The organism is Kurthia sp. 11kri321 (genome assembly GCF_001534765.1).
Lineage (GTDB): Bacteria > Bacillota > Bacilli > Bacillales_A > Planococcaceae > Kurthia > Kurthia gibsonii.
In genome coordinates this window covers 1171548-1229218 of record NZ_CP013217.1, presented here as the reverse complement: position 1 = coordinate 1229218, position 57671 = coordinate 1171548, and the positions used below count along the sequence as shown (strand labels likewise).

Genomic DNA, 57671 nt, shown 5'->3' with positions numbered 1-57671 from the left:
TTTTTCACGTTAAGTCCTTCAAAGTTTTGTTTGATGGCTAAATATTCATCCATTTCTTCTATAAAGACATAAAGCGCAGACATGGCTAAAAATTCTTCGTGATTTTTAGGCATTGGCATTTCTTCAAAACGTTCTCGTACACGTTGTAACTTCCTTCTACTCTCTGTTACAGTATTACCTGAATGTACGTTCTCAGATAGTTCTCCTACAAAATCAGCCACAATCTTTGAATGTGCAACAGATGCAGGTAGACTTGTGATTTTAGGTAGGACGCGCTCGATAATTTCAAGCTGTTTTTCACGAATATCAAAGTAACGATAATATACATCTTCTTTACGTGCTAAGTGATTTTCGACGTCCATGTAGGCAAGTGACTTCCCTTTCGCTACGCTTTTTTCAGCAATTAGTAGTTCTTTACCATCCCAAGATGTATCACCTGTTCGTAAATACTTTTCAATTTCATGAAAAATAGCACTGTATGCTTCTTCAATCGCAATACGATGCTTATTCAAACCTTTACTAATATCTGGCATATAAAAGTTGATTAAAAATCCTACACCAAATCCAACAAGCATCAATAATAATTCATTATATAAGAGAGGTAATGTAAATTCCCCTGAATTAAAGATTTGTAGGACGATGACGACACTTGATACGAAGGCCGCTGTAATATGGAACATGACGAGGAGTGGTAAAAATAAGAGAATTAAAACCCCCAACGTAATGACATTATATCCGCCAATTGAAAATAAAATATAGGAAAGTAATAAGGATAATAATCCTGCGGCTACACGCGTATAAATCGCATGAACAGACTTTCTTTTTGTCGTCTGAATGGACAGGATGGTTAAAATCCCTGCGGATGTATAGTATTCGAGATCGAGAAATGATGCAATACCAATTGCTACCGCAATCCCGACAGCTGTTTTTAATGTACGATAGCCAATTGAAAAGCGCTTGATTTTTTTAAGTTTCATACATGGCCTCCTCACATAATAGGTTACCACAGATTTGGTTTAGAAAACGTTTTTTACAAAATTCTTACATAATTGAAAAGAAGGAACTGCTTAGTGCAATCCCTCCCCTTTAAAACGTATTAAACTTCTTCACAGAAATCTTCAAATTGCGATTGAAGATGTGTAATAACAGCCATTGGTTCATGACCTTCGATTTCATGGCGTGGAACTTCTGCCACTACTTGACCATCTTTCATTAAAACAAATGATGGTGATGATGGAATGTGATCTTCCCCGAAGAAAGCACGTGCCATTGCTGTTGCTTCTTTATCTTGTCCTGCAAATACAGTTACAAGGTGATCTGGACGTTTTGGATAATTAATCGAATGTACTGCTGCTGGACGTGCAATACCGCCTGCACAACCACATACAGAGTTCACCATGAATAATGTTGTTCCTTGACGTTTTACAGCATCTTCTACTGCTTCCACTGTTTTTAATTCTTCATAACCATTGCCCGATAATTCACCACGCGCTTGGTTTAACATATCTTGATAAAATAAATCATAGTCATTCATATTCAAATAACTCCCTTCACAATTAGCTCCTTACTATCATACATTAGATTCTTTTGAATTCAAAGCGTCCGAATCGGTTTTAACTAAATTAATTTATTTACAAGAATAATTATGAGAATATTCCTAAATCTCAAATAAAATGTTTGGCTATTTTGAAATACGTGTATATAATAGAGTTAGTTACACCCTACTATTTGAATATGAGGAGGTTCCAGCCAATGCAAACACGTGTACAAGAAGTAAAGGATTTTGTGATTTCGGGTTTAAAGATTCATGAATGTAAAACGGACGATATTTCTGAACAATGGGAAGAACTTGCAGAAGTGCTGGAAGATTACGACGTACAACATGACGTATTATACGGTGTTTTTGTCGATTTAACGGACGATGGTATTCGTTATTTAGCAGGTATTAAAGAAGATTATATGCCTGAGGACGTACCAACTGAAAGTGTATCCATCGCATCCGGTAAATACCTCGTTGGGGAGCTCAGTTCAATCAATGACCTTGAAAAAGCATTCAGAGAATTAAGCAGCCACCAAGACTACATCCATCGTCCAGGTATTAGTTTCGAAAAGTATAAAGGGAAAGCGCTAGACCAAATTGAGGTTTGGGTTCCAATTGAATAATTTATAACAATATGCCATACAACTACATTTGTTGTGTGGCATTTTTTAAATCAAAAAAGCAGTGATGCACTGTGACATCACTGCTTTTTACTATGGTTTAAAAAGTGTTTCAATTCCTTGCGAAACGGTTAATTCACCTTTTAAAATCTCTTTTTCTAAGGCTTGTACGATTTCTTTTTTGCCTTGCGTACCGTAAAAATCATCTACAAGACGGTCTAAAATCATGGAGCGGAACCAATCGGTTGTTTGATGATTTCTGCGATTCAACCAAACACCATTTTCAAGTGCTTGCTCTTTGAATGCTTCAATCGTCTCCCATACTTTGTCGAGCCCTTTATTTTCATAAGAGGAAGCTGACATCGCTTTTGTCGTCCAATGCGGCGTTGCAGGTTGTAGTAAATGTAAGATTTGCTTATACTCTGCAACGGTCTTACGCGCATTTCGTACATTATCACCATCCGCTTTATGCACGACAATCGTATCTGCTAATTCCATGATTCCTTTTTTCATACCTTGTAGTTCGTCTCCTGCCCCTGTTAATACAAGAAGCAAGAAGAAATCCACCATACCACGTACAATAGTCTCGCTCTGACCAACACCAACGGTCTCAATTAAAATCACATCATACCCTGCTGCTTCACAAAGTAACATTGTTTCACGTGTTTTTTTATGCACACCGCCAAGCGTTCCAGCAGAAGGAGATGGTCGAATATAAGCACGTGAGTCACGCGACAATTCTTCCATCCGTGTTTTATCGCCTAAAATACTCCCGCCTGTAATCGAAGAACTCGGATCAATCGCAAGTACCGCTACGCGATGGCCTTGTTCAATTAACATCTTGCCGAAAGTTTCGATGAACGTACTTTTTCCTGCTCCCGGCACACCCGTGATGCCGATACGAATCGACTTCCCTGTATGTGGAAGCAGTTCTTTTAATAGCGCCTGTCCTTCTGCTTTATCATCGATATTTGCACTCTCAAGTAGTGTAATGGCCTTAGCAAGATGTAATTTCGAACCACTTCGTACGTCTGTAGCTAATTCGTCAATCGCAATCGGTTTACGTTTTTTAACAAATTTACGTCGTTTGGATTTTTGCATCCCGTCATGACTCGCTTTTACACCTGGTTGTACAAAAAGCGCTGATTCTTTTTCAGACATTATGCTTCTTCGTAACCTAAACGTTCATAGATGATTTCAATCATTTTTTGAGAAGCAATAGGCAATACCGTACCAGGTCCGAAAATTGCTGCTGCTCCTGCTTCATATAAGAAATCATAGTCTTGTGCTGGAATAACACCGCCAACGATGACAACGATATCTTCACGACCTAATTTTTTAAGCTCTGCAATTAATTCAGGTACAAGCGTTTTATGTCCCGCTGCTAATGACGATACGCCAACACAGTGAACATCATTTTCTACAGCCATAATTGCTGCTTCTTCTGGTGTCATAAACAGTGGTGAAATATCCACGTCGAAACCAAAGTCAGCATACGCTGTTGCAACAACTTTTGCACCGCGGTCATGTCCATCTTGTCCCATTTTTGCTACAAGAATACGTGGACGACGACCTTCATTTTCTAAGAATTCATCTGTCATTTCTTTAATTTCTTTGATGGCATCTGCATCTGAATAGTTTGAAGCATATACACCGCTAATTGAGCGAATAACTGCTTTGTGACGGTCTGATACTTCTTCGATCGCATCTGATATTTCACCTAATGTCGCACGCGCACGCGCTGCATCTACTGCTACAGCTAATAAGTTTTCGCTACCATCTGCTGCTGCTTTTGTTAAACGTGCTAAATGACGTTTCACTTCTGCTTCGTCACGCTCTGCTTTCATTTTATTAATACGGTCAATTTGTGATTGACGTACTAATGTGTTATCAATATCTAAAATTTCAATTGGTTCTTCTTCATCTAAACGGTAACGATTTACGCCGATAATCGTTTCTGCTTTTGAATCGATTTTTGCTTGGCGTTTCGCTGCAGCTTCTTCAACCTTCATCTTCGGTAAGCCTGTTTCAATCGCTTTCGCCATACCACCAAGTTCTTCAACTTCATTGATTAGTTTCCATGCTGATTGTGTTAGTTCATCTGTTAACTTCTCAACATAGTATGAACCACCCCATGGATCAATCACTTTTGTCATCGTTGTTTCTTCTTGTAAGAATAGCTGTGTATTACGTGCAATACGCGCTGAGAAGTCCGTTGGTAATGCAATCGCTTCATCTAATGCATTCGTATGAAGTGATTGTGTATGTCCCATTGTTGCCGCATTCGCTTCAATTAACGTACGTGTCACGTTATTGAATGGATCTTGTTCTGTTAATGACCATCCAGATGTTTGTGAGTGTGTACGAAGCGCCAATGTTTTTGGATTTTTCGGGTTAAATGTTGACATCATTTGTGCCCAAATACGACGTGCTGCACGCATTTTAGCGATTTCCATATAATAGTTCATACCGATTGCCCAGAAGAATGATAGACGCGGAGCAAACTTATCAATATCGATTCCTGCTTTTAAACCTGTACGCACGTATTCTAAACCGTCAGCTAATGTATAAGCTAACTCAATATCATTCGTCGCACCAGCTTCTTGAATATGGTAGCCCGAAATTGAAATCGAGTTGAACTTCGGCATGAATTTTGACGTATATTCAAAAATATCTGCAATGATTTTCATCGACATTTCAGGTGGGTAGATGTACGTATTACGCACCATGTACTCTTTTAAAATATCGTTTTGAATCGTACCTGCTAATTTGTCTGGTGTAACGCCCTGTTCTTCTGCTGTTACAATGTAAAACGCAAGAATTGGAAGTACAGCACCATTCATTGTCATCGATACAGACATTTGATCGAGTGGAATGCCATCAAATAAGATTTTTGTATCTTCAACCGAGTCAATTGCAACACCCGCTTTACCAACATCACCTGTTACACGCGGATGATCTGAGTCATAACCACGGTGTGTCGCTAAGTCAAAGGCAACTGAAAGACCTTTTTGTCCCATCGCAAGATTTCGGCGGTAGAAAGCATTTGATTCTTCCGCTGTTGAGAAACCTGCATATTGACGAATCGTCCATGGACGACCTACATACATCGTTGGATATGGTCCACGTGTATTGGGTGCAATCCCTGCTACATCATTTAGATGTTGTAAACCTTCATTATCTACAGCTGTATAAACAGGTTTTACAGGAATTTCTTCATTCGTCATAAATGTTTCTTGCGTCGTTTCAAATGGTTCTTTCGTTAATACTTCATCGATGTCAATTTTGTGGAATGTTGGATTGCTCATCGTTGAACCTCCTTCATGCTTGCGTGAACAGTTGTTAGTTTTTCATAAATATTCAACCCTGCAAAGATATAGCCATTTAAGCCTTTTTCCGTCCAGTTCGCATCAAACTTACCCGCCACATCAAAGATGACATGTTCAGGTTTTGCAGCAAGTAATGCTTCCATAACTGCTTTTGTATCTTCATCTGTTGCTGAAAGGACAACATAGTCTGCTGTTGTTGTCGTTAACATATGCACGATTTCTGTTAAATCGGCTGTTGGTTCTGTTACTTCTGGTACGATACCAGCCGTTGCTAACACACCTTTTACAAAGTCTGTACGTGGTTTTGTCGTTTTTAGCTCACCGTATGTTAAGATTTGTGCCTTCATCGGATGTTCTTTGAATGTCACACGTAACTCTTCAAATGGTTGTGCTAAACGATTTACTTCTACAAACGTTTCAGCAGGTACTTCTTCTGTTGCATCTGCATAATTATTTGTACCAACTAATACCGTTTTACGCTTTTTCACTTTTTCAATGCGTTCAGACCATGAAGCTTGAAGATCCGCTTCAATCATCTCGCTTGCTGCCTCGTAGCCACCTGCTTCTTCAATTTTCAAGAAGTAAGCCCATGCTTCTTTTACAAGGTCATGCGTTAATGTTTCGATAAAGTATGAACCACCTGAAGGATCGATTACTTTCGTTACTTGTGATTCTTCTTTAATTACAAGTGCAACATTTCGTGCAATACGAACCGATTGATTCGTTGGTGCAGTTAAAATGTTATGTGGATGAACTGTTAGTAAGTCTGCTCCACCGATTACTGCTGAAAACGCTTCATTTCCAGCGCGCAGTAAATTCACGTAAACGTCTAACTTCGAGAATGAACGAAGTGATGTTTCCGTAGCGATATGAACTGGTTGTGGTGTCTCAACACCGTACGCTTTTGCAAACGCTTTCCATAATACTCTGAAAGCACGGATTTTAGCAATTGCCATAAAGAAGTGTGTATCTAAAGCAAATGAAGCGAAGAACTTTTTCTCTACTTCTTCAAAAGATGCACCTTTCATAAATTCTGCTGCTTGTGCAAGTGCAATCGCTAATTCTTGTATAGATGTTGCACCTTCATAATGTGCTGATAATACATTTGCATTGAATGTACGAACATTCGGAAAATCAGGTAAGTCAATTGGTTGTGTTGATTGTACATAACCTACTTGTTCTTTATTTGTGATGAATTCGAACACACCAAGTACGGCTTCATCTTCTATATTTAAACGGAATGGGTGAGCTGATAGTAATGCACCTAATTGCTTTAATGCATCTTCTGTCCACTCAAATGCTACTTTTCCAACTGTTACATATTGATTTCCACGTTGAAGCGCATCTTTTGCTTGTGCGATGAATGCCTCAATATTCTCACCATAGGCTGCCTGTGCTACCCCAAAAGCACCTTCAGCTTTCATTGTGCGAATCGTCGAAATTTGTTCCTCCAGTTTACCATCAATCTTTTCAAACAAACTCTCTTTTGTGTAGAGTGGCTCGAGTGTAATCCCCTCGATTGTTTTAGTCAACAAAGATTCAAATGGTTTACCTTTTAATGCTCCTTCTGCTGCCGTTTTCCAGTCAGCATAAGTTGCTTGTTCAAATGTTACTTCTCTCATGTTTGTCATATGGACGCGTTGACGCTTCCCCCCTTCAATGATTCTATCTTCCATTTTACACAAGAAAAGGTGAACGGAAAAGTAAAAAAAAATCAGAAAACCGCAACAATTCGGTTTTCTGACTTTTCCTAATAAACAGAAGTGCTTGAAATTGTCATATTTTCTAGCAATTCTTTAACACGAGCTAGAAACTTCCCACAAATCATTCCATCTAAAATTCGATGATCTAAAGATAGACATAAATTCACCATATCGCGTGCAGCGAACATACCATCGCCCACAATGACAGGTCTCTTAACAATTGATTCTACTTGTAAAATAGCTGCTTGTGGTGCATTAATAATTCCTGCTGAATGGACAGAGCCAAATGAACCCGTATTATTTACCGTAAATGTTCCACCTGACATATCTTTTACATTCAACTGTTTTTTACGTCCTTTTTCAGCTAAAATTGCAATTTGACTTGCGATGCCTGCAATGGACAATTGATCACAGTTTTGGATAACTGGAACGAATAACTCATCATCTGAAGCAACTGCAATTGACATATTAATTGCTTTCTTCTGAACGATTGTATCGCCTTTCCAAACAGAATTAAGCATTGGATATTCTTTCAACGCTTGTGCAACTGCTTTTACGAAAAAAGCAAAATACGTTAAATTGTATCCTTCTTGCTCTTTGAATTGCTTCTTATGTGCATTACGTAATTTAACTAATTCTGTTACATCAACTTCAATGGTCATCCAAGCATGTGGAATTTGCGTCACGCTATCTACCATACGTTTTGCAATTGTCTTACGAATCGAAGATACCGGAATAATCACGTCACCATTTTCTTCTGGGATTGCCTCTTTCACTTGTGTATCACGTGTTGTTGGCTTTTCTTCATGCGTTAATTGTGACGAAATAATGCCCGATTCAATCTCACGCAACACGTCTTTACGTGTCACACGTCCACCTGCACCTGTTCCTTCAATTAAATCAATATTTAAATGGTATTCGTCAATCAAACGACCTACAACAGGTGACACACGCTTCTTCTGATCAGCTGAGCGTTTTGGAGCAGCTTGTGGCGCTGCTGCTACAGGTTTAGTTGTTTCTGATGAAGATGACGGTGACTCAGCAGGTGTTGCTGCTTCCCCATGTGCAACAACAATCGAACATACGACTTCACCAACTGCAACAGTCTCACCTTCAGGAACTAAAATCTCTTGAATCGTTCCTGATAATTGAGAAGGAAGATCAGCAGTTACTTTATCTGTCGTTAATTCTGCAATGGAATCATACTGTTCAACTGTATCGCCTGGTTTTACTAACCAACGGTCGATTGTTCCTTCTGTAACACTTTCACCGAGTTGTGGCATTTTAATATACTCTAACATGTATTCTTCCTCCTTAGAATGCAGCTAATTCGACAATTGCTGCTTCGATTTGGTCTGGTGTTACCATGAAATCTTTTTCTAAAGACTGTGCATACGGCATCGATGGGGCATCAGGTGCTGCCAGTCGCTTAATTGGAGCGTCTAAATCAAATAGACAATGTTCTGCAACAATCGCTGCGACTTCTCCAATAATACTTCCTTCTTTGTTATCTTCTGTAATTAATAAGACCTTACCTGTTTTACGTGCTGCTTCAATAATCGCTTCTTGATCAAGCGGATAAATTGTACGTAAATCGAGAACATGTACAGAAATGTCTTGTTCCTCTTGTAACTGTTCTGCCACCTTTAATGTTTGGTCGACCATTAAACCATATGTGATAACTGTTAAATCATCACCACTACGTTTTACGTCAGCTTTACCGATTGGCACAACATAATCTTCATTTGGCACTTCACCTTTAAGTAGGCGATATGCTTTTTTATGTTCGAAATAAAGAACTGGGTCTGGGTCGCGAATCGCGGCTTTTAAAAGTCCTTTTGCATCTGCTGGGTTTGAAGGAACAACAATTTTTAAACCTGGTTGATTAGCAAAAATCGCCTCTACTGATTGCGAGTGATATAAACCACCATGTACCCCGCCGCCAAATGGTGCACGAACAACTAATGGACAACTCCAATCATTATTTGAACGATAACGCATTTTTGCTGCTTCTGAAATAATTTGGTTAACTGCTGGTAAGATGAAATCCGCAAACTGCATTTCTGCAATTGGCTTCATACCATACATTGCCGCACCCACTGCTACACCTGCAATAGCTGACTCGGCTAATGGTGTATCTAAAACGCGGTCTTCACCGAATTCATCGTAAAGACCATCTGTTGCACGGAACACACCGCCCTTTTTCCCAACATCTTCACCTAGTACAAATACATTTTCATCTCGCTGCATTTCTTCGCGCATCGCTTCATTAATTGCTTCAATATAGGAAATCGTTCTCATTATAGCTTCTCCCCTTCCGCATAGACATAACGTAGATTATCTTCTACTGAACCGTATGGTGCTTGTTCTGCATACGTAGTCGCTTCATTAATCTCACGTTTTAATGTCGCTTCCATTTCTGCTTTTAATTCTTCTGTTAACAGGCCTTGTTCCACTAGATACTGCTCATAATGATGTAAACCATCTTTTTGTTTATCATCTTCTAATTCTTCTGTCGTACGATAAATACGGTGATCATCATCTGATGAATGAGGCGTCAATCGTTGGCAAAGCGCTTCAATCAATGCTGGCTTACCTGATTCACGTGCTTTTTTCACAGCAATATACGTAGCGATTGGATCTGTACCGTCTACTACCTCACCTGGCATATTATAACTTGTTGCTCGTTGTGCGACTGTTGCACTCGCTACTTGACGATCGTATGGTGTTGAAATCGCATACTGATTATTTTCTACAAATGTAATAACAGGCAATTGATGCACACCAATGAAGTTTAGACCTTCATGGAAATCACCTTGATTGGATGAACCTTCACCCAGTGAAACAAATGTGTAAAAGTCATCTTTCTTCATGCGTCCTGCTAGTGCGACACCTGCTGCATGTACAACTTGTGTTGTAACAGGCGAAGAACCTGATAAAATACGATTTTTGCGTTGTCCCCAGTGTGCCTGCATTTGACGACCACCTGAGTTTGGATCCTCTGCTTTCGCAAAAGCATTTAACATGACATCTTGAATTGTCATTCCCGCTTCTAATACCACACCTAAATCACGGTAATACGGCGCTAAATAATCCTTCGTTAAATCAAGTGCATATGCAGCACCGATTTGTGCAGCTTCTTGTCCTTGACACGAAATAACAAATGGGATTTTACCTGAACGGTTTAATAGCCATAAACGTTCATCGACACGTCTTGCACGTAACATACTGAAATAAATATCTAATGCTTGTTGATCTGTTAAATTTGCTTCTTTATGTGAAACTGTCATAATCAAAACCTCCTAATAATGAATTGCTTCGTTTTTAATTGCCAGTGCGACTTCTTGCATCACTTCACTCACGCTTGGATGCGGGTGTACAGTATGTCCGATTTCAAATGATGAAGCATCTAGATTAAAGGCTAAACTTGACTCAGCGATTAATTCTGTCACATGGTCACCAATTAGATGGACGCCTAGTACATCATCTGTTTCTTCATCTACAATCATCTTCGCAAAACCGAAATCATCACCATTAACCAGTGCTTTTGCATTTGCTTTTAATGGGAATTTTTTGACGACAACTTTATTAAATTGTTCTTTTGCTTGTTTTTCATTTAATCCAATATGTGCAATCTCTGGATAGCTATAGACACAACTTGGCATATGCACGACACGTGTATCTGGTTTTAAACCTACCATATGTTCAACTGCATGAATGGCTTCATGAGATGCTACATGTGCTAATTGAATACCACCAATTACGTCGCCTGCTGCATAGATGTGTGCTTCTTTTGTTTGCATATGTTTATTTACCTTAATAAACTGCTGTTCTAACTGGATATCTGTATTTTCTAATCCAATTTGTTCTGTAATCGCTTGTCTTCCAATTGCGACTAGCACTTTTTCGAATGTTTTTACTTCTTCATTCACATGGAATGTCACTTGTTCATCTGTTGCTTCCACATTTGAAATTTTCGCATTCGTCACAACTTGAATACCACGTTTTTCAAAATTTTTCACAAGTTCTTTCGCTACTTCTTCATCTTCTGAAGGTAGAATACGTTCAAATGCTTCATAGATTGTAATCTCTACACCTAAATCATGTAACATAGATGCCCATTCAATTCCGATTACACCGCCACCAACAATCGCCATATTCTTTGGCAATGTATCAAGTAGAACTAAATCATCTGAACTTAAAATCGTCGTATGATTAAATGGCATAGACGGTAGTGTGCGTGGTTTCGAGCCTGTACAAATCAATAAATTTTTCGGTACGAGCATATCATTTTCAAGATCTTCACCATATTCCACAGATACAGTTCCAGGAAGTGGTGAAAAAATAGAAGGACCTAATATACGACCTGTACCTGTATATACATCAATCTTCCCTTTTTTCATTAACGCTTGAATACCTGCTTCTAATTGTGCGACTACAGCATTTTTTCTTTCATGTGCGATATGATAATTGAATCCATACGATGTTAATTCGATTCCGAAATCGTGCGCTTTTTTAAGAGAACGTAATTGTTCGGCACTCTTTAATAGCGCTTTTGTCGGGATACAACCTTTATGTAAACAGGTTCCACCTAGTTTTTCTTTTTCGACAATCGCCACTTTTAACTTTAATTGCGCTGCACGAATGGCTGCCACATATCCCGCAGGTCCGCCGCCCAAAATGACTAAATCGTATTCATTTGCCATATGTCATACCTCCATAAAATCATTATTTTCACTTCTTGTCACAACTGCTTTTTTATCATTTTAGGTCAAATACCTTCACTATCTGTTATATCATAATAATACTTATTCTTCCTATCATAAATGTCATATGACATGATATGACATTTATAATATACCTGATAAAAAAACATTCTTACTTGTATTTGCGTTTAATTTTTTATCATTATCCGCTCTTAAATTGTCAGAAAATTGTGTTTAAATACTTATTTTTTCTATTTTACACACATATTTTCTTCCTTGTTCTAATTCTAACTAAAAACTGTGTTCTTGACAATTATTAACTTTATTTTGTGACATATTTTGTTGAAAAAGAAGTTTTTCTGTCACTTTACATTATAAGGAAAATTCTTTATTCATCCTAATCTAAAGCTTTATATAAACAAAAAATGAGAAACTCTGTAAACATACCGTTTCTCATTTATTCTATGTATATTCGATTTAGTTATCTCTACACAAAAATAGTTGATTCATTCTTCTACATATGAATCAACATATCTTTGTGCATCTGCGACTCGATTCGGTTCATCTGTAATCCATCCAACAATACTTGGATGCTGTGGTTTTTGAAGCCACTTTTCTTTTCCTGTAATACTATAAAAACGTAAAACTTTATTTAAATCCTGTGCCATATTCCAATATTTTTCTTTATAGAAAAAATGCTTATTCACATGTAATGCATCAATCCAAGGTAAATCATTTAAGCGCGTCCAATCAAATTTGCGCTTCGGAATAAACGCTACTTCTGCTGTTGGTTTCATTACCTTTACTTGTTGTAACACTTCTAAATGAAAAGAGGAGTAATGTACATTTGGTAAATGTTGCGTCTTTTTTACAACAATCTCAAGATCAGCAGTTCGTCCAATAAACGATTCTTTGAGTTCAATATTCATTGGTACTTTATTCGGGATAGCCCATGCTAATAATTCTGAAAATGTATTAATACAATGACGACTTCCCTTAATCTTCTGACTTCTTATTTCGTTGAGTGTACAATCATTTACGCATTTAGAGATACCTAACATTCGTTTTAAATTAAGATCATGTGTAACAATTGCAATGCGATCTTTCGTCAGCTGCAAATCAAACTCAATTCCATCTGCTGCGGTTTGTATCATGGCCTCCTTCATCGCTTCTAATGTGTTTTCTGGTTCATGTTTTGTCCAGCCACGATGTGCATAAATAGGCAATCTATACATTCAACTCTCCATTCTCCATTTTAAATACACCATTTGTACGTGTTTTTAACATAGATGACCGTTTACCAATCTTAATAATCGTTCCTTCAAATGCCATTTTTGTTACTTCCACACATTCTTTTTCAATCTCACTTAATTGTTTTAAAATGGTTTGAATTTCATAATTCAACTGGATTACAACTGATTTTTTTAATTCATATTTATATTTTGTATCTTCAAATACTTCTAGTTGTTGTGCGTTCATCTGTTTCGTTAATGGTTGTAATTGAATGACACGACTTTCAAGCACACCCATCTCTTGTTCAATTTCTTTTATTTTCCCTGCTTTATAGCGTACTTCACCCATTTTTTCTTTCTGGTCAATGGTATGAATAATTAACTCTGTACGTCTTTCGTGTTGATTTCCAGCGATTGCTGTATGGATATACGATGTTGCTTCTGTCACACCGCCGATAATTTTCCCATTCACACCGTCTAAACGTACAATTCTCCCTGATAAATTCGAACCGATTGCATACATTTCGATACAAATTTCATTTTCAGCATAAATCGTTGCTTCATTCGCATGTTTTAAAAAGACACTTCCACCTGCTCGAATGATCGTTTTTGAATGACCAAATACACCACCACGAATATAAATATCGCCACCTGTTGATTCAATCGAGTCAGCACCAGATACGCCCTCTTTTGCTTCAATCGAAATATCACCTGTTGCTTTTACCGAATAGCCTGGTAAAACGGTTCCCTTAATTGCGATAGAACCATCAAACTCAATATTACCTGTTTCTACCCCAATATCTGTTTTAATTTCGAGATGTTGCAAAATGCTAATTAAACCATTTGAATCATCTAATACACCTGCTGTTTTAGAACGGATAATAATCTTTCCGTTTTCTTCACTTTCATAAACAGATTCTGGATTATATTTTAAAATAAGGTCTTTCCCTGCTTTTGCGGGAATCTCTTTTCCCAATACATTCATACCCGGTATTCCTTCAGATGCCGGTATTTTCTCACCTAGCCAAGCGTCTTTTTCAATTTCAAAAATAAAGTTCATATCGGAAAAATCTGCTCGACCATCTAAACCAATTTTTGGTCTGCGCGTTGGGTTTTGAAAATACGTGATTTTTGCATCCACACCATCTTCAGGCTCTTTCCCTTCCGCAATCACATGTTTTTTCTTCTCAAGTTCTTCCCATAAGATTCGTTTCAGACCGTACTCAATCCCAATAGATGCAGCAATTTCTTTAATTTTAAGATTCAATTCATCTTCAGAGTTACTAATTTTTTTCGGATCCTCGTAAAATAAAATATTAGCAGTCATTGCATCTTTTGAGATTTGAATATCCATTTCAGGTAATAAAACACCTATTTCTACAAAATCACCATTCTGTTGATTGAAGAGGTTTTTTAATTCCATAAAGTTTGTCAGTTTAATTCTTGGAAATTCTTTTAATAAAGTCTCGAAATCCTTCATTGTATAATCTTCTCGATGTTTTTTCACAAAAACTTTATTGTCTCTTGAGATGATTTCCATATGCTGATCTTTATAAAGTTCCATGTTGTTCACCCTCTCCTTGTGTAAAAGTCCGTATGCTTAATATCGTGCATTTATCTAACTTCTAAAGACCTTTACACTAGAATGTTTCCATATGCTTATCTGTTTTTTTATTTTTTTCAAATTTAGTTTTATTTGACTAAATAGTCCTAGTTTTTTACTATTCTTATTGGTTGTTATTATCCAAATGTAGTCTGTAAGTATTTTCCGTATATAATAACATAGAAAAACCTAACTATCTTTATCATACCCACCTCGCAAAAAACTAATACATTTTTCATGACTATTTCTGAATAATAGATGCTTTTAGACCTATATTCAGTGTGTTGTGTTTTTCTTATCTTGTATTTTCTCTATAGCCTCTTTACTAATCATTGAAAGAACAGATATAGCTAATAAAAAGACATTTGCACCCCAAATCCATAAAAAAAGTGTTGTAAGCGCGATAACAAAACCAAGATAAATCCCTAAAGAATGACGCTTCCATATACTGTACAAAAGTACCATTAAACCTACTAGCGAACTAATATAAAACATATCTCTCCTCTTTCCTTACTTATATTCACAAAAAAAAGCATGCAGTTCATACTGAAACGACTCTGCTGCTTTTTCATAAGATGACTTATACTTCTACTAATTCTTCGCGTAACTTTTCTGCGACCATGGCGATGAACTCTGAATTTGTTGGTTTTTGTTTCATATGGTGTGATGTGTAACCGAATAGCTTGGATACGGCGTCATGATTTCCACGTCCCCACGCAATCTCAATACTATTTCGGATGGCACGCTCTACACGTGTTGGTTTCGTTTCAAATATTTCTGCAATAGCTGGATACAACGCTTTTGTAATTGAACTTAATAAATCTGGATTATTATAGACTAATTGAATAGCTTCACGAATATAGCCGTATCCTTTTACATGAGCTGGTACACCTATTTCCTTAATGATAGATGTAATACGTGCATCTAATGTATGCTTATCTGATGTCTCAGGTAAATCAATTTCAATAATTTCACGTGCTTTTGTTTGTTTCATTTTTGCACGTTCTGCACATTGAATAATCTTCGACTCTAAACGATCCATCTCAAAAGGTTTTAACATAATCACTTCAATCGTTTTCCATTGCTCATTTTTATGTATCTCTTCTAAAACAGCTAAACCATCTAAGTGAGGCATAATAATATCTAAAATTAGCACATCAGGGATTTCTTCCTCCAGCATTTTTAAGCACTGTTTACCATTTGAAGCAGTATGAATTACTTGTATTCTTTCATTTTTTTGCAAGTATTTTTCTAATGTGGCTACAAGTTCGCGGTTGTCATCTGCAATGGCTACCTTAATCTGCGTCATCTTTTTTCCTCCTTAGGTTTTCACTCAACATTTCACAATGCATTTATTGTATCAAAATTCATTTCAAAACAAAATGTCATTACCCATTTTCTTATAAAACAATTGTTTTATTTTCATGTAATTTATATGTATTATAACACTTTTTTTGCGTGTTGAATGAAACTTTTGTTTATTTTTCAGATAAAAAAGACATTGCAAACAATTCATTCGTACTTGTTTACAATGTCTTAATAGTAGTTATATGATACGGCGTTGTTTATGTTCTTCTGCAATTTCAACCAGTTCTTTTGCATGTTGGAATGTTTTTTCCGTCACGACTTCACCTGACATCATGCGACTAATCTCGTCAATTCGATCATCTTCTACTAATTCACATAACGATGTGAACGTACGATTATCTTCTTCTTGCTTTTGAATATAATAATGATGGTCAGCCATCGCCGCTACTTGTGGTAAATGCGAAATACAAAGCACTTGTGAATTTACAGAGATTAGTGAAATTTTATCCGCAATAGCTTGCGCTACACGACCACTTACGCCTGTATCAACCTCATCAAAAATGATGGACGTAATTCCCATTGTAGATGAAAAGATGGTTTTAAGAGCAATCATAATACGCGATAGCTCACCACCAGACGCAATTTTCGTCAGTGGCTTTGGTGGCTCCCCTACATTCGTTGAAATATAGAAGACAACTTCATCGCTACCCATCGCATCAAATGTATGTGACGGTGTAATTTGTACAATCAGTGTTGCACGTTCCATATACAACTCTTGTAATTGCGTCATAATCTTCTCAGCTAATTGAACACCATATTCTTTACGGATAATTGTTAGCTTTTCTGCTTGTTCAGCTAGTTGTTTTTCTAAGTCTTTTAAGCGTTTTTCATTCTTTTGAATATTCTCGTCGCTATTTTCAAGCGTCTCTAATTCTTTACCAATTTGATCGCGATACGCTAAAATATCCGCTAAACTATGGCCATATTTTCGCTTCATATTTTGAATGAGTGCGAGGCGTTGCTCTACTTCATTTAATCTTTCTGGGTCAAACTCCATCTCATCTAAAATATTCTTTAATGAAAAAGCAGCTTCCTGCAAAACATAGAACGCATCTGATACGGCCATAGATTGTTCTTTGAACTGTTCATCTACATTCGCAACATCTTCTAAATCAGACATCGCTTGACCAATCCAATCAAGCCCTTTAGATTCACCAAGAATCGCTTCATGTGCGTGAGAACTACCTTCAAAGATTTTATGGAAGTTATTTAAACGACGACGTTCTTCCATCAATTCATTTTCTTCATTCTCTTTAAACTTACATGCATCAATCTCTTTAATTTGGAATGAGTATAAATCAATTTTTTGAGCGATTTGCTGTTCACCAAGTGATAGTGCTGCTAATTCGCTTTTCAATGTACGATATTGTTCATATAGCGATGTATATCGCTCTTTTTCTCCGATTATCGCATCACCCGCAAATTGATCGAGTAAATAGATATGCTGTTTATCGTCCATTAATTCTTGTGATTCATGCTGCCCATGAATATCAATCAATGTCGAGCCCACTTCACGTAACATATTCAGTGGCATCATTTTACCGTTAACACGACAAACACTCTTTCCTGTATCATTTAAATCTCGGCGTAAAATAATCACACCTTCATCAACTTCGATTCCTAATTCTTTACACTTATCATAAGCAGGATGCGGTTCTTCAGGCAACGTAAAAAGGCCCTCAAGTTCAGCCTTTTTAGCACCATGGCGAATAAACTCTTGAGAACCTCTACCTCCTGCTAAAAGTTGTACCGCATCAATGATGATTGACTTACCCGCACCTGTTTCGCCCGTTAATACAGTTAATCCTTCTTGAAATTCGACGGTTAATGCATCAATGATGGCAAAATTCTTTATGGATAATTCTTTTAACACGATGTGTCACACCCCTCAATACTTCTCTCTAGCAGTTCTTATAACATCTCTAGTAAACGATTTTTCACTACTTCACGCATTGATTCTTCACGACATAAAATCATGATTGTATCATCTCCACAGATTGTACCTAAAATTTCCGTCCAATCTAAGTGATCTAATAATGAGCCAATCGCATGTGCGTTGCCTGGTAATGTCTTCATAACGAGGAAATGACTTGCCCCATCAATCGATACAAAAGCATCTGCTAGCGCACGATGTAGTTTTTGTACAGGATTAAAACGTTGGTCTGCTGGTAAGCTATATTTATAACGTCCATCTTGTAATGGTACTTTGATTAGATGTAATTCTTTAATGTCACGTGAGATTGTTGCTTGTGTCACGTTATAGCCTGCTTCTTTTAATAAGTCGACTAGTTCATCTTGTGTCTCAATTTCTCGATTCGCAATCATATCACGAATACGAATATGTCTTTGACTTTTATTCATATCATTCACCTCTATGCATATTTATGCCTGTCAACCTAAAGTTATCATCTATTCAATGAAATAACAAGAAAAAACGAATCTTTTATCTATTTTCTTCTTCTTTTATTTAGGCATTTATTCATGGAAAAACACCTTCAAAGAACCTTCTGATTCTCTGAAAGTGTTTTTCGATTTTTAGCTACTTTATTTTAATTGTGCATGTGCTTCTTTTACAACTGCTTGTAAATCACACGAACGTTCTAATTCTTCAGTAGTATGCGGATTGTAAAGATGGAATAAGAATTCGATATTTCCTTCTCCACCTGTAATTGGTGAATAAGAAGCATCTTTTAAAACAAACCCTAATTCCTCTGCGAAATCCGCTACTTTTTCAAGTACTTCTAAATGAATTTTCGCATCGCGTACGACACCTTTTTTACCGACATTTTCTTTACCTGCTTCGAATTGTGGTTTAACAAGGGCCATCACATCGCCACCAGGCATCAATAATGTTTTTAATACAGGTAAAATTAGTTCGAGTGAGATGAATGATACATCGATTGTTGCCACTTCTGGTAAACCCTCGACTAAATCAGGTGCAGTTACGTAACGGAAATTGGTTTTCTCCATTACCGTAACGCGTTCATCTGAACGAATCTTCCAAGCGAGTTGATTTGAACCAACATCTAAAGCGTAACAATGACGCGCGCCGTTCTGTAACGCACAATCTGTAAAACCACCTGTTGAAGAACCGATATCTAGCATCAGTTTTCCTTCCACCGTAAAGTCGAAAATCTCAAGTGCTTTTTCTAACTTTAGACCACCACGACTGACATATTTCAGTTGTTGACCTTTAATTGTTAAATCTTGGTCTGCTGGTATTTTCTCTCCTGCTTTATCGACGCGAACTTCTTTAGAGAAAACTTGTCCCGCCATAATTAAACGTTTTGCTTTTTCACGTGTTTCACACATACCGCGTTGAACGAGTAAAATATCTACGCGCTCTTTTTGTACTTTGTCTGCCATTATGATTTTAGACCTTCTTGTTCTCTTTTTTGATGTACGAGCTTTGTAATGCGTTTTTCAGCTTCTTCTGCTGTTAAATGAATGTCGCGCATTAATAAATCAACGCTTCCATGTTCGATGAATTCATCTGGAATACCCATACGTTCTGTTTGATTTGTGTCATAGCCATGATCATTCGCAAACTCTAATACAGCACTACCAAATCCACCTTGTAGCATCGATTCCTCAATTGTTAAAACAGGGCGACCTGTTTGATAAATGCGATGTAGCATTTCCTCGTCCATTGGTTTAATGAAGCGAGCATTGACAATTTCAACTGAAATACCTTGTTCGGCTAATTTTTCTGCTGCTTCTTCTGCCATCGGAATCGTCGTACCAAATGTTAGAATCGTTGCATCCGTTCCTACTTTTAATACTTCCCAGCTACCGATTGGTAATGTTTTTAATTCTTCATCCATTGGAACGCCTAAACCATTACCACGTGGATAGCGTAAGCAAATTGGCCCCTCATCATATGCTAAAGCTGTTTGCACCATATGTTGGCCTTCATTTTCATCTTTCGGCATCATAATGACTATGTTTGGCATTGAGCGAAGGAAATTAATGTCGAATACACCTTGATGTGTTTCGCCATCTGCTCCTACTAAGCCTGAACGGTCAATTCCAACGAATACATTTAAGTTTTGACGACAAATATCATGTAACATTTGATCGTATGCACGTTGTAAAAATGTCGAGTAAATTGATAAGAACGGTTTTGAACCTTCTGCTGCCATCCCTGCTGCCATCGTTGTTGCATGTTGCTCTGCAATACCAACATCAAAGAAGCGTTTCGGGAATTCCTTAGCAAATCCTTCTAATTTCGAACCAACTGGCATCGCAGGTGTAATTGTTACAACACGATCATCTTCGCGCGCAATACGTGTTACAGTATCTGCAATTAGTTTTGACCAACCTGGTGCTGTAACAGACGATTTAACAAAATCTCCTGTTTCCATTTTATAAGGACCCGTACCATGCCAATTTCCAATTTTATCGTTTTCCGCTGGTGAATAGCCCTTACCTTTTTTCGTAATCACATGAACGATTACAGGACCTTCAGTACGTTTCGCATTTAATAATGTTGACTCAAGTGCTTCAAAATCGTGACCGTCAATTGGTCCTAAGTAAGTAAAACCTAATTCTTCAAAGAACATGCCTGGTACAACTAAATATTTCAAACCATCTTTTACACGCTCTGCTGTTGAAGCTAAACGTCCACCCACTGCTGGAATACGCTTTAATAAACCTTCAAAATCATCTTTTGCACGATTATAAGGTGTCGCTGTACGCATACGAGACAACATATTGTGTAAAGCGCCTACATTCGGTGCAATGGACATTTCATTATCATTTAAAATAACGGTCATATTTGTTTTTTCATGTCCGATATGATTCAGTGCTTCAAGTGCCATTCCACCTGTTAATGCACCATCTCCAATAATCGGAACGACATGATTATGTTTTCCTTGAACATCACGTGCAGCTGCCATGCCCATCGCCGCTGATAGAGAAGTTGAACTATGACCAGTCTCCCATACATCATGCTCACTCTCATTGCGTTTTGGGAAACCACATAAACCTTTATATTGACGTAACGTATCGAATTGATCCGCACGACCTGTTAAAATTTTGTGCACATATGCTTGATGCCCAACATCAAATAAGAACTTATCTTGCGGGCTATTAAATACTCGATGTAGTGCAATTGTTAATTCAACTACACCTAGATTTGGTCCAATATGTCCACCTGTTACAGAACACTTTTCAACTAAAAATTTGCGAATATCAACTGCTAAATCTTGCAATTGTTTTTTATTCAAATTTTTCAGAAAGGATGGACTAGATATTGTGTTTAAATCCACCACCATCACACACCTTTACTTTTATCATTGATTTTACTCACACGACTTTTTTCACTATTATAACAGTCATTAAGTCGAACAGAAAGCATTTAAACTGATTACTTGTTACGATTTATAATATAGTCCGTTAAATCTGCTAAATATTTACTATTCGATGGTATTTTCTCTAAACATGCATGTGCTTTTGTCGCATGTTCTGCTAATTTTTCTTTAGCTCCGTCTAATGTTAAGAGTGCCGGATACGTACTTTTTTCACTCGCTACATCTTTCCCAGCTGTTTTTCCTAATTCTTCTGTTGTGCCCTCGATATCTAAAATATCATCTTTAATTTGGAATGCGAGTCCAATATGGTACGCATATTCGACAAATAAGTTGCGTTGCTCTTGTGTTGCACCTGCTAAAATCGCACCTGCTTCAATACTAAAACGTAAAATGGCGCCTGTTTTATTTTCATGAACACGTACTAATTCATCTAAAGTAAGTTGGCGTTTTTCACCTTCGATATCGAGTACTTGTCCGCCAACCATCCCCTCTGCTCCAGCCGTCTCACTTAGAAGGCGAATTAATTCTACTTTTTGTTCAGCTGACACATTTTCTAAGCGCGCTAAAATGCCAAATGGTAGTGTATTCAGTGCATCACCTGCTAAAATCGCTGCTGCTTCACCAAATACTTTGTGATTCGTCGGTTTACCACGTCTGAAGTCATCATTATCCATACTTGGTAAATCATCATGGATTAGCGAGTATGTATGAATCATTTCTACCGCTGCCCCTACTGTATACCCTGCTTTTGTTGGATTATTTAAATACTCCATTACTGCAATCACAAAAAGTGGTCTTACACGCTTCCCACCAGCTTTTAAAGAATATAACATCGCTTCTTTTAATGAAGTGGGTGCTGTTAAATCTTCTACAAATTCGTACATATGCGATTCAATGATTGGTAATTGTTCTTCCATAAATGTTTTTAGTGTACTTGTCATTATTTATTCCGCCTCTTTCTGTAAATTTAACTCCGTTTCATTTCCGTTTTGATCCATCATTTTCACCAATTGCTGTTCTGCTTTTTCAAGTTGTGTATGACAGCTTTGTGACAATTTCATCCCTTCTTGGTATAAAGAGATGGCATCTTCTAATGGAACATCGCCTTTTTCAAGTGAGCGAACAATTTCTTCTAATTGTTCAATCGATTCAGCGAATGATTGTTGTTTTTTTGTCATGTGGACTCCTCCTCTTTTTGAATGGACTGCACAATCGTTTGAACACGACCGTCTGTAAATTGAAGGTCTATTTTTTGTCCTTCCTCTAATGAATCTACCGATTTTACAACTTTTTGATCATCATAAGCAATTGCATATCCGCGTGTCATAATGGATAAAGGATTTAACATCTCAAGTGTATGAACAGCTGCCGTAAAACGTTGTCGTTCTTGCTGTAATTTTTGAGCGATTGCTCTCGTTAAGGCTTGTTGCATCGACTCAATACGCTTCTTTTCATATACAATCTCTTTTAAAGGATTATAAATTTGAAGTTTTTGTTCAAGATGTTGCCACTTATAACGTTGCTGCTCCATTGCTTGCACGGCTGCACGCTGCATACGATCATCTAATTGCGCCAATTGTTCAACAAAAGGACGATATAAGCGCTCAGGATATAGCATAGGGTATGCGGACTGCACACGTGTCAAACGAGCACGTTCATGCTTTAATTGTGCTTGTGTCTGTTGAATAAGACGTGTACGGAGTGATTCAACATGCTGTAGTAATTCGAAACGGTCTGGTACAGCCATCTTCGCTGCGCCTGTTGGTGTCGGTGCACGTAAATCCGCTACATAATCGGCAATCGTTGTATCTGTTTCATGCCCAACTGCACTAATAATAGGAATACGACTTTCAAAAATAGCTTGCGCGACCGCTTCCTCATTAAATGCCCACAAATCTTCAATCGAACCGCCACCTCGTCCAACAATGAGTGTGTCGATATTCCCTTGCTGATTCGCTAAAGCGATAGCTTGTGCAATATTATTCGCAGCTACTTTTCCCTGAACAGCAGTTGGAATAACTACTACCTCAGCAATTGGATAGTGTCTTTTTAGTGTGGACAAAATATCTCGAATCGCCGCACCTGTCTTTGCTGTAATAACCCCTATTCTTTTGGGGAACTTTGGAATCGACTGTTTAAATTCTGGTTTAAAATAACCACGTGCTGCCAACTCTTTTTTCAATTGTTCATATGCTACATGTAGACTCCCAACACCATCTGGTTGCATCTCTTTCGCGTACATTTGATAGCGTCCTGCCACTTCATAGACATTCACATCTCCACGAATCAGCACATTCATACCGTTTTCAGGTTTGAAAGCAAGTTGTTTCGCTTGCATCTTATACATGACACTTTGAATTTGTGCATGTTCATCTTTTAATGTGAAATAAATATGCCCTGAATTATGTAGTTTCACATTGGACAGTTCACCTTTTACATATACTTCACGTAAATGAGGATCTGCTTCAAATTTCCGCTTAATATATTTGGTCAATGCTTGCACAGATAAATAATGAATGACCATTAATTCATCTCCTCTAAGGATGTGTTTCCTCTACACATTTTTTGACGTTATGATTCGCCCATAAAAAAAACTGTTTTTCCGCAGAAAAACAGCTTTCTGTCTATTCTATTTTACCTTAATCAGCTTCATTTGTCTTATGCTAGCTTTGTTTTTGCTGATTGAACTGTGTTATACATCAACATTGTGATTGTCATTGGACCAACGCCGCCTGGAACAGGAGTAATTGCAGATGTTTTTTCAACAACTGAATCAAAATCAACATCTCCGCATAGGTGATTATTTTCATCGCGATTCATACCGACATCAATAACCGCTGCACCTTCTTTAATGTAATCGGCTGTAATCATTTTCGCACGTCCGATTGCTACAACTAAAATATCTGCTTGCTTTGTCATTTCTTGAAGATTTTTTGTTTTCGAGTGACAATATGTCACTGTTGCATCATGTTGTAATAGTAGTTGCCCCATTGGTACGCCAACAATATGACTACGCCCAATAACTACTGCATGTTTACCAGCAACTTCAATATTTGAATATTCGAGTAACTTCATAATACCATGTGGTGTACATGGTAAAAATGTTTCTTGTCCTAGAAGCATTTTCCCAACACTATTTGGGTGGAAACCATCTACATCTTTTAATGGAGAAATGGTTTCAATTACTTTTTGTTCATTGATTTGTTTTGGTAATGGCAGCTGGACTAGAATACCATCAATCTCAGATGCTTCATTTAATTGTTTGATTTGCGTTAGTAAATCTTCTTCTGTTGTATCTTCTGGTAATTTAATAAGCTTGGAATAAATTCCTAATTCTTTACAAGCCTTTTCTTTGTTTGCTACATATGTATGTGACGCAGGATCCTCACCTACTAGAATCACTGCTAATCCTGGTGTAATTCCTTTTGCAATTAAATCTTGTACTTCTTTTTGAATACCTGTACGAATTGTGTTACTGATTTCTTTTCCGTTAATTAGTTGACTTGACATTTTCTACACTCCCGAATTCAGCTTTGATGCGTCAACAGGGTGTTAGGAAGAGAAAATCCCTTCCGTCTGTCCTATTAACGATCTAGTATTTTGATAATACGCCGTTTACGAATTTACCTGACTTCTCATCACCAAAGACTTTTGAAATCTCAACTGCTTCATTGATGACAACATTGTTCGGTGTTTCTGGCATATACATTAATTCAAAAGCTGCTAGACGTAAAATTGTTCGTTCAATTTTCGCTAAGCGGCTTAATGACCAATTTTCTAATTTACTTTCTAATGATGCATCAATTTCTTCTAAGTGATTCTGTGTACCGTATACTAATTCTTCAAAGAATGCCGATGATTTTTCTTCTGCAAGTGTATGCTCAATTGCATCCTCTACAGTTAATTCAGTATTCTCTAGTTGAAAAAGTGTTTGTAACGCTTTTTCACGCGCTTCACGTCGCTTCATTCTTAATAACTCCTTTTAAATAGCTGTCTTATTTCACTTGTTAGCTATAACAATTATTTTCATATGAAGTTTATTTTATCACACTTTCCCTTGTCATCATACGCTTTACGACAAGTTTTAAAAAATCTGTCTTTTTCGTGCGAACAAAAATATAAGCGAACGTTTACAATACACAGTATATAAAACGTTCGCTTTTATGTCAAACGAAAAAATAAAGCGTTTTGAGGAAAAAACCTCAAAACGCTTATTTACAGGGCTTTATTCAACTTTTGAATTTGTAGCCTGATCAAACTGAATCCCCGTAACATGAACATTCACTTCTTTCGTTTGAAGCTCCGTCATGTTTTCAATCGATTCACGAATTTGACGCTGTACTTCTCTGGCAACATGCGCAACGGATGCACCATATTGCACAAAACAATATACATCGACGATTAAACCGTCTTCTATCCATTCTGTTTTGATCCCTTTGCCATGAACTTTTTTGCCGAATTTTTCTACAACGCCCGATGCAAAAGAACCTCTCGTTCCCGAAACGCCTTCCACTTCATTCGTCGCAATTCCTGCAATCACTTCAATTACTTCAGGTGCTACTTCAATCTTTCCAAGCGCCTCTTTTCCTTGCGGTGTCGGTTGTTGTAAAGATTGAATGTTTTGTTCTGTCATTGAATTTGCCCCTCTCATTTATTAAGAATTAATAACGTCGTTTTCTTCTAGGAATTTCGTATTGAATTTACCTGATTTGAAAACTTCATTACTCATTAATTTTTCATGGAAAGGAATTGTCGTATGGATACCAGGACCCTCAACAACAAACTCACCTAATGCACGCTTCATTTTTGCAATCGCTTCTTCACGCGTATCTGCATGAACAATCAATTTTGCAACCATTGAATCGTAATATGGTGGAATTGAATAGCCTGGGTACATAGCAGAATCAATACGAACACCAATACCACCTGGTGCTACATACGTATCTACTTTACCTGCTGAAGGCATGAAGTTTTTGTAAGGGTTCTCTGCGTTAATACGACATTCAATTGCCCATCCATTTAATTTCACGTCTTCTTGTTTATAAGCTAATTCTTCACCAGATGCAACTTTTAACTGTTGCGCAACTAGGTCGATTCCTGTAATTGCTTCTGTTACAGGATGTTCTACTTGGATACGTGTATTCATCTCCATGAAGTAGAATTTATCTTCACGGTAGTCATAAATAAATTCACAAGTACCCGCACCACGATATGAACATGCTTGCGCTGCTTTAACTGCTGCTGCACCCATTTCCGCACGACGTTCTTCCGAAAGTGCTGGAGATGGCGCTTCTTCAACTAGTTTTTGCATACGACGTTGCACTGTACAATCACGCTCACCTAAATGGATTACGTTACCGTAGTTATCAGCTAATACTTGAATTTCACAGTGACGGAAGTATTCAATGAACTTCTCAAGGTATACACCTGGATTACCAAATGCAGCAGCTGCTTCATTTTGTGTAATCTCGATTCCTTTTACAAGATCTTCTTCCGTACGTGCAACACGAATCCCTTTACCGCCACCACCGGCAGTAGCTTTAATAATAACAGGGTATCCAATTTCTGCAGCCCATTTTTTACCTGTTTCGATATCAGGAACAATTCCTGTACCTGGAACAAGTGGCACCCCTGCTGCTTCCATTGTATCACGCGCTACGTCTTTAATACCCATTACTTTAATTGCATCTGAAGTTGGTCCAATAAATGTAATACCTGCATCTTCACAAGCTTCTGCGAAGGCAGCATTTTCAGCTAAGAAACCATATCCAGGGTGAATTCCATCACAACCTGTTTTTTCTGCTACCGCTAAAATACGGTCAATTTTTAAGTAACTATCTGCAGAAAACTTCGGTCCGATACAATATGCTTCGTCTGCTAATTGAACATGTAATGCTTCAGCATCTGCTTCTGAGTAAACAGCCACAGATTGAATATCTAATTCTTTACAAGCACGAATGATACGTACTGCAATCTCACCACGGTTTGCAATTAGTACTTTTTTCATTAGTAGGACCCCCCTTACGCTTCTTTAACTAGGAATAGAGGTTGGCCGTATTCCACTAATTCACCATTCTCAACAAGAATCTCAACGATTTCACCAGTTACTTCTGCTTCGATTTCGTTGAATAATTTCATTGCTTCAACGATACAAACGATTGACTCTTCGCCCACTTGATCGCCTACTTTTACGAACGCAGGTGATTCTGGGTTTGGAGCAGAGTAGAATGTACCAACCATTGGAGAAGTGATTTTATGTAGATTTGCATCTGCCACAACTTCTTTTTTCTCAGCTTTTGGTGCTTCTGGAGCTTTTGGTGCTTCTACTGCTGGTGCAGGAGCTGCTGCTTTTGGTGCTTCTACTACTGGTGCAGCTTGAACTGCTACAGGAGCTTGCGCTACAACCGTTTGACCGTTGTGCTTTTTAAGTTTTAATTTTGTGTCATCTTGCTCGAATACAAATTCATCCACTGAAGATGAATCCACCAATTTAATAATCTCACGAATTTCTTGAATTTTTAACATACTTTAACTCCCCTTACTTGTGTGTATTATAATACACATATTATTTTATCGCTTTTTTCAAACTTTTGAAACATTTTATTGAAAAATAGCAATTTCTATATTTATAGTAGATAAATTCCGTTTGAAATACAATCTTTTTTTTACGAATTAAGTAAAAGTTTGAAGCGTTAACCATAAATAAAATACTGTAAACGATTACACTATTTAGACATTTAGAGTGAACATCTTCTGTACTAGCACAGCTAAAGCACTTAGTAATTACGACTCATGTTATTAGTAGGTACTAAATTATTTTAAAAGAAAAACCTCTCTCGAAAAGAGAGGTTAATCCTTATGATTATGCACGTGAAACGTATGAACCATCTTCTGTGTTGATAATTAATTTATCGCCTTCGTTTACAAAGAATGGTACGTTTACAACAAGACCTGTTTGCATTGTTGCTGGTTTTGAACCACCTGTTGCTGTATCACCTTTGATTCCTGGTTCAGTAGCAGTTACTTCAAGTACAACAGTGTTCGGTAAAGATACACCTAATACTTCGCCTTCGAATGATACAATTTGTACTTCCATGTTTTCAAGGATGTACTTTAATTCATACTCTAATTGAGATTCTGGTAGTTCGATTTGTTCATATGTTTCCATATCCATGAATGCGTGTTGATCACCAGATGCATATAAATATTGCATTTTACGGTTATCGATTTGTGCTTTTTCTACTTTTTCACCTGCACGGAATGTTTTTTCAGTTACGTTACCATTACGTAAGTTACGTAATTTTGAACGCACGAATGCAGCACCCTTACCTGGTTTTACGTGTTGGAACTCGATTACGCGGTAAAGGTTACCGTCTACCTGGATTGTTAATCCTGTTTTAAAATCGTTTACTGAAATCATGTTTCTTTTCCTCCAAATACTAATTTATAAAATAATTAACTCTTTAGGCGCATGCGTCAATACGTCATTCCCATCTGCTGTAATAAGCAAATCATCTTCAATGCGTACGCCGCCAATACCTGGTAAATAGATTCCTGGTTCACAAGTTACAGTCATCCCAGCCTCTAATCGATGATTGGAGCGATGAGATAAACCTGGTCCTTCATGTACCTCTAAACCTATTCCATGACCTGTAGAGTGACCAAATGCTTCTCCATAGCCATGCGAACGAATCACATCGCGTACAACCGCATCTGCTTCCACACCCGTCATTCCCGGCTTAAAGGTTTTGACACCCACCAACTGGGCTTCTAAAACAATTTCGTAAATCTCTTTTAATTGTTGCGATGGCTGGCCGACTGCTACTGTACGTGTTGTATCCGACACATACCCATTATATAACGCACCATAGTCTAAAGTGACAAAGTCGCCCTTCTCAATTATTTTATCAGTTGCTACGCCATGTGGCAATGCCGAGCGAACACCTGATGCAACAATCGTATCGAATGAAGAAGAGGTTGCTCCTGATTTACGCATAAAGAACTCCAATTCATTCGCGATTTCAAGCTCAGTTACGCCCGGACGAATTTGCGGTAGAATATGCTCAAATGCTGCATCTACAATGTCACAAGCGACTTTTATTATTCTAATTTCTTCAGGCGTCTTAATCAAGCGGATTTTTTCGATCACATCTGCAAGACCTACTAAATTCTTCGTAATAAATTTCTCGTATAATAAAAACTGTGCATACGTAATATGTTCTTTTTCAAAACCAAGTGTTTGAATGTTTAAATTACGTACATATGACGCTATTTCTTCTACTAAAGTTGCTTTGTGTTGGACAGCATGAAAATCGGTGACTTCTCTTTCTGCTTGCTCAATGTACCGAAAATCCGTAATAAACAGCGCCTCACTCTTTGTTACGAGCGCAATACCTGTCGAACCTGTAAAGCCTGTCATATAGCGTACATTATATGGATTCGTAATTAAAAAGCCATCTACTTTTTGTGAAGCGATTAATGCGCGCAACTTTTCTAAACGATTCATTTATTTTTGCCCCTTTTGTTTCGATAAGAACGTGCGTAGTGCCGCTTCATATCCGTATAAGCCTAGACCACTAATTTGCCCTACACAAACAGGCGCTAAATAGGAGTGATGACGAAACGATTCTCTCTGATGAATATTTGAAATATGCACTTCAATCACAGGTACTTCTACACCTGCAATGGCGTCACGAAGCGCAACACTTGTATGTGTATAAGCACCTGGATTAAAAATAATACCGTCTACTTCGCCGTCCTCTGCTTCATAAATCCAATCAATTAACTCACCTTCATGATTCGATTGCTTTAATTCAATTGTCGCTCCTTTAGCTACTGCTACTTCTGATAAACTTAACTCAAGATCCGCAAGTGTCTCATATCCGTAAATTGCTGGTTCACGTTTACCAAGACGATTTAGATTTGGACCATTTAAACATAGGTAATGCATGAAAAATCTCCCCTTTTTTCCTAATTGATTGTATTCATTCTATCATATATTTCGTAAGTCGTAGGTTTTTCAACGATGTAAAGGATTTTTCTAGAGTTTATCATCATTTTTTAGTACAATTGAAGAAGTTTTAATCTTATACATAGAGAGCGGTGTGAAATTGAATCAAGAAAAAAATACAACTGTATATGGTGGTCAAGCGCTCGTTGAAGGTGTCATGATGGGTGGTGGACAACATACGGTTTCTGCAATTCGTCGAAACGATGGTTCGATTGATTACTATTACGCTAAGCGCGTAAAAAATCCAACGTATCAAAAAATGAAGAAAATCCCTTTTGTTAGAGGCATTGTTGCACTGATTGAATCAGCTGCAAACGGATCGAAACATTTACAGTTTGCGAGCGATCGATATGATGTGACACCAGGGGAAGAATTGTCAAAAGAAGAAAAAGAAAAGAACATGTCGAAGTTACAGCTTTGGCTCGGTGTAGCAGCGATTGGTATTCTTTCTTTCTTATTCGGAAAATTTATTTTCACACTTATTCCAATTTTTCTAGCAAATAGTTTAAAAAGTATTTTTCCTAGTGACACAGCACAAATTCTAGTAGAGAGTGGCTTTAAACTCATTCTACTTGTATCCTATATTTATCTCGTATCACTAACACCGATTATTAAGCGGGTTTTCCAATATCATGGCTCTGAACATAAGGTCATTAATTGTTATGAAAACGGCCTAGAACTAACCGTTGAAAATGTACAAAAGCAATCTCGCTTACATTATCGCTGTGGCTCAAGTTTTATGCTGTTTACTGTATTTGTCGCGATGGTTCTTTATTTCTTTGTACCAACGGATCCACTTTGGTTACGATTAGTAGACCGCATTTTATTAATACCTGTCGTACTTGGTATCTCTTTTGAAGTATTACAAGCGACAAATGCTTGCCGTGATATTCCTATACTACGCTTTTTAGGATATCCAGGTTTATGGTTACAACTTTTAACAACAAAAGAACCACAAGATGATCAAGTAGAAGTAGCAATTGCTTCATTTAAAAAATTAAAAAAAGTAGAGCAAAATCCTGAAATCATCCAAACAATGAATCAAGATTCGAATTAATTAAAATGAGGTGTTTATTATGAGGAAACTCGGCTTTAATATGCTTTTTTTCTGCGTTATTGCTCTTGTGCTTTATATGATGGATGTCGTAAGTGGAAAAATCATTTTATACGTGCTAGTACCTATTCTACTTCTGTTCATGTTAGTGACCGCACTCCAAACATATAAAGTCTATAAAAGATTACTTGAAGAACTAAAGCAATCACGCTAAATCAATTAAACACCTTAGACGAATCAACAAAAAAGGTCGTAACGTACGTGTATCAAACACGCCATGTTACGACCTTTGTAGTTAGCTCTATTTTTTCATGCGACGTAGCATATATGTAATCCCATACCCTGCACCGAATAAAGCAAAGTAATACACACCATAAATCGTATTATTTCCACCAATGACAACGAAGAAAATAATAATGAATGCAATCAATGAAATCCCGATTGCTGGAATCACTGAATAGTGATGAATCGCACAAGATACACCTTGTATAATAAATGTAATCGGATACACAATAATCAATGATAAACTAAAAATCGCTAGGTTTTCTTTATCTGTACCGAATGCACCAAACATCGTTAAGGCACTAATTGAAAACATCGCAAAGGCAGGCAAGAAATAAGCTGCCAACTTGTTCAAATTCAACTTTATTCACTCCTTTATTTCTACGTTTTTTATCATACCATAATCTATTTCATGAGAAGAATAATTGCTGTAAAAAAAGCGTATGATTTATAGAAAAAAATCGCGCTATACAGCACGATTTTCTCCTTCTATATTAATATTTATCGTTCCATTCAGTTGAACGGTATTTTGTTTCGGCTAATTGTTCTACAAATTGCTGCTGTTCGGCTGTTAATTCGTATGGTACTAACTCAATATCAAGCGCTTCTTGGAATCCATTATAGAATGCTTCGATACACTCTTGAACTGTTACAGTTCGATTGGCTAAACTATTAATACTTACGGCTTTTTCAGGTAATTTATGACGCATACGTTCACGCGCTTCATCACTTTTAAATTTAAAAACAGATAGTAATTTTTCTGCATCTAAATCGATTAAAATGGCACCATGTTGTAAAATAACACCTTCTTGACGTGTTTGCGCGCTACCTGCTACTTTTTTTCCTTCTACGACTAACTCATACCAACTCGGTGCATCAAAACATACGGCACTTTTCGGTTTTGCGAGCGCTTCTTTTTGCTCATTGGTTTCAGGTATTGAGAAATAAGCATCTAAACCGAGATTTTGGAAACCTTTTAATAGGCCTTCACTCAGTACACGATATGCTTCGGTTACCGTCTTTGGCATATTTGGATAGTTTTCAGATACGATGATACTATATGTAAGCTCATGTTCATGTAAAACGGCACGTCCCCCTGTTGGTCGACGAACAAATCCTAAATTCAACTTCTCTAATTGATCGAAGTCAATATCTCTCTTTGCTTTTTGGAAATAGCCAACAGATAATGTCGCTGGGTTCCATTCATAAAAACGAATCATCGGCGGTAACTTTTCTTCAGCATGCCAATGTAATAACGCCTCGTCTAAAGCCATATTATATGCAGGATCACATGGTCCTGAATTGATGAAATACCATTGTTTTGTCACTTATATCTCTCCCTTCCAATCTTAGCCTACTCATTTTATCAAACAATTAAGGTAATTACTATACAATTCCTCTTTTACCACGGAACATCATAGACGAATTTGATTCATTCTCTTATAATAGTATTGTAGAAAGAAAGGGGAATTTACTCGTGAGCTGGTTATACAGTATTATCATTATTTTAGTCGTGCTTGTTGCGTTCATTTTGATTAATGGTTTCCGTTCAAAAAGAGCTGTAACAACACTATCTGAAGAAGATTTCAAGGCGGGATACCGCAAAGCGCAACTAATTGATGTGCGTGAGAAAAAAGAATTTGAAGATGGTCATATTTTAGGTGCGCGTAATCTACCATCTACACAACTTCGTACACGCTACAAAGAATTGCGTCAAGACATTCCAATTTACTTGTACTGTGACAATGCAGGTCGTAGTGCACGTGCAGCACTTTTCTTAAAAGGTAAAGGATACAAAAACCTTTATCAACTTGAAGGCGGCTTCAAAAAATGGTCTGGTAAAGTAAAATATTCACGTAAATAATGTATAAAGAGATTTTGGCAAAATTGTCAAAGTCTCTTTTTTGATTTACTTTTAACTTTTATGTTAAAATATTGATGTATTTCTTTTATTAGGAGGAGTTTGTGATTTATTCTTATTTATATCCATTTACTGAAGATGTTTCAAAAGAGTTACCGAACTATGCAGAATATGCTTCGTTCTTTAAACGTATTACACATATTTTAAATGAGCGCATTGAAACAACATGGCGACCATTAAAATTAGTTTTAAATAATTCTCAGTTCGATCAACATATTATCGAATTAATGCATAAAGACTTACTAAAATTCGAAGTTCTTACCTATTTATATGAAGCAGAACCAACCTATAATTTAGAACCATTATCGTGGTTACAACAAGATGATGCACTGCATGAATTTATTACATTTGATAATAAACTCATTTATTATCCTAATTATGAAGTAGCCATTGCACCAGCAACACTATTTTGTGAGGACTCATGGCGAGAAGAAGAAATCTGTTACTTCGCTCCGTCTTCTGAACATATGAAGAAGTTCATTGATGGCGTGAATAAACAATTGCGTAATGTGCTTATGTCTCAAGTATCATATTTAGTCGATACAGACGATGGTTTACGCCGTAGTAATTTAGGCGAATATGGTGATATTTCACGCGAAGATGTATTTTTAGATGAGCAATTAAAGCGTAATATTTTCCGTTCAATTGATGAATTCTTTAAAGATGACGGACAGTTTTATAAGCACTACAACATTCCATATAAACGTGGTATTTTATTATATGGTTCACCAGGTAATGGGAAAACAACACTTGTAAAGTCAATTACTGGTTCTGTCGATGCACCTGTTGTTTATTGGCAGATTACGGAGCATACAGACAGTGAATCGATTCAAGAAGTTTTCCGTTTAGTTAGCTCACTGTCTCCTGCAATTCTTGTCATTGAAGATATTGAATCAATGCCTGAATATGCACGCTCTGTCTTTTTAAATGCACTAGATGGAGCACAGTCGCGTCATGGTGTATTCGTCATTGGGACAACAAATTATCCTGAACGCATTGATCCAGCTCTCATCAATCGTGCTGGACGTTTTGACCGAGCTTACGAAATTAAAAACCCAAATAAAGAGATGCGCCTGCATTATTTACAAAAACTTGATCAACAGCATATCTTCACAGAGGAGCAACTTGAACATGCTGCAAAATTATCGAAAAAATTATCGATGTCTCAATTGAATGAATTCTATATTTCTGTAGCACTTAACTGGCACTATGACCAAGAGTTGAACTACGAAGAAGTCATTACAGACCTTCAAAAACAACGTAAAAATACGGAACGAAATGAATGGGAAGAAGACGAACATACAATCGGATTTTAATCTATACAAAAACTGCTGAATGATGCATTAAGCCATTCAGCAGTTTTTTTAAATTAGTGGATTTTCACGTGCTTCTTCAATAATACTCGTAGCAAGATGAATGCCATTTTTTAATGCTTCTGTTGAACCTGCGGGATGACTTGTGTCCACTAATGTAAAGTATAATCCTTTAATTTCATCACTTTTAACAGGTGGACGAATGTAGGCAGCCGCGAACGTTTTCGAAATAGCTCCATGTATGCCACCTTTCGTTGAATTGAATCGATTTTTTAAATCTTTGGATGTCCAGACTTTTTCTTCTACAATCGATTCTTCTAAGTCAAAACCATATTTTTTTAATTCGCTCACTAAATGATGCCGGTAAGAAGCAATGCTCGCTCGATAAGAAGTCGAGTATAAATCATTTGTTGGAATTGACACCATCAGCACTAAACAATCACCCGATTTAAAACGCTCAGGTTCTTGAAAAGCAGGATTATAAATATAAATGGTCGGATTTTCAGCAAATTCTCCATTTAAAATTTGTTCTACTTCTCTTTCCACATCGCTTGAAAATAAAACAGTATGTGTTTTTAAGTTCGTATAGCGATCTAATCCAAGTAGTAAAACAAATTGAGATAAATTACTTTCTCCTGTTACAATGAATTTTTCTCTTTCATTCACAACTGTAAAATCGGATAAGAGCGTATCGCTATTTAATAGTTGCGCACTACTAATTAATACATAGTCTGATTCAATACTCAGATTTTCGTTAATTTGGATACCTTCTACTTGATTATTTTTCAAATGTATTTTTGTAATTTCTTTTTCGGTATAAATTTTAACTCCTAATTCGATAGCTAGCTTTTTTAATGCACAAGGTACCTCCCTTGTTCCACCCTTCACATAAAAGACATCTGCCGTTAGTATGGGATATAGAAAAGCAGCAAAAAATGCAGGTGTAGACCTCGCTAACATTTCACCACGATTTGCGTATTTCGCAAGTAATTGAATAATTTGTTCATTCTCAAAATATTTACGTAAAAAGTGGTCCAAACTTTGAAAAGGACGTAATTTTAAAATCAAATTACGAATAGGAATCTTTACTAATTTTGACCAATTTGTAATTTGTAAATTCATTGATAATTCATTCACTTCAAAATATAGTCGTTTTATTTCTGCTAAAAAATCGTGATAGTTTTCAGCACCTGTAGCATCTACTTTTTTTAATTGTTCAATCATTTCTTCCACATTTGTAGAAAGGCAAAAATTATCGCCATTTTCAAAATAGACATGTGTATGATGTGTTAAAATTTCCAAATCAAGATAATTTTCTATATTTTTTCCTGCCATTAGAAAGATACTTTCAAGTAATTCTGGAATCGTAAAAAAAGTTGGGCCAAACTCAAAAAGATGATCTTCAAACTGTAATGCTGTAAAATTCCCACCTACTTTTTTACTTTTTTCATAGATGGTAACCTCGAAACCTTCTTTCGCAAGTAGAATGGACGCTGTTAGTCCACTTAACCCCGCACCAATAATCGATACTTTTTTCATATCAGCTGCCCTCCTCTACTTTTGTTTTTGAAACGACGATAATGCTCATCATGATAAAAAAAGCAACAACACCGGTTTCCCAAAGACCTACGCGTAAAGCGATGATGATTGGTATACTCATAATCGAAACAAAAACTCCAATCATATAATTCTGCAATGTGATCGAATACTTAACAAGCCAAATCATTTCTAAAAATAATAAGATGATATAATAAATAATTGAAAACCCAATAATAATAAAGTACCCACTTAATTGAATTTCAAAATGATAGTATGAAAAATCACCTATATAATAGCGATTAAACAATGCAAAAATTGGAATGATAAAAAAATGTATAACAATAATGATAAAAAAGCTAAAAACCGTGCGCATAGCGAGAGGCATTTGATATGTAAAAGCTTGTATGATTGCAATACTCACAAGCCATAAACTAGCAATTGCCATGTATAATAAGTGTTCATATGCACCACCACTTTTGATGAAAGGAAGAAGGCTTCCGTAAGACATAATACTATATACTGAAATCCATACAAATAAAGCATATAACAGTCCCTTTTTAACACCAAATAATGTACTAAAGTAAAGTGTTGCGATGATGGCTGCATATAATAACATTAATAATAACATCCACCAGTCTCTTTTAGAAAGAATTGGAAGCATAATGAGCAGTAGAACGATTAAATTTACAATATAAAAAATAATAAATACATTCTTTTTCATTATGCTTCTCTCCTTTTAAGTTAAACGAACAAACTGACTCGCTAGTGGATTCCAAATAGAATACGTTTCAGTCCCTTGATCACGACTTAATAAACAGACTTCTTGAACAGATAATACTTTATTCGTTGTATTCATTTCGTAAACAACATCTTCAATTTGAATCGCTTCATACTGACTGCTTAATGATTCTCCTGTTACTTTTGTATAAAATGATTGAATACATCCTTTTTCCAAAAACGAATGAGAGAAATCCATTTTTTGTTGTTTACTTACAGCTGGATGAATCAAGTGCTCACGAGGTAAGAATTGATTGACTTCTTCAATCCATTGATCTGTCACAGGTTCCCAATAACAAGTAAAGGTTTTGATATGGTGTTGTAAGGAAGCACAGCCATCAATTGCACTTTCTTTACCTAAATCTGTTAATTCATACTGTTCTTGATTTACGATGATTGCCCCGTCTGCTAGTAACAACGCAATATTTTCTCGTAAATCCTCCTCTTGAAAACCAAGCATATCTTGTAACAAATCTTCATTTAATGATGATAGCGCTAAAAAACGAAGAATTTGTTCGGCGAAAATCGAATACTTTTTTTTCGCTTGAAAATGAATTGTCACTTGATATGCATTAATCGGCAGTTCGTATGGTGTAATTTTTTGAATACTATATAAATCTGCCATTTGTTTTTCAGTTAATAATTCATACATCACGTCTAGTGTATATTTCATCTAGTTACCTCCTTACACAGATAATTGGTCTTGTTCACAGTCGATTACATAAGGTTTTTCTACTTGTTCATAAATCGCTACATAATCTTTAAGAGGGTTCATCTGTAAATGTTCATAAATCTCTTGTCTTTCTATATAACTAAAACCTTGTAAACGTAGATTTTGTTCAAACATCTCTAAATCTACTAAAGAGCGCTCACTTAAATCTGTCGTAACAAAAGCTATATGTCTATGTTGTTGACATAGTAATAACATATCCAACCAAGTATATTGAACATCTTCAAACAAGAAGAGATCGCTTGATTGTTTCGAATGAAGTTCTGCTGTAAAACGCAAACGACTTTTTTGTGTAATCAATTGATACCAACGTCCTTCATATTCTTCTAAAGTCAATTGATTTCGCCATACTTGCATTGCATGTTGCTGTTCTAGATGACGTGTTTTATTCATTGCTTTTCTTTCAATATCTACTTGGATTTTTTGTGCTTCTTTAAATAATACTTGGTGATGTGCTTTGAAAATTTTCAATTGTTGTTGTAATTCTTCTTGTTGCATATGAATAACGTGATTTGCTTGATTGAATTGTTCAATTACCGCTTTCGAATTTACAATATCATGCTGTAACAAATCCATCTGTATGTTCATCTCTTCTTTGTTTTTAATCACAACTGCTGTTTTTTCTTCATATTGAGACGCTAAAGATAAAACATACGTTTCCGCTTCTTCTACCATGCGCTCATGTTCTTCAAGTACATCATACTTTGATAACAATTCCGTTTTATATTGTTTCCGAGCATTTTCTAAATCCTCTAACGTATCATATTGCTGACTACGACCAGAAGTTGTTTGTTTACTTAGCTTCACGGTTTTACGCATGGCTGAAATATCTTGATTCGCTGTTTCGATGACGCCTTCATATTCTTTTTTTGCTTGTTCTAAACGATTAATAAAATCATCCATTTTTGTTTGCAGCATGCGCACATCTTGGTCAAAACGAAATTCAATACGTTCCGCATAATCTAGTTGTATCATTAATTTCTGTTCTAGTTTTTCTTTTTCTTGTTTCATACCTGCTAAAGCATATGTTAATTTACGGACACTTTCCACAACATGTTCTTTCCAACGATTTTTTGCTTTGTAGTTAATCCCTAATGATAGTGGTTTATTATCGAGTAAACCCAATAATTGTGTTAATTGATCTTCTGCATAATGACGATCATAATGTGCGTTCGGCTCATCTGGAATCACGAATGAAATTCCAACCTTTTTCAATTCATCTTCTACATATGGGAACTGGTCATTTAAACGCTCTTCAACTGCTTCAATACCATTAAATTTTTCTAAATAAATTTGGGTTAGTTCTGCATAAGAACTTGCAAATTGTAAATCCATTGGGATATCTAAAAATTCAGCAGTTTTTTTAACTTTTTGAATTAATGCTTGAACATGCTCTACTTGTTGATTTGTCAAAAATAATTGGTGTTCTGTTATCATGTCTTCCACATATTTTTTTCCAGTATGCTGATCTGTTTGAATACGTTCAATTTTAAGTTCACAATCTCGGATAATTATTTGTGAACTTTCAATTTTTTTCACTGCTTCAATATTATCTGTATAAGAAGGAATTTCTTGATTAAAAATTAACCATTCTTGCTCTAAATCTTGATAATACTGAATTTTTTCTTCTTTTTCGCGTTGTAAATCTTTTACACGCTGCTGTTGCTCATGCCATGCATCTTCTAATTCAAAACGTTCTTGCATTAATTGATCATTTTTAAAAGCTAATCGCTCTTGTTCCTGTTCATATTGTGTGATGGCTTCTTGCATTTGGGTGATTTTTTGAAGATTTTTTTCTTCTTCTTCTTTTAAATACTGCTGTGTTTGTTCAACTCTACTTACATATTGCATATTTTGTTGTAACTTTTCATTATAGTGAATCAACGCTTTTTGCTGTATTTTTTCTTCACGTTCACTTAATGCATTCGATACTGTCGTGATTTCTACTGTATTTTTTTCAATCAATGGTGTTTTTACATATTGAATTGCCTTATCTGCTCGACCATCTGCATGAATCGGTAGTAAATGAACATATTTTTCAGATAATTTTTGTGCCAAATCATATTGATGAATCGATAAAGTCAATTGTTCATGACTATCAACAAGTTGATTCACCATATGTTGAATACCTTGTTCTATATCATCTTTCATCATCGTAAGACCTGAAAAGTTGGTTTGGGTATGGTATGGATTTAATAGTGGATGGTGAATTTGGGGGCAATGCATATGTGCATCGTGTATAGCTCGCAAACGTCCTCGTAGAATGAGTAATTCATTATATTCTTTTTCTTTGTATAAATAAACTGTATCAATTGAATCACCAAAAACAACTGTTGCATCTTGTAAAAATAGACGATTTTCTTCTACATTCATCTCATCACATCGAGCAATTTTTTCGAATTGATCTCCAATACGCTTCCACACTTCTTGACCTTTTTGTTGCTTCGAAGTGAGAGGTGTTTCATATAACGTAATTGTTAAAACTTCTTGTGCTTTTTCAATTGAAGCGACACTATACGGATAATGAGCTTGTTCCATTAAATAATCAATATATGTTGACCAGCTATTTAACTTCTTTAAAATACGTTGCTCGCTTTCACTAGAAGGTAATGTATAAAAAGCTGTCCAAAACTCTGAAGATAGCGTACTTTTTGGTTCATTCAAATGAAGGTCGATTAATAGATAGGCATCATCTATAGGCAGTTCACACTGGATTGTTGCATCTATAATTTCAAAAACTGATATACTCGCTTTTACAAGTAATTGTATCAGATGTTGTGATGCGTGATGTTGTATAAATACACCTAAAAAATGAGCATCTTGTGTTACTTGTGGGTAGCGTATAACTTTTGCTTCGCCTTCAAAATCTTTCAATAACATGTCGACTGTTCGTCCATCTTCTAGCAATTGTGATGGATTATTTTGATCCAATTGCCATTCTGCTTTTACTTTTTCCATCATCAGCACATCGCTCCTTTATTTCAATTCTCTGTTCAATCTATACCCTCTCCGTTCTAAATTTAACAATATTATCAAAATTTGAACACTTTTATACAAAATAAAAGAAGCTAAGGATGTCTCCCTAGCTTCTTTTGTACTTATGCTTTTTGATAGCGTAATACAGGATTACGTGCAGCACGTGTTTCATCTAGACGGTTAATGACCGTTGTATGTGGTGCTTCCTGTACGATTTCTGGATTTTCTTCTGTTTCTTTTGCAATTTGAATCATTGCATCACAGAATTCATCTAATGTTTCTTTTGATTCTGTTTCAGTTGGCTCAATCATCAATGCTTCTTCCACATTTAATGGGAAGTAAGTTGTTGGTGGGTGGTAGCCAAAGTCTAACAGACGTTTTGCGATATCAAGTGTACGTACACCTAATTTCTTTTGACGACTCGCACTTAATACAAACTCATGTTTACAGTGTTGTTTGTACGGAAGTTCGAAGTATGGTTCTAAACGACGCATCATATAGTTTGCGTTTACAACTGCTTGTTCAGTTACAGCTTTTAAGCCGTCTGGACCCATTGTACGAATGTAAGTGTAAGCTCGTACATTAATACCGAAGTTACCATAGTAAGGTTTTACGCGACCAATTGTTTGTGGACGATTGTAATCAAACGCAAATCCTTCTTCTGTTTTAACTAATACAGGTGTTGGTAAGAATGGAATTAAGTCTGCTTTTACGCCTACAGGACCTGAACCAGGACCACCGCCACCATGTGGACCAGTGAATGTTTTGTGTAAGTTTAAGTGTACACAGTCAAAGCCCATATCTCCCGGACGCGCTTTAGACATTACAGCATTTAAGTTAGCACCATCATAGTAAACTTTACCACCTACTGAGTGAATGATATCTGCAATTTCAAGGATATCTTCTTCAAATAGACCAAGTGTGTTAGGATTTGTTAACATAAGTGCTGCTGTATCGTCGCCCACTTTTGTTTTTAAATCTTCTAAATCGACAAGACCATTTTCAGCTGTTTTAACTGTAACTGTATCAAAACCTGCAACTGCAGCAGAAGCTGGGTTTGTACCATGCGCTGAGTCTGGAACAAGTACTTTTGTACGTTGTACATCACCATTTGCTTCGTGGAATGCACGGATCATCATTAATGCTGTCCACTCACCATGTGCTCCAGCTGCTGGTTGAAGCGTTACTTCATCCATACCTGTAATCTCTACAAGATGTTCTTGTAAATCATACATTAACTCCATTGCACCTTGAACAGTTGACTCATCTTGTAATGGATGGATGTTTGCAAACCCTGAGAAACGCGCAACAGCTTCATTAATTTTCGGATTGTACTTCATCGTACAAGAACCAAGTGGGTAGAACCCTGAGTCTACACCATGGTTACGATTTGATAATGCTGTATAGTGACGCATAATATCTAATTCTGATAGCTCTGGTAATTCAGCTGCTTCTTCACGAATTAATGAAGAAGGAAGGATCTCTGATAAATCTACTTCTGGTACATCTAGTTCTGTTAAGCTATATCCTGTACGACCTTCTTTTGAAAGTTCGAATACTAATGGTTGATTATCCTTATGCATGTTGAGCCTCCATTTCTGCAACAACTGCGCTCGTTTCAGCGACTAATTCGTCGATTTCTTCTTTCGAGCGTTGTTCTGTTACACAAATTAATGAATGTTTTGCTAAGTTTTCATTTACGCGTTTCAAATCAAAACCACCGATGATGTGTTTTTCAAATAATGCTTTATTCAATTCTGTTACATCTACTTTTGTATTTACAACGATTTCGTTGAAATGAGCACCTTTAAATGTTACATCGAAGCCTGCTTTTTCAAACGCTTCTTTTGCATAGTGTGTTTTCAAAATATTTTGTTTCGCCATTTCTTGCATACCTTTTTTGCCAAGAGCTGTCATCGCTACAGAAGCAGCTAATGCATTTAAGGCTTGGTTCGAACAAATATTTGAAGTCGCTTTTTCACGACGAATGTGCTGCTCACGTGCTTGTAATGTTAATACATAACCACGACGACCTTCTAAATCAACTGTTTCCCCTACTAAACGACCTGGTACTTTACGCATTAACTTTGTTGTTGTTGCAAAGAAACCACAGTGTGGGCCACCAAATGCTTCAGAGATACCGAATGGCTGTGCATCACCAACTGTAATATCTGCACCTAATTTACCTGGAGGTGTTAGGATTGCAAGTGATAATGGATTAGATGATACAACTGATAAACCTTTTACTGCATGAATTAGTTCTGATACTTTACCTAAATCTTCTACTTGACCATAGAAGTTTGGATATTGAACTAATACAGCAGCTGTTTGATCATCGATTAATGATTCAAGAGCTTCCATATCTGTTACACCATCTTTAGCAGGAACAGTTACTACCTCAATCGATTGACCGTATGCATATGTTGTAACAACGTCTTTTGAAATTGGGTTTACTGTATCAGAAACTAAGATTTTTTTACGGCGTGTATGTGCAGCAGCTAACATACCAGCTTCTGCTAATGCTGTTCCGCCGTCATACATTGACGAGTTTGCTAAATCCATACCTGTTAATTCAGCAATCATTGTTTGGAATTCAAAAATAGCTTGTAATTCACCTTGTGAAATTTCTGGTTGGTAAGGTGTATAAGCTGTATAGAATTCTGAACGTGAAATCACATGGTCCACAATAACTGGTTTGTAGTGGTCATAAACACCTGCACCTAAGAATGACGTATATTCGTCATGGCTCGCATTTTTCTTTGCTAACGCTGATAATTCTTTTAATAAAGCTGTTTCAGATTTAGCTGGTTTAATATTATACTCACCTTTAAAACGAACTTTTTCCGGAATATCGGCAAATAATTCATCTACAGATGAAACGCCAATAACGTCTAACATTTCTTTTTGATCTTGTTCCGTCATTGGTAAATAACGATGCTTCATAGGTAAAAACCTCTCTTTATTGTTTTATTTTGAACGCTTATAGAATGGTGTTGCGACAACAGATACTTTACTACGACGATTACGCACTTCAATTTCTAGTTCTGTCCCTAATTCAGCAAATTTTGCGTCAATTAAAGCTAAACCAACATTACGTTTTGTCATTGGTAATTGTGTACCAGTTGTTACCTCACCGATTTCTTGATCACCTGCGAATACTTTGTACCCATGGCGTGGAATCCCTTTATCAATCATTTCAATCCCAACACTTTTACGTGATACGCCTTGCTCTTTTTGAGCTGCTAATGCTGCTTTCCCAACAAAATCTTCTTCTTTGTTTAATTTCACAACGAAGTTAATTCCTGCTTCAAGCGGTGAAATTGAATCAGATAATTCTTGACCATAAAGTGGTAGACAAGCCTCGAAACGTAATGTATCACGACTACCTAGACCACATGGGATGACACCTTTGTCTTTTCCAGCTTCTAAAATGGCATTCCATTGTTCTACAACGGCATCATTTGAAGCGTAGATTTCAAAACCATCTTCACCTGTATAACCTGTTCTTGAGATAATTGACTTATGTCCTGCTACTTCTACATCTGATTGTAAATGGAAAGGCTTGATTGCACTTAAATCAGCTGTTGTTAGTGTTTGAAGCACTTCTTCTGCAAGTGGCCCTTGCAGAGCAATTAATGCAAAATCATCTGAAGCGTTTGTAATTTCAACACCATCGATTTTATGTTCTAACATCCATGCGAAGTCTTTTTCAATATTTGCGGCATTGACAACTAATAGGTATTCTTCTTCATCCAAACGATAGATTAGTAAATCATCCACAACACCACCGTTTTCATAGCACATTGTTGTGTATTGTGTTTGGTTTACTTTTAGCTTCGATACATCATTTGTTACAAGTTGTTGTAAATAAGCTAAACTTTCTGAACCTTTTACGAAAATCTCACCCATGTGTGATACATCGAAAAGACCCGCCTTTGTTCTTACAGCTTCATGTTCTTCTTTGATTGATGAAAATTGTACCGGTAGATCCCATCCACCGAAATCAATTGTTTTGCCACCATATTGAGTATATGTATCAAATAATGGTGTTCTTTTTAATGCGTTTGCCATTGTGTAACCCCCTTTATTTCATAAAAAAAGACAGAGAAATCCTGTTTATTTAGGATTTCTCTGTCCTTGCACCTGAAAGTTTGACCAATAATGGCTTTCCCCTTTGGTGGCTGCACGAAGCAGCGCTCTCCAGAGTTGCGTCCTGTACGAGTCTTTTTGCCTGAGAGATTCATAGTGATTTTTCACTACTTGCTCCTTCGGCGACGTAACTTTACGTTCTCTCCCCGTACATTCACCCGCGCGAGTTTTATCTCGATCGATTCGTTTGTAAGTATTGTCAATGTATTATAACAGGCTTTCTTGCATATATCCTAACATTAAAACCTCATACTCCGCAATATTTTTATTGAAAAACTTTAAAAAACGAACGTTATTTTAAGATAAACACCAAATCATTCGCCTTTTAAACGATTCACTTGGAATCCCGCGTACTCCACAATCTGTCTCAGTGTTCTGTTTTCTGTTTTGATTGTAATGTGAGCTGCTTGCTTATATGCTTTTCTTCTTTCATGGTATAACTGCTCTAATTCTTCTTTTGTCGAGCGCTGTACAATAGGGCGATTTTTGTCACGATGTATTCGTTTCCAAATATCCGGAAATGTAGCATCTAAAAATAGGACGAGTCCTGTTTCACGCATAATTTTACGATTTTCTGGATTAACCGCTACACCGCCACCTGTTGAAATAATACAATATTCATCGCGAAATGTACGTAAGAAATCGGTTTCGATTTGTCGAAAATAATCTTCACCATGTGTTTCGAAAATTTCTGGAATCGTCATCTTTTCTCGTCGAACAATTTCATGGTCCATATCATAGTAAGGTAATTTTAAATAAAAGCTTAGGCGACGACCGATTGCGCTTTTACCGCTACCCATATAACCCACTAAGTAAATCTTTCGCATCTTTTCACCTTCTCCAGTTACGACTCACACAACCTTTTAACCGTTAACTCATTTTTTATATAGTAGCATGAACGTGGCGTGATTCCAATAACTGTCGACTAATCCGCTTAGATTTTTATAGAAAAATAAGTTAATCTTGCTTTTTTGTGTACATTTGTTGAATTTCACTGATGGTTTGCTGCTCTAACTCTTCATACAAAAGCATATTCGTCTCGTATGATTGAAATAACGTTAATACATAACTCGAAATAAATAAAAGTAAAATAAAGAGTATAGGTAACATAAAGCCTTGCTCATTATTTAAGCGATAAAACAAAAGTTCTCCTCCTTATCGTGTCGTTTCCCATTTTACATTGAATTATGAAAAGCTCTTTTTCTAAAGAAAAATGAACTTTTGTAACAGCGACTAATTTAATATCTGTTCCATCCCCTAATCCATATGTTTTGATAATACGATTTTTAGAAAAACGATATGTGGATAAATACTTTTTCTCTGGATTCGTTTCGTTTGCTTGCTCTAATTGAATCTCTTGATCATTCACTACATAAATTGCTTCGGATTTTTGTAAATCCGCTCTAAACTCACTCAAAAATACTTCAAACTCTGCTGTATTTGTTCCAATCATAAATTCTTTAGTCTTCTCATACCATGGAATGATGAGTGGTATGGTTGCTGCAACCATACAGAGGCACAGTAGTTGTAGTAGTGCTTCTAACAATGTGTAGCCAGATTGATCTACTTGTACTTTACACATGAAGATTTTCGCTCCTCTTTGTATAAGTAGGTTGTACATACTTGTTGCGCAGCAATTGTCCATTGATAAAAACTACGGTCTACTTGTATTTCCCCTTGTACTTGATGAGGGTTTTTCAAATATATTTTTGTTGCTTCATAGTTTACATGCATAGCATGCAAGCTCATTCGCCGCTTTTGCATTTGATCATATAAATCATTCGTCATCGGAATGATCGTTAAAAAAATACAACTAAAAAAGAATAAAGCTAACATCGTTTCCATCATCGAAAATCCGTTTTGATTATTTGACCGTGATGCGGCCCGACCCCAGATAAACATAGACATCTTGTTCGCCTCCAAAATACAGAAAAGTAAGCCTCCCTACATACGATGCATTGCCATTTTCGTTAAAGCCGATTTTATAGAGTGTTGATCCTCTCTTAATTTTCATACTACTCGGCATCGTTCGAACAAAAATCTTTTTATTGGTTTCTCTTTTTTTAGCTGAATACAAATGTGTCTTTTCATCAAAAATTAAATCCATTTTTACACGATGATTTTTAGCATATTGCTGAATATAAACTGCGTCACTGACAAGTTGCTCAAAGAAAAAACGCGTTTCTTTTTCTTGAATGCCTTTCGTACCATAAATAAGTGCAATGCTAGCTACGATTAGTGTCATCATAAGAACGAGCAACATCTCAACAAATGTAAAACCTTGCTCACTGCGGTGCATTCGACTTAACTTCACCTTGTTCAATCGTCACTTCATATGCCTTACAGCTTTTTTCTTTTGAGCCTTCCTTTAAATAATGTTCTGCTTCAAGCACTTCAATCGTTGTTGGATATATGCCTTTATCAATTTTATATGCTTCTACTTGCCCTTGAACCATCTTCACGTAAGCATTGCACCCTTTGTCATCGACAGTTTGGAAATGTTTCGTAATATTAGGGATCGCAATCAAAATGAGTACACTAATCTTTATTTACAATACTCATAGTATTACTATTAAATTTTTATTTGACTTTATTATTAAAAATCTCATTTATTTATTAATTACAATATATTGCTTTAATGATAGAATTAGTAATTGTAAAATAATAGAAAGAGGTTGTATGTATGAAAAAGTTATTATTAGGTTTACCAATTGCAGCTGCATTGCTACTAAGTGCTTGTGGGGAAACTGCTGTGGAAAAAGTAGATAAGGAAAAAACTCCTGCTGCTTCTGAAAAGAAAAAAGATGAAGAAAAGAAAGACCAAGTTTATAAAATTGGCGATACTGTAAAAATTAACGACGTTGAATACACAATTAAATCAGCTAAATTATCAAACGGTCAGCAATATGTTGAACCATCAAAAGGTAAAGTTTTAACAATTGACCTTACTGCTACAAATAAATCTGATTCAAAAGTATATATTTCATCTGGTGAATTTAATTTATCTAAAGGCGATGAGCAATTAGAAAATTACTTTGCTGATAAAGCACATATCGGTGCTGATCTGAACAAAGGGAAAACGATTAGTGGTGTCATTCAATATGATGTCGAAGGACCTGGCACATATGAATTAATCTACACACCTACCTTCTCTTTAGATGCTAAAGAAATCAAATGGAAGATTTCAGTTAAGTAATATTAATTCAGTACAAAGGCGGCGAGCATAGTAATGGGGTTTTTTCGTAAAGATACAAAAACACAAGTTCCTTCCGTTAAATTAGCTGACAAAGAAACACTTGTAACACATACATTAGAGTTACAACAAGATCACTTGAGAATTATAGCTCACGATAAATCTATTCGTACACTAAAATACTCACAAATAACCGACCTAGCGCACACAATGAGTATAGAAACTTTAAGTAGCGATAAGTCGCCAATCGGTCGTGCTGTAGCTGGTGGTTTATTATTAGGTGGTATTGGAGCAATAGTCGGCGCTGCTAGTGGTATCGGTCAAAAAACCAGCAAAGCTAATCGCTTTCATTTGATTATTGCTTATCAAGCATCTGACGGAAAAGATAAACTTCTAGCTTTCACAGACTATTCAATTATAAATAAAAGCTCTGCGTTCTACAGACAATTAAAGCGTATTGTAGATGGAAATGCTGAAGGTAAAATAACTTCTCTATAACATAAAAAAAGCCCCTATCTCTCCACAATTGTGGAAGGACAGGGGTTATTTTTTACTTAGCTGTGAACTTCACATACTTACTCGATGCTGTGATGTAATTACCAACAATCGTTTTGTATTGATATGCTCCATCAACTTTTATTTTATCTACAATTGTTAGTACAGTATTTTTGTCTACTGTTCCAGTCGGTTTAGACCAACGTGGACCATTGTAATAGTTTAGATCATCAACTAAAACTTTGATTGTCCCAATAACTTTCGGTTGAGTAGGTTTACTTGGCTTATTTGGCTTAGAAACTTGTGTAACAGATGATTTGTTTAATTCTTTTTTTACTTCTGCTACGAATTTCTTCCACGTCCAGCCACCTTTACCCTCTCTAATATCGCGTGGGCAGTTCTTTCCTGTGAAGTAATTGTGCTGAACCATTTTGCTAATTGGAATCTTTTCATCTTTTAAAATCTTAGCTGCTAATTGTACAGCGTTACGCATTGTTTTATTCCAATCACTACCTTTATCTACGCAAATTTCGATAGCGATTGATTTATTATTTCCTACACCAGCGTGCCAACATCGGTAGTTATTAGGAAACGATTGATATGCTTTAATATCGTCGACTTGGTAATGCCAAGATGCTTGTCGGCTATTACCGTTTTTTTGTAGTAAGGCGTGATTTAAAGCTTTTGCCCCTTCTTTGTAGTTGTCAGTCGTGTGGATACATAGAAACTCTTTTGTATTCCCTGTACCGTAAGTCACTTTTTTCGCTTCTTCTGCTGTAAGCATATATGTTTTATCGATTGTTACCATATTACTTCAATCCCTTCTCTTTTAGCTCATTTTCTTGTTCTTTTGCTTTTTTAGTTATGATGTACGAATTTTTGTACACCCCATATGCTACGAGGACGAATGGCACTGCCTTAACTAATACTTCTGTAAAAGCATTAATGCTGTCGTCTGTAAACCACACAAAGCTAATTCCAAGTGTTTGCAAAAATAAAAGGACTGCTCCAAGCAACCCTCCAAAAAGTCCGATATATTGTTTTAATTTGTCTGCTGTCATGTTATTGACCTCCTTTAATTACTAATGCCATTAAACCGACGATTACTGCCCCGATAATGCTTGTAGCCACCCACCAAACGATTTTATCGAGTTTATCCAAACGTTTATGCGCTGACTTTGTACTCTCATTCGCGATATCTGCAATGCGCTGCGCTTCTTCTGCTTTTAACTCTGTTGCTTCTGCCATTTTTCTAATTTCTTGTACGCCATCCAATTTTGCATCGATACCACCGAGTCGTTCAAAAATACTCATCATCACGTCTTTTTCTTCCACAATCCCACCAACTCTCTATTCTTAGCAATAAAAAAGCACCCCGTTAAGAGTGCTTACATCACTATATTTTTGAAGCCTGCTCATTTATTTCGTCATAAACTTTCTGCATATTTCTTTCATATGCACTTTCGTATTCTTCTTTTGTTAGAACGCCCTTTTCAGTAAGTATTTCAACTAAAGCATTGATACGAATACCCTTTTCAAAACTGCCACCAATCAGTGCATTAAGCATTTCTTTCTCATCCATATTATCATCCCCTTTTAACAACTTTACAATAAATGTAAATAAAAAGGAATCGTAAATTTATGCTTTTACAAGTGGATTAAGGTTTTTGAACTCACGTTTGATTTTGTCGATGAGTGTCGGCTTGTCTTTGTCAAACACGACTTCGATTTCATAAGCGTTGCCTGCTTCATTCGATTCTTTAACTTCTGTAATGCGCGCATCTAATGTGATACCCCAATCTTCGTGCTGGAGTGTGACGATATCGCCAATATCCCAATCTTCTTCATATTTAAAAGGTGACTTTGTTAAGATTTGCCCACTCATGAAAATTTCCGCTGCTAATTCTGCTAACTTTTCATTCCCACGATCCGTTAAATCTTTTTCAATTTCAGCTGGTGGACGTGTTGTTTCGTTACCTTCATTGTCTGTATTCGTATCTGCTATATCACGAGCATCTACATACAACTCATGTCGTTCGTAACCTGCGTTTGTATCGTTTATCATCACAATCTTACGTGCTGTACCTTCGCCTTGCCCTGCCACAACAGCCATGTTTTTATAGTCGAGATATGATTCTGTAAATTCCAATGATTTGAGCGAATTGAATTTAGGCGAAAAAATAACAGGATTATTAACACGTTGATACGCTGTTAAGTCCTGTCCTTCTGATACGTCAAATACAAATTTTTTATTTACGATATCAATTGTAATGTTCCAGCCAAGACCAGATAGTTCTGAAATCGTCTGTAACTCGTCTGATAGCGTGTCAAAACGTGCTGAACGACTAATCGTATCGCCACGTTGTAAATCGGGTGCTATGATTAAGTTGGGAATGATACGCTTTGAATCGACTGGATTGACTGCTGATACATTAACATAATGCTTCATGACCGTTTCAGCTTTACCACTTTTAGTATCGTGTGATGTATGACTTGGTGGCATAATAATACGTTGTGACAGCCATGTTTTGAGTGATAATGCTTTGATAAGCCAATTCTCTGTTTCTTTCCCATTTTCATCTAGTTCGATTTCTCGATGCAGGATAACGTGACCCTTCTGCAATTGATTTGTGGGAAAAACAATATGGTCTTTTATCAATTCATTTGCGCCATGTTGATACCGATTGATTTTAAGTTCAAGCATACCAATTGAGTGCCATTTGCGTGTAATTTGTAATGATTCGTAAAGCGAGATTTCGTCGATAAGATTAAACTCTCTGTCGATTATTCGTAGCATATTTCACCTTCTTTCCACAATAGAAAAAACACCCCCGAAGGAGTGTTTAGAAAATACCGATTCTCAAAACGCCAAATTCTGCTTTCAAGTTTTTGTGTGCAATAGAACACGAATTTTCTTCAGCTTTTTTCTTTTCGAGTTGTTCTACACAAGATTCTCTCATTTTTTGTAATCTCAAAAATACATCTGAATCTTCTAGACTTCTTTCTATAGCAGATTCTATTAAGAAAACACGTTCATCTAAAACTTGAATTTCATTTTGCAACTTCTCTAATTCTTCGAATTTAATAATTAATTCTCTTCCCATTTCATCTATCCACTCTCTATTCTCTTTCATCAACACCAATATCACCACCCCTCTGTATACAATCATACAAAGAAGTGGCAAATATTAACATGATAGCTTTACGCTATTTTTGACATAAAAATAACGCTAGTCGATTGACTGCGTTTACAGAGTGTTATGTTCCTGTTGTGTTAAAGGAATTTGAGGTGTCGCCATAATCGCTAATTTGTCTGCTTCATCTAAAAAACCTTTTGCGATTGCTAAGTCTAATTCGACTTCTGTTGCTACTCGGTTCTGCCAATTTCGTAAAAATAAATTGTAAACTGCCTGTGATTTCGCCATTACACTGCACCTCCTAACATTAATTCCATGATTAACGTGTCTTGTTCAAGTTGTGATGCTTTCAATGCTTCATTTTCTACTTTCAATTCGTCAATTTCATTTTTTTCTTGAACTTGTGGTGACATAGCATTGATGATATCAACTTGTGTATTATATTCATCTACTGTTAATTCCATGATATCACTATGTGGTTCAAAATTAACTTGTGATGTCTGTACTAAACATACACCTTTTTCTAAATCATAGACTTGTGTACCTACTACGAATTGATTGATATCTAACGTTTTATAATCAATCACGCCTTTTGGATTGATGTTAATAATTTTTAAGTATTTCATATTATTTCCCTCCTACTAGCAATGCTGATAGTTTAAACCGTTTTGTATTTATATTTAAAATTTCTAGAGTTTTACCGTCTGTATAGACTGGATTATTTCCTCCTAATCCATAAAAAAGTCCACCAGTAATTGTTTCGAATATTCCTCCACCTAGAGGTATCGATGAATTAGAAATTTTTATATCCAATAAAATTGTTCCGTTTAACTCTTGTTCGCGGTAATGTATAATATCAGGGTTTTCGAACATAAAAGCCTTTAATATACCTCTCCCTTCGTCAACAAATGAAAAAGTTTGTTGAGTTGTATATCCTGTGATAGGTATCCGTTGTATTAAAGTACCGTTAAAATCATAAACTTCTACGTTTGATGGAGCAAAATAAATTTTATCATTTACAACATTACGAATATATCCTCTACCTAATGTAGATGTGTCGATAGATGTACGCAATAAATTCCCTGTTTTATCATATTTTTTAGCAATAGATTGTGTCCAATCATAGTTATTTAACGTTACCCAATCTAAATTTTTATACGGGTGTTGTAGATTCATAAAAGCTTTCACAGCTTTATCACTCTTTGATTTGTTTCCGAATGCACCACCATGATTTTGTATCTCAAACATCTCTACACCTCGCTCACTAAATCACCATCTACATCATAAGACAGCGAGTATATTTTTGTAGCTTTTACTGTAATACCGTCTGCATTGTAAAACGTCAGTGTGCGAGTGTTGTATTGCGGACTTGTTCCACCACTTAATACCGACTTAGCGAAAATCGTATTATCTGATTTACGTTTATACGTGACAGTTGTAAAAATCCCTTCACTGTCCTTAGAGCTTTTTACAATCGATAATTCATTTGCATTTTGTAACTCTGCAACTTCTTTTTCGATTGCACTTTTAAATTGCGCGTATTCTGCCTTATGTGTCGTAAGCTCACTCGCAAGTTTAGCTCCGACATCGCCATCTAATTGACCTTTAATGCTATCAAACCACATCGTAAACGCTTGTTGTTGTGCAATCTGCCAATCTGTTACAGACTGTTCGGTCACATCTGCAATTGAAGCAAACCACGTATCAAATTGTTGCTGAAATACACTCGTCGGCACTGTGATTAAAGACTGTACAATACCACATAAGTTTTCATCTGCTCGCTCGTCTTTGATGTCACTTACCACAATAGATGAAGTATTTTTACGAATGCGCACTTGTGCTAGTGATAATTCATAAATGTATTGGTCGCGTTGTAAAGTCGGTGGGATAGGTTCTAAAGCCGATACACCTTCTTTTACGAACACCTTAATAAATCGACTAGCATTTTTTAAGTCTAGTCGTAATACAATTCGGTCAATTCTATCTAAAGTCTGTTCAGGGATAGAATGTGTGAGCGTTAATGGTGTTGTATTTTCATAGCTGTAGCCTTTGATTAATGCTCTGCCCACATTCACGCTCGTTGTCATTGTCCCTGCATTCACAGTAACTTGTAGACCGACTGCTTCACCGTTTGAGATTAGTCCACTTGATAAGACAGAACCAAAATAGTCTGCGAAATCTGACGCATAATGCCACCTTTCATCTCCTGGCGCACTGTTAAAAAACTTGAATATTTCTGCCATGTTATCACCCTTCCTTATACCGCGTTATATAGCTTACTGTAGCTGATATTTACGATTGCACCTTGTATGTCGTTATCTGCTGTGTACTCGATTTCATTCTCACCAATACATAGATTAAAAAGAGTTGAATCAAGCGTAATCCAATGAAATACGTTACGTGAAGTTCCATCTTCCGATACAAAATGAACTGTTTTATTATCTGCTGATGTGTCGATAATCATACGTTCGCCTTCGAGTAAATTTTGCTTCACATGAATGAATTCGCCCGTTGTATTGTTGATAATTTTCGGATTGGTCGCTGGACCATGAAACTCGATAAAAATTGGTGTCGGTGCGTTTCCGTCGTTATTAATAATTCTCTTGTCTTGTTGTAGTCCCATCTGAAATGGTCCTGAAAACGGAAATTGGAATAATGGCTTGAACGCTGGTTCTTCTTCGATTTTCGTACTTTTCCAATACGGATCAGGAGCAATAAAATTAACAGAACCGTTTTGAATCATTTCTGTTCTATCTCCACCGTCATTAAATTGTGGAACACTATCGGCTATGCAAGTAATTAAACGTACAATGCGTTCGTTTTCGTACTTTAAAACACCTTGACCTAACTTCGGGTTTAACACGCTTGCAACGTGTTCTCGCATACGTGATACATCACCATACGTTTCTTTCGCTTCGGCATTTGCCACGATTAAAAACTCTAATCCGATTTCTCTTTCAGCTAATAACGCATCGATAAAAGACGAACCGTCATTATAAGCTGATTTTTGAAGTTGTATATTTGCTGATACATCACCAAGACCTGTAACGGATTGTATAAAAAATGGAGCGTCAGCAAACTTCACTGACTGCCCCAAACTATTAGTAAATTCGACTGTTTCCATTTAATAACCTCCTTAAAATTTAAGACCCAATGACTGCATTTGACGTTTCTGTTGTCGTGCTAATTCAGCTTCAGATAAATGTTTCGTATCGTATTTATTATTGATTACGACACTGCTATTACTGCCTGTTCCGTTACCGTCTAATTCAACCTTCACTTTTACTTGAAGTTCTTTACTGATTGACGATTTCATTTCGCTTACTGTACCAAGACCAGTCGCTACACTTAATCCACTTGCCATTTCAGATTTAACCGATTCGGCTAGGTCTAAAGCTGTCGCAACTGCTTGATTTTTCATTCGACTGATACCATTAATCATGCCGAGAACCAAGTTTCTTCCGATGAATTTATCCCCCCAACGAGAAGGACTGTGGATATCCAATGCACTTTGAATTGTCGATTTGATACTATTTGCGATAGACTCTGCTTGCGCCAATAACGCTGGTGTCATAGATGTTAAACCATTTTGCATACCTCGAATAACATTCTTTCCGATAGCTGGCATACTCGCTGTTAATGCGTTAAATTTATTAGTCGTTTGACCTGTTAAATTTTTAATTTCTGCCTGCCACTCTGCGTTATATTGAGCTAATTGCTTAGCTGTTTCGGCACGCAAAGCTGTGATTTGTTCGTCTGTATCTTTACGCAATCCGACTAATTCAGCTGTTGCTACATCTGTTGCAAATTTCGACTTTTCTTCCCACAATGCAATATACTCTTTTAACTCTGCTTCAGACATTGTATTTAATGCGGCGATTTCAGATGATGCGCCTGGTCCAAGTTGGCGAAGTTCTTCAAGTAATGAACCAGCGACACCCTTTGAAGCTAACGAGTTGATATTACTCGCCCATTCTTTAAGTGTTGTGACTTGGTCTTGCAAATTGCTCTTAATTTGAGTAGAAGTAACGTCTGCTGTCTTTTGTACTTCACTAAATAGCGATGTAAAACCACTCAAAGTTTTAGCACGATCTGCTACTGCTTTTTCATATTCAGCATTCAACGCTTTTTCACCGTCTATTAATTTTTGGTTAGCTTCTTGAATAGCATTTGTGTACTTCTCGTTTAATGCGATTAGACCATCATAGATTTCTTTTTTCTTCTTAGCTGCTTGTTGGTCAAAATACGCACGTTCTGCTGAACCTTTTTTGTATGCTTTGCTAATCTCATCAATTTTAGCGATTTGTTGAGCTGCGCTTAATTTTTCATTCGCTAAGATATTCTCTACTTTGGTTTTATTAGCTTCATACTGCAATTTAGCATTTTGCTTAACTGCTTTAGTGTACTGATTTTCAAAGTAGATACGTTCTTTCGAGTTTTTCGGGTACTCTTTCGCAAGTTTAGAAATCGACTGTAACTGTTTATCTGTAAGTATCTTATTGCTAGATAATAGCTTACTTACAGTGTTTTTTCGTGTGGATAAAAGATTGGCCGCTACGTTTTTATTTGCACTAATAATTTTTGCGTTCGCTTTGTTTTGAATCGCTTCATTTTGCTTGTATTGACTAGCTAACACTTTAACTTTAGCGACATATTTATTTGTATCACTCGTTGTCTTTTTACTCGCATTGTACTGATTATCGTATTTAGCAAGTTTTAGATTGAATGCTTTTTGGTCTGCAATTACTTTAGCGTTACGTGCTCTTTGTGTTGCTAGTGCTTTTTTAGTTGTAGCTTTAGCGATTTTAGCGTTAACGGTATTTTGTGCATTTGTAACCGACTTGTATTTTTGTCCAAGTGCTTTCGCTTGTTTTACATAACTAGCTGTACTAATTGTCCCAGCACTTAGTTTTAAATCCAAACCTTTCATGCCATCAGAGAAAGATTTTTTAGCCGCGGCTGCTACTGCTTTTGCTGATTTTTCCACAGTTGATGTTTTAGACTTAATACCATTTGCGAAACCCTGTCCTGTGTGTTCACCTAAAGTTTTTGTTACACGCGAAGGAGAATGAATATCCATCGCTGATTTAATTGTATTTTTAACTCTATCAGCAATTGCTTTAGCTGCACTCACAACTGCACTAATTTTTGATTTAATCCCATTGATTAAACCTTGAATGATATGTTGTCCAATACTCGTTAGATTAATGCCTTTTAAAAATGAAACTGCATTATTCCATCCACTCTTAATCGCACTCACAACATTACTCATTGCGCTTGTAACGACTGATTTTAAAGCGTTGAAACCACTCGATACGACCGAACGAACGGAACTCACAGCACTCGATACAACACTACGAATACCATTCCATGCACTTGAAACAACTGAACGAATGCTGCTCATAATAGAAGAAATAACCGAGCGCATCGCATTAAATCCACTTGAAACTACACTACGAATTGCGCTTGTAATTGAAGCAACTGACGAACGCATAGCACTGAACGTACTTGTTACTTTTGATTTAATACTTGTTACAACACTGCTAATCACAGAACGAATTGCATTCCAAATACTACTCGCAACGGTACGAATTGCACTAAATATAGAAGATACACTCGAACGTAAAGCGCTGAATGTGCTTGTGACACGTGATTTAATCGCATTGACTACTGATGTAATCA

General features: G+C 36.5%; 61 protein-coding genes and 1 riboswitch (2 of these 62 cut by a window edge). Of the genes, 6 read left to right on the top strand and 55 right to left on the bottom strand.

Annotated elements, in window-relative coordinates; genetic code table 11:
- Both ASO14_RS06360 and ASO14_RS06355 read right to left on the bottom strand, forming a co-directional pair.
- On the bottom strand, positions 1 to 977 hold the 5' portion of the coding sequence (locus tag ASO14_RS06360; protein WP_197409942.1) for an aromatic acid exporter family protein. Its footprint begins 25 nt before the window's first position; the window shows 977 of its 1002 coding nt (coding positions 1-977); its start codon is at positions 975 to 977; its stop codon lies beyond the left edge, outside the window.
- 119 nt (positions 978 to 1096) lie between these two features.
- Positions 1097 to 1540 carry a BrxA/BrxB family bacilliredoxin gene (locus ASO14_RS06355; RefSeq protein ID WP_068453025.1) on the bottom strand — a complete coding sequence of 148 codons (444 nt, stop codon included), beginning with the start codon at positions 1538 to 1540 and terminating at the stop codon, positions 1097 to 1099.
- A 212-nt stretch (positions 1541 to 1752) separates the two neighbouring features.
- On the opposite strand from ASO14_RS06355, the gene ASO14_RS06350 reads away from it, so the two are divergent.
- Positions 1753 to 2163 (top strand): GyrI-like domain-containing protein, encoded by a 411-nt coding sequence (locus ASO14_RS06350; protein ID WP_068453022.1) that lies wholly within the window; start codon positions 1753 to 1755, stop codon positions 2161 to 2163.
- Positions 2164 to 2253: 90 nt separating this feature from the next.
- On the opposite strand, the gene meaB is transcribed toward ASO14_RS06350, so the two are convergent.
- The 26 genes from meaB to aroQ all read right to left on the bottom strand — a co-directional run bounded on the left by meaB (position 2254) and on the right by aroQ (position 30363).
- Entirely contained in the window at positions 2254 to 3321 is a 1068-nt protein-coding gene (gene meaB, locus ASO14_RS06345; RefSeq protein ID WP_068453019.1) for a methylmalonyl Co-A mutase-associated GTPase MeaB, read from the bottom strand.
- Complete coding sequence (gene scpA, locus ASO14_RS06340) at positions 3321 to 5468, bottom strand: methylmalonyl-CoA mutase (RefSeq protein WP_068453016.1); 2148 nt, start codon at positions 5466 to 5468, stop codon at positions 3321 to 3323. The genes meaB and scpA overlap by 1 nt, the downstream gene beginning before the upstream one ends.
- On the bottom strand, positions 5465 to 7120 hold the full coding sequence (locus ASO14_RS06335) for a methylmalonyl-CoA mutase family protein (RefSeq protein WP_068453013.1): 1656 nt from the start codon (positions 7118 to 7120) through the stop codon (positions 5465 to 5467). Before ASO14_RS06335 ends, scpA begins: the two co-directional genes overlap by 4 nt.
- A gap of 119 nt (positions 7121 to 7239) precedes the next feature.
- Positions 7240 to 8493, bottom strand: a complete 1254-nt coding sequence (locus tag ASO14_RS06330; protein ID WP_068453010.1) for a dihydrolipoamide acetyltransferase family protein — start codon at positions 8491 to 8493, stop codon at positions 7240 to 7242.
- A gap of 13 nt (positions 8494 to 8506) precedes the next feature.
- Positions 8507 to 9493 carry an alpha-ketoacid dehydrogenase subunit beta gene (locus tag ASO14_RS06325; protein ID WP_068453007.1) on the bottom strand — a complete coding sequence of 329 codons (987 nt, stop codon included), beginning with the start codon at positions 9491 to 9493 and terminating at the stop codon, positions 8507 to 8509.
- The gene (locus tag ASO14_RS06320; protein WP_068453004.1) at positions 9493 to 10482 is read right to left on the bottom strand and encodes a thiamine pyrophosphate-dependent dehydrogenase E1 component subunit alpha; all 990 of its coding nucleotides are present in this window, start codon (positions 10480 to 10482) and stop codon (positions 9493 to 9495) included. The genes ASO14_RS06325 and ASO14_RS06320 overlap by 1 nt, the downstream gene beginning before the upstream one ends.
- Before the next feature lie 12 nt (positions 10483 to 10494).
- Positions 10495 to 11898, bottom strand: a complete 1404-nt coding sequence (gene lpdA, locus ASO14_RS06315) for a dihydrolipoyl dehydrogenase (protein WP_068453002.1) — start codon at positions 11896 to 11898, stop codon at positions 10495 to 10497.
- Between the two features lie 506 nt (positions 11899 to 12404).
- Positions 12405 to 13133 carry a glycerophosphodiester phosphodiesterase gene (locus tag ASO14_RS06310; protein ID WP_068453000.1) on the bottom strand — a complete coding sequence of 243 codons (729 nt, stop codon included), beginning with the start codon at positions 13131 to 13133 and terminating at the stop codon, positions 12405 to 12407.
- The gene (locus ASO14_RS06305; RefSeq protein ID WP_068452998.1) at positions 13126 to 14694 is read right to left on the bottom strand and encodes a flagellar assembly protein A; all 1569 of its coding nucleotides are present in this window, start codon (positions 14692 to 14694) and stop codon (positions 13126 to 13128) included. Before ASO14_RS06305 ends, ASO14_RS06310 begins: the two co-directional genes overlap by 8 nt.
- Positions 14695 to 15009: 315 nt before the next feature.
- Positions 15010 to 15228, bottom strand: a complete 219-nt coding sequence (locus ASO14_RS06300) for a hypothetical protein (RefSeq protein WP_068452996.1) — start codon at positions 15226 to 15228, stop codon at positions 15010 to 15012.
- 85 nt (positions 15229 to 15313) lie between these two features.
- Positions 15314 to 16042, bottom strand: coding sequence for a sporulation initiation factor Spo0A C-terminal domain-containing protein (locus ASO14_RS06295; protein WP_068452993.1), 729 nt, complete (start codon positions 16040 to 16042; stop codon positions 15314 to 15316).
- Positions 16043 to 16279: 237 nt separating this feature from the next.
- Positions 16280 to 17974 carry a DNA repair protein RecN gene (gene recN, locus ASO14_RS06290; RefSeq protein WP_068452990.1) on the bottom strand — a complete coding sequence of 565 codons (1695 nt, stop codon included), beginning with the start codon at positions 17972 to 17974 and terminating at the stop codon, positions 16280 to 16282.
- Positions 17975 to 18012: 38 nt separating this feature from the next.
- Complete coding sequence (gene ahrC / locus ASO14_RS06285; protein ID WP_068452987.1) at positions 18013 to 18462, bottom strand: transcriptional regulator AhrC/ArgR; 450 nt, start codon at positions 18460 to 18462, stop codon at positions 18013 to 18015.
- Positions 18463 to 18645: 183 nt separating this feature from the next.
- A complete protein-coding gene (locus ASO14_RS06280; RefSeq protein WP_068452984.1) occupies positions 18646 to 19467 on the bottom strand; it encodes a TlyA family RNA methyltransferase in 822 nt (273 codons plus the stop codon).
- A complete protein-coding gene (gene dxs, locus ASO14_RS06275) occupies positions 19467 to 21371 on the bottom strand; it encodes a 1-deoxy-D-xylulose-5-phosphate synthase (RefSeq protein WP_068457317.1) in 1905 nt (634 codons plus the stop codon). Before dxs ends, ASO14_RS06280 begins: the two co-directional genes overlap by 1 nt.
- A 98-nt stretch (positions 21372 to 21469) precedes the next feature.
- On the bottom strand, positions 21470 to 22354 hold the full coding sequence (locus tag ASO14_RS06270; protein WP_068452982.1) for a polyprenyl synthetase family protein: 885 nt from the start codon (positions 22352 to 22354) through the stop codon (positions 21470 to 21472).
- Positions 22355 to 22357: 3 nt separating this feature from the next.
- Positions 22358 to 22591, bottom strand: a complete 234-nt coding sequence (locus ASO14_RS06265) for an exodeoxyribonuclease VII small subunit (RefSeq protein WP_068452980.1) — start codon at positions 22589 to 22591, stop codon at positions 22358 to 22360.
- Complete coding sequence (gene xseA, locus ASO14_RS06260) at positions 22588 to 23937, bottom strand: exodeoxyribonuclease VII large subunit (RefSeq protein WP_068452978.1); 1350 nt, start codon at positions 23935 to 23937, stop codon at positions 22588 to 22590. Before xseA ends, ASO14_RS06265 begins: the two co-directional genes overlap by 4 nt.
- Before the next feature lie 134 nt (positions 23938 to 24071).
- Positions 24072 to 24923, bottom strand: a complete 852-nt coding sequence (gene folD, locus ASO14_RS06255; RefSeq protein ID WP_068452975.1) for a bifunctional methylenetetrahydrofolate dehydrogenase/methenyltetrahydrofolate cyclohydrolase FolD — start codon at positions 24921 to 24923, stop codon at positions 24072 to 24074.
- 82 nt (positions 24924 to 25005) lie between these two features.
- The gene (gene nusB / locus ASO14_RS06250; protein ID WP_068452972.1) at positions 25006 to 25380 is read right to left on the bottom strand and encodes a transcription antitermination factor NusB; all 375 of its coding nucleotides are present in this window, start codon (positions 25378 to 25380) and stop codon (positions 25006 to 25008) included.
- Between the two features lie 258 nt (positions 25381 to 25638).
- Positions 25639 to 26046 carry an Asp23/Gls24 family envelope stress response protein gene (locus ASO14_RS06245; RefSeq protein WP_068452969.1) on the bottom strand — a complete coding sequence of 136 codons (408 nt, stop codon included), beginning with the start codon at positions 26044 to 26046 and terminating at the stop codon, positions 25639 to 25641.
- Positions 26047 to 26067: 21 nt separating this feature from the next.
- The gene (accC, locus tag ASO14_RS06240) at positions 26068 to 27420 is read right to left on the bottom strand and encodes an acetyl-CoA carboxylase biotin carboxylase subunit (RefSeq protein ID WP_068452967.1); all 1353 of its coding nucleotides are present in this window, start codon (positions 27418 to 27420) and stop codon (positions 26068 to 26070) included.
- Between the two features lie 14 nt (positions 27421 to 27434).
- On the bottom strand, positions 27435 to 27938 hold the full coding sequence (gene accB, locus ASO14_RS06235) for an acetyl-CoA carboxylase biotin carboxyl carrier protein (protein WP_068452965.1): 504 nt from the start codon (positions 27936 to 27938) through the stop codon (positions 27435 to 27437).
- Between the two features lie 337 nt (positions 27939 to 28275).
- The gene (efp, locus tag ASO14_RS06230) at positions 28276 to 28833 is read right to left on the bottom strand and encodes an elongation factor P (RefSeq protein WP_068452963.1); all 558 of its coding nucleotides are present in this window, start codon (positions 28831 to 28833) and stop codon (positions 28276 to 28278) included.
- Positions 28834 to 28857: 24 nt separating this feature from the next.
- Positions 28858 to 29919: a M24 family metallopeptidase gene (locus ASO14_RS06225; RefSeq protein ID WP_068452958.1), complete on the bottom strand. Its 1062-nt coding sequence runs from the start codon at positions 29917 to 29919 to the stop codon at positions 28858 to 28860.
- Positions 29920 to 30363 carry a type II 3-dehydroquinate dehydratase gene (gene aroQ, locus ASO14_RS06220; RefSeq protein ID WP_068452956.1) on the bottom strand — a complete coding sequence of 148 codons (444 nt, stop codon included), beginning with the start codon at positions 30361 to 30363 and terminating at the stop codon, positions 29920 to 29922.
- Positions 30364 to 30580: 217 nt separating this feature from the next.
- Between aroQ and ASO14_RS06215 the strand changes: the two genes are divergently transcribed.
- Entirely contained in the window at positions 30581 to 31480 is a 900-nt protein-coding gene (locus ASO14_RS06215; protein ID WP_068457316.1) for a DUF1385 domain-containing protein, read from the top strand.
- 298 nt (positions 31481 to 31778) lie between these two features.
- Here ASO14_RS06215 and ASO14_RS06205 read toward each other — a convergent pair whose 3' ends face one another.
- Both ASO14_RS06205 and ASO14_RS06200 read right to left on the bottom strand, forming a co-directional pair.
- Complete coding sequence (locus tag ASO14_RS06205; protein WP_068452952.1) at positions 31779 to 32120, bottom strand: hypothetical protein; 342 nt, start codon at positions 32118 to 32120, stop codon at positions 31779 to 31781.
- Positions 32121 to 32253: 133 nt separating this feature from the next.
- Positions 32254 to 33033, bottom strand: coding sequence for a lipoate--protein ligase family protein (locus ASO14_RS06200; protein ID WP_082701556.1), 780 nt, complete (start codon positions 33031 to 33033; stop codon positions 32254 to 32256).
- A gap of 203 nt (positions 33034 to 33236) precedes the next feature.
- Here ASO14_RS06200 and ASO14_RS06195 point away from each other — a divergent pair, with 203 nt between their 5' ends.
- Both ASO14_RS06195 and ASO14_RS06190 read left to right on the top strand, forming a co-directional pair.
- On the top strand, positions 33237 to 33623 hold the full coding sequence (locus tag ASO14_RS06195; protein WP_068452948.1) for a rhodanese-like domain-containing protein: 387 nt from the start codon (positions 33237 to 33239) through the stop codon (positions 33621 to 33623).
- A 101-nt stretch (positions 33624 to 33724) separates the two neighbouring features.
- Positions 33725 to 34996 carry an AAA family ATPase gene (locus tag ASO14_RS06190; RefSeq protein WP_068452945.1) on the top strand — a complete coding sequence of 424 codons (1272 nt, stop codon included), beginning with the start codon at positions 33725 to 33727 and terminating at the stop codon, positions 34994 to 34996.
- 48 nt (positions 34997 to 35044) lie between these two features.
- Here ASO14_RS06190 and ASO14_RS06185 read toward each other — a convergent pair whose 3' ends face one another.
- The 13 genes from ASO14_RS06185 to ASO14_RS15175 all read right to left on the bottom strand — a co-directional run bounded on the left by ASO14_RS06185 (position 35045) and on the right by ASO14_RS15175 (position 47626).
- The gene (locus tag ASO14_RS06185) at positions 35045 to 36532 is read right to left on the bottom strand and encodes a phytoene desaturase family protein (protein ID WP_068452942.1); all 1488 of its coding nucleotides are present in this window, start codon (positions 36530 to 36532) and stop codon (positions 35045 to 35047) included.
- Position 36533: 1 nt separating this feature from the next.
- The gene (locus ASO14_RS06180) at positions 36534 to 37253 is read right to left on the bottom strand and encodes a hypothetical protein (protein WP_068452939.1); all 720 of its coding nucleotides are present in this window, start codon (positions 37251 to 37253) and stop codon (positions 36534 to 36536) included.
- A 15-nt stretch (positions 37254 to 37268) separates the two neighbouring features.
- Positions 37269 to 37982, bottom strand: coding sequence for a hypothetical protein (locus ASO14_RS06175; protein WP_068452936.1), 714 nt, complete (start codon positions 37980 to 37982; stop codon positions 37269 to 37271).
- Between the two features lie 12 nt (positions 37983 to 37994).
- A complete protein-coding gene (locus ASO14_RS06170) occupies positions 37995 to 41000 on the bottom strand; it encodes a coiled-coil domain-containing protein (RefSeq protein ID WP_068452933.1) in 3006 nt (1001 codons plus the stop codon).
- Between the two features lie 137 nt (positions 41001 to 41137).
- The gene (gene gcvPB / locus ASO14_RS06165; RefSeq protein WP_068452930.1) at positions 41138 to 42598 is read right to left on the bottom strand and encodes an aminomethyl-transferring glycine dehydrogenase subunit GcvPB; all 1461 of its coding nucleotides are present in this window, start codon (positions 42596 to 42598) and stop codon (positions 41138 to 41140) included.
- On the bottom strand, positions 42591 to 43958 hold the full coding sequence (gene gcvPA, locus ASO14_RS06160; RefSeq protein WP_068452927.1) for an aminomethyl-transferring glycine dehydrogenase subunit GcvPA: 1368 nt from the start codon (positions 43956 to 43958) through the stop codon (positions 42591 to 42593). Before gcvPA ends, gcvPB begins: the two co-directional genes overlap by 8 nt.
- A gap of 24 nt (positions 43959 to 43982) precedes the next feature.
- Complete coding sequence (gcvT, locus tag ASO14_RS06155) at positions 43983 to 45086, bottom strand: glycine cleavage system aminomethyltransferase GcvT (RefSeq protein WP_068452923.1); 1104 nt, start codon at positions 45084 to 45086, stop codon at positions 43983 to 43985.
- A gap of 138 nt (positions 45087 to 45224) precedes the next feature.
- Positions 45225 to 45322, bottom strand: a riboswitch (glycine riboswitch).
- A gap of 156 nt (positions 45323 to 45478) precedes the next feature.
- Entirely contained in the window at positions 45479 to 45991 is a 513-nt protein-coding gene (locus ASO14_RS06150; protein ID WP_068452920.1) for a shikimate kinase, read from the bottom strand.
- A 130-nt stretch (positions 45992 to 46121) separates the two neighbouring features.
- Positions 46122 to 46307, bottom strand: a complete 186-nt coding sequence (locus ASO14_RS06145; RefSeq protein WP_068452917.1) for a hypothetical protein — start codon at positions 46305 to 46307, stop codon at positions 46122 to 46124.
- Entirely contained in the window at positions 46288 to 46746 is a 459-nt protein-coding gene (locus tag ASO14_RS06140; protein ID WP_068452915.1) for a competence type IV pilus minor pilin ComGF, read from the bottom strand. Before ASO14_RS06140 ends, ASO14_RS06145 begins: the two co-directional genes overlap by 20 nt.
- On the bottom strand, positions 46728 to 47009 hold the full coding sequence (locus ASO14_RS15130; RefSeq protein ID WP_068452914.1) for a hypothetical protein: 282 nt from the start codon (positions 47007 to 47009) through the stop codon (positions 46728 to 46730). The genes ASO14_RS06140 and ASO14_RS15130 overlap by 19 nt, the downstream gene beginning before the upstream one ends.
- A 19-nt stretch (positions 47010 to 47028) precedes the next feature.
- On the bottom strand, positions 47029 to 47463 hold the full coding sequence (gene comGD, locus ASO14_RS06130; protein WP_068452913.1) for a competence type IV pilus minor pilin ComGD: 435 nt from the start codon (positions 47461 to 47463) through the stop codon (positions 47029 to 47031).
- Positions 47450 to 47626, bottom strand: a complete 177-nt coding sequence (locus ASO14_RS15175; protein ID WP_231726985.1) for a hypothetical protein — start codon at positions 47624 to 47626, stop codon at positions 47450 to 47452. The genes comGD and ASO14_RS15175 overlap by 14 nt, the downstream gene beginning before the upstream one ends.
- Positions 47627 to 47847: 221 nt before the next feature.
- On the opposite strand from ASO14_RS15175, the gene ASO14_RS06120 reads away from it, so the two are divergent.
- Both ASO14_RS06120 and ASO14_RS06115 read left to right on the top strand, forming a co-directional pair.
- Positions 47848 to 48360, top strand: a complete 513-nt coding sequence (locus tag ASO14_RS06120; protein WP_068452908.1) for a DUF4352 domain-containing protein — start codon at positions 47848 to 47850, stop codon at positions 48358 to 48360.
- Between the two features lie 33 nt (positions 48361 to 48393).
- A complete protein-coding gene (locus ASO14_RS06115) occupies positions 48394 to 48855 on the top strand; it encodes a hypothetical protein (RefSeq protein WP_068452906.1) in 462 nt (153 codons plus the stop codon).
- A 52-nt stretch (positions 48856 to 48907) separates the two neighbouring features.
- Here the strand turns inward: ASO14_RS06115 and ASO14_RS06110 are convergent, their stop codons facing one another.
- The 12 genes from ASO14_RS06110 to ASO14_RS06060 form a co-directional block, all read right to left on the bottom strand.
- Positions 48908 to 49660 carry an N-acetylmuramoyl-L-alanine amidase gene (locus ASO14_RS06110; protein WP_068452903.1) on the bottom strand — a complete coding sequence of 251 codons (753 nt, stop codon included), beginning with the start codon at positions 49658 to 49660 and terminating at the stop codon, positions 48908 to 48910.
- Between the two features lies 1 nt (position 49661).
- On the bottom strand, positions 49662 to 49913 hold the full coding sequence (locus ASO14_RS06105) for a phage holin (protein ID WP_068452901.1): 252 nt from the start codon (positions 49911 to 49913) through the stop codon (positions 49662 to 49664).
- A 1-nt stretch (position 49914) separates the two neighbouring features.
- The gene (locus ASO14_RS06100) at positions 49915 to 50187 is read right to left on the bottom strand and encodes a hemolysin XhlA family protein (RefSeq protein WP_231726984.1); all 273 of its coding nucleotides are present in this window, start codon (positions 50185 to 50187) and stop codon (positions 49915 to 49917) included.
- 61 nt (positions 50188 to 50248) lie between these two features.
- On the bottom strand, positions 50249 to 50434 hold the full coding sequence (locus ASO14_RS06095; protein WP_068452899.1) for a hypothetical protein: 186 nt from the start codon (positions 50432 to 50434) through the stop codon (positions 50249 to 50251).
- Positions 50435 to 50491: 57 nt separating this feature from the next.
- A complete protein-coding gene (locus ASO14_RS06090) occupies positions 50492 to 51649 on the bottom strand; it encodes a siphovirus ReqiPepy6 Gp37-like family protein (RefSeq protein ID WP_068452896.1) in 1158 nt (385 codons plus the stop codon).
- A gap of 46 nt (positions 51650 to 51695) precedes the next feature.
- The gene (locus ASO14_RS06085; RefSeq protein WP_156422348.1) at positions 51696 to 51992 is read right to left on the bottom strand and encodes a hypothetical protein; all 297 of its coding nucleotides are present in this window, start codon (positions 51990 to 51992) and stop codon (positions 51696 to 51698) included.
- 108 nt (positions 51993 to 52100) lie between these two features.
- On the bottom strand, positions 52101 to 52277 hold the full coding sequence (locus ASO14_RS14995; protein WP_156422347.1) for a hypothetical protein: 177 nt from the start codon (positions 52275 to 52277) through the stop codon (positions 52101 to 52103).
- Entirely contained in the window at positions 52277 to 52615 is a 339-nt protein-coding gene (locus tag ASO14_RS06080; protein WP_068452891.1) for a hypothetical protein, read from the bottom strand. The genes ASO14_RS14995 and ASO14_RS06080 overlap by 1 nt, the downstream gene beginning before the upstream one ends.
- A gap of 1 nt (position 52616) precedes the next feature.
- Positions 52617 to 53237 (bottom strand): hypothetical protein, encoded by a 621-nt coding sequence (locus ASO14_RS06075; RefSeq protein WP_068452888.1) that lies wholly within the window; start codon positions 53235 to 53237, stop codon positions 52617 to 52619.
- 2 nt (positions 53238 to 53239) lie between these two features.
- A complete protein-coding gene (locus ASO14_RS06070; RefSeq protein WP_068452886.1) occupies positions 53240 to 54232 on the bottom strand; it encodes a hypothetical protein in 993 nt (330 codons plus the stop codon).
- 14 nt (positions 54233 to 54246) lie between these two features.
- Positions 54247 to 55113: a phage tail family protein gene (locus tag ASO14_RS06065; protein WP_068452881.1), complete on the bottom strand. Its 867-nt coding sequence runs from the start codon at positions 55111 to 55113 to the stop codon at positions 54247 to 54249.
- Between the two features lie 12 nt (positions 55114 to 55125).
- A protein-coding gene (locus ASO14_RS06060) for a hypothetical protein (protein WP_068452878.1) crosses the window boundary here: on the bottom strand, positions 55126 to 57671 show its 3' portion. The gene runs 2095 nt beyond the window's last position; 2546 of the gene's 4641 nt are visible here — the last part of the coding sequence; the start codon falls outside the window, past its right edge; it ends in the stop codon at positions 55126 to 55128.

Bases quoted from the DNA above. Each gene is read 5' to 3' on its own strand.
- lpdA (WP_068453002.1), bottom strand. From the start codon at position 11,898: ATGGCAAATGAATACGATTTAGTCATTTTGGGCGGCGGACCTGCGGGA.
- ASO14_RS14995 (WP_156422347.1), bottom strand. From the start codon at position 52,277: ATGGCGAAATCACAGGCAGTTTACAATTTATTTTTACGAAATTGGCAG.
- ASO14_RS06330 (WP_068453010.1), bottom strand. From the start codon at position 8,493: ATGTTAGAGTATATTAAAATGCCACAACTCGGTGAAAGTGTTACAGAA.
- accB (WP_068452965.1), bottom strand. From the start codon at position 27,938: ATGTTAAAAATTCAAGAAATTCGTGAGATTATTAAATTGGTGGATTCA.
- ASO14_RS06110 (WP_068452903.1), bottom strand. From the start codon at position 49,660: ATGGTAACAATCGATAAAACATATATGCTTACAGCAGAAGAAGCGAAA.
- gcvPA (WP_068452927.1), bottom strand. From the start codon at position 43,958: ATGAAGCATCGTTATTTACCAATGACGGAACAAGATCAAAAAGAAATG.
- ASO14_RS06245 (WP_068452969.1), bottom strand. From the start codon at position 26,046: ATGACAGAACAAAACATTCAATCTTTACAACAACCGACACCGCAAGGA.
- meaB (WP_068453019.1), bottom strand. From the start codon at position 3,321: ATGTCTGAAAAAGAATCAGCGCTTTTTGTACAACCAGGTGTAAAAGCG.
- gcvPB (WP_068452930.1), bottom strand. From the start codon at position 42,598: ATGCATAAGGATAATCAACCATTAGTATTCGAACTTTCAAAAGAAGGT.
- ASO14_RS06295 (WP_068452993.1), bottom strand. From the start codon at position 16,042: ATGACGCAGATTAAGGTAGCCATTGCAGATGACAACCGCGAACTTGTA.
- ASO14_RS06105 (WP_068452901.1), bottom strand. From the start codon at position 49,913: ATGACAGCAGACAAATTAAAACAATATATCGGACTTTTTGGAGGGTTG.
- ASO14_RS06090 (WP_068452896.1), bottom strand. From the start codon at position 51,649: ATGCTACGAATAATCGACAGAGAGTTTAATCTTATCGACGAAATCTCG.
- ASO14_RS06320 (WP_068453004.1), bottom strand. From the start codon at position 10,482: ATGACAGTTTCACATAAAGAAGCAAATTTAACAGATCAACAAGCATTA.
- ahrC (WP_068452987.1), bottom strand. From the start codon at position 18,462: ATGAATAAAAGTCAAAGACATATTCGTATTCGTGATATGATTGCGAAT.
- ASO14_RS06080 (WP_068452891.1), bottom strand. From the start codon at position 52,615: ATGAAATACTTAAAAATTATTAACATCAATCCAAAAGGCGTGATTGAT.
- nusB (WP_068452972.1), bottom strand. From the start codon at position 25,380: ATGAAGCGACGTGAAGCGCGTGAAAAAGCGTTACAAACACTTTTTCAA.
- ASO14_RS06115 (WP_068452906.1), top strand. From the start codon at position 48,394: ATGGGGTTTTTTCGTAAAGATACAAAAACACAAGTTCCTTCCGTTAAA.
- ASO14_RS06270 (WP_068452982.1), bottom strand. From the start codon at position 22,354: ATGACAAGTACACTAAAAACATTTATGGAAGAACAATTACCAATCATT.
- ASO14_RS06170 (WP_068452933.1), bottom strand. From the start codon at position 41,000: ATGATGGAAAAAGTAAAAGCAGAATGGCAATTGGATCAAAATAATCCA.
- ASO14_RS06300 (WP_068452996.1), bottom strand. From the start codon at position 15,228: ATGTTTTATATTAGTTCGCTAGTAGGTTTAATGGTACTTTTGTACAGT.
- ASO14_RS06280 (WP_068452984.1), bottom strand. From the start codon at position 19,467: ATGGCAGACAAAGTACAAAAAGAGCGCGTAGATATTTTACTCGTTCAA.
- xseA (WP_068452978.1), bottom strand. From the start codon at position 23,937: ATGGTCATTCATTATTTATCTGTGCAAGCATTGACCAAATATATTAAG.
- ASO14_RS15130 (WP_068452914.1), bottom strand. From the start codon at position 47,009: ATGGAAACGATGTTAGCTTTATTCTTTTTTAGTTGTATTTTTTTAACG.
- ASO14_RS06225 (WP_068452958.1), bottom strand. From the start codon at position 29,919: ATGAATCGTTTAGAAAAGTTGCGCGCATTAATCGCTTCACAAAAAGTA.
- ASO14_RS06180 (WP_068452939.1), bottom strand. From the start codon at position 37,253: ATGAAAAAGAATGTATTTATTATTTTTTATATTGTAAATTTAATCGTT.
- ASO14_RS06350 (WP_068453022.1), top strand. From the start codon at position 1,753: ATGCAAACACGTGTACAAGAAGTAAAGGATTTTGTGATTTCGGGTTTA.
- ASO14_RS06325 (WP_068453007.1), bottom strand. From the start codon at position 9,493: ATGAGAACGATTTCCTATATTGAAGCAATTAATGAAGCGATGCGCGAA.
- ASO14_RS06150 (WP_068452920.1), bottom strand. From the start codon at position 45,991: ATGCGAAAGATTTACTTAGTGGGTTATATGGGTAGCGGTAAAAGCGCA.
- ASO14_RS06095 (WP_068452899.1), bottom strand. From the start codon at position 50,434: ATGGATGAGAAAGAAATGCTTAATGCACTGATTGGTGGCAGTTTTGAA.
- ASO14_RS06310 (WP_068453000.1), bottom strand. From the start codon at position 13,133: ATGTATAGATTGCCTATTTATGCACATCGTGGCTGGACAAAACATGAA.
- ASO14_RS06185 (WP_068452942.1), bottom strand. From the start codon at position 36,532: ATGAAAAAAGTATCGATTATTGGTGCGGGGTTAAGTGGACTAACAGCG.
- ASO14_RS06305 (WP_068452998.1), bottom strand. From the start codon at position 14,694: ATGGAACTTTATAAAGATCAGCATATGGAAATCATCTCAAGAGACAAT.
- ASO14_RS06070 (WP_068452886.1), bottom strand. From the start codon at position 54,232: ATGGCAGAAATATTCAAGTTTTTTAACAGTGCGCCAGGAGATGAAAGG.
- aroQ (WP_068452956.1), bottom strand. From the start codon at position 30,363: ATGCATTACCTATGTTTAAATGGTCCAAATCTAAATCGTCTTGGTAAA.
- ASO14_RS06065 (WP_068452881.1), bottom strand. From the start codon at position 55,113: ATGGAAACAGTCGAATTTACTAATAGTTTGGGGCAGTCAGTGAAGTTT.
- gcvT (WP_068452923.1), bottom strand. From the start codon at position 45,086: ATGGCAAACGCATTAAAAAGAACACCATTATTTGATACATATACTCAA.
- ASO14_RS06215 (WP_068457316.1), top strand. From the start codon at position 30,581: ATGATGGGTGGTGGACAACATACGGTTTCTGCAATTCGTCGAAACGAT.
- efp (WP_068452963.1), bottom strand. From the start codon at position 28,833: ATGATTTCAGTAAACGATTTTAAAACAGGATTAACAATCCAGGTAGAC.
- ASO14_RS06335 (WP_068453013.1), bottom strand. From the start codon at position 7,120: ATGACAAACATGAGAGAAGTAACATTTGAACAAGCAACTTATGCTGAC.
- ASO14_RS06200 (WP_082701556.1), bottom strand. From the start codon at position 33,033: ATGGCTTTAGACGAGGCGTTATTACATTGGCATGCTGAAGAAAAGTTA.
- accC (WP_068452967.1), bottom strand. From the start codon at position 27,420: ATGAAAAAAGTACTAATTGCAAACCGTGGTGAGATTGCAGTACGTATC.
- ASO14_RS06175 (WP_068452936.1), bottom strand. From the start codon at position 37,982: ATGAAATATACACTAGACGTGATGTATGAATTATTAACTGAAAAACAA.
- ASO14_RS06075 (WP_068452888.1), bottom strand. From the start codon at position 53,237: ATGTTTGAGATACAAAATCATGGTGGTGCATTCGGAAACAAATCAAAG.
- ASO14_RS06265 (WP_068452980.1), bottom strand. From the start codon at position 22,591: ATGACAAAAAAACAACAATCATTCGCTGAATCGATTGAACAATTAGAA.
- folD (WP_068452975.1), bottom strand. From the start codon at position 24,923: ATGTCAAGTCAACTAATTAACGGAAAAGAAATCAGTAACACAATTCGT.
- scpA (WP_068453016.1), bottom strand. From the start codon at position 5,468: ATGAGCAATCCAACATTCCACAAAATTGACATCGATGAAGTATTAACG.
- ASO14_RS06120 (WP_068452908.1), top strand. From the start codon at position 47,848: ATGAAAAAGTTATTATTAGGTTTACCAATTGCAGCTGCATTGCTACTA.
- ASO14_RS06140 (WP_068452915.1), bottom strand. From the start codon at position 46,746: ATGTGTAAAGTACAAGTAGATCAATCTGGCTACACATTGTTAGAAGCA.
- comGD (WP_068452913.1), bottom strand. From the start codon at position 47,463: ATGCACCGCAGTGAGCAAGGTTTTACATTTGTTGAGATGTTGCTCGTT.